At 41.0% G+C, this 57,671-nt stretch carries 48 protein-coding genes and 1 pseudogene (2 of these 49 only partly in view); 28 read left to right on the forward strand and 21 right to left on the reverse strand.

All coding sequences use genetic code 11. The annotated features are described in order from the left end of the window. On the forward strand, window positions 1-156 hold the 3' portion of the coding sequence (recA, locus tag AC3KVK_RS03940) for a recombinase RecA (RefSeq protein WP_490310902.1). The gene continues 897 nt to the left of window position 1, outside the view; the window shows 156 of its 1,053 coding nt (coding positions 898-1,053); the start codon falls outside the window, past its left edge; the stop codon is at window positions 154-156. A gap of 281 nt (window positions 157-437) precedes the next feature. After that, window positions 438-803, forward strand: a pseudogene (locus AC3KVK_RS03945) (IS4 family transposase); the annotation flags it as partial. A 51-nt stretch (window positions 804-854) separates the two neighbouring features. Here AC3KVK_RS03945 and AC3KVK_RS03950 read toward each other — a convergent pair. From AC3KVK_RS03950 to lptD, 7 genes are all read right to left on the reverse strand, one after another. Then, a complete protein-coding gene (locus AC3KVK_RS03950; RefSeq protein WP_490310903.1) occupies window positions 855-2,870 on the reverse strand; it encodes a HAMP domain-containing methyl-accepting chemotaxis protein in 2,016 nt (671 codons plus the stop codon). 126 nt (window positions 2,871-2,996) lie between these two features. Continuing rightward, the gene (locus AC3KVK_RS03955) at window positions 2,997-3,806 is read right to left on the reverse strand and encodes a symmetrical bis(5'-nucleosyl)-tetraphosphatase (protein ID WP_490310904.1); all 810 of its coding nucleotides are present in this window, start codon (window positions 3,804-3,806) and stop codon (window positions 2,997-2,999) included. Beyond that, window positions 3,806-4,195, reverse strand: coding sequence for a Co2+/Mg2+ efflux facilitator ApaG/CorD (gene apaG, locus AC3KVK_RS03960; protein WP_490310905.1), 390 nt, complete (start codon window positions 4,193-4,195; stop codon window positions 3,806-3,808). Before apaG ends, AC3KVK_RS03955 begins: the two co-directional genes overlap by 1 nt. After that, window positions 4,179-4,985 carry a 16S rRNA (adenine(1518)-N(6)/adenine(1519)-N(6))-dimethyltransferase RsmA gene (gene rsmA / locus AC3KVK_RS03965; RefSeq protein WP_490310906.1) on the reverse strand — a complete coding sequence of 269 codons (807 nt, stop codon included), beginning with the start codon at window positions 4,983-4,985 and terminating at the stop codon, window positions 4,179-4,181. The genes apaG and rsmA overlap by 17 nt, the downstream gene beginning before the upstream one ends. Continuing rightward, window positions 4,985-5,974, reverse strand: coding sequence for a 4-hydroxythreonine-4-phosphate dehydrogenase PdxA (pdxA, locus tag AC3KVK_RS03970; protein WP_490310907.1), 990 nt, complete (start codon window positions 5,972-5,974; stop codon window positions 4,985-4,987). The genes rsmA and pdxA overlap by 1 nt, the downstream gene beginning before the upstream one ends. A 2-nt stretch (window positions 5,975-5,976) precedes the next feature. After that, entirely contained in the window at window positions 5,977-7,269 is a 1,293-nt protein-coding gene (gene surA, locus AC3KVK_RS03975; protein WP_490310908.1) for a peptidylprolyl isomerase SurA, read from the reverse strand. A 17-nt stretch (window positions 7,270-7,286) separates the two neighbouring features. Next, window positions 7,287-9,590: an LPS assembly protein LptD gene (lptD, locus tag AC3KVK_RS03980; RefSeq protein ID WP_490310909.1), complete on the reverse strand. Its 2,304-nt coding sequence runs from the start codon at window positions 9,588-9,590 to the stop codon at window positions 7,287-7,289. Window positions 9,591-9,706: 116 nt separating this feature from the next. Here lptD and AC3KVK_RS03985 point away from each other — a divergent pair, with 116 nt between their 5' ends. Genes AC3KVK_RS03985 through djlA form a run of 3 tightly spaced genes read left to right on the forward strand, consistent with a single transcriptional unit; the run spans window position 9,707 to window position 12,233 of the window. Further along, window positions 9,707-10,696, forward strand: coding sequence for an aminoglycoside phosphotransferase family protein (locus AC3KVK_RS03985; RefSeq protein ID WP_490310910.1), 990 nt, complete (start codon window positions 9,707-9,709; stop codon window positions 10,694-10,696). Then, window positions 10,693-11,367, forward strand: a complete 675-nt coding sequence (gene murU, locus AC3KVK_RS03990) for an N-acetylmuramate alpha-1-phosphate uridylyltransferase MurU (RefSeq protein WP_490310911.1) — start codon at window positions 10,693-10,695, stop codon at window positions 11,365-11,367. Before AC3KVK_RS03985 ends, murU begins: the two co-directional genes overlap by 4 nt. Before the next feature lie 35 nt (window positions 11,368-11,402). Beyond that, a complete protein-coding gene (djlA, locus tag AC3KVK_RS03995; protein WP_490310912.1) occupies window positions 11,403-12,233 on the forward strand; it encodes a co-chaperone DjlA in 831 nt (276 codons plus the stop codon). A 20-nt stretch (window positions 12,234-12,253) separates the two neighbouring features. Here djlA and AC3KVK_RS04000 read toward each other — a convergent pair whose 3' ends face one another. From AC3KVK_RS04000 to rapA, 3 genes are all read right to left on the reverse strand, one after another. Beyond that, on the reverse strand, window positions 12,254-13,078 hold the full coding sequence (locus AC3KVK_RS04000) for a DUF3530 family protein (RefSeq protein ID WP_490310913.1): 825 nt from the start codon (window positions 13,076-13,078) through the stop codon (window positions 12,254-12,256). Between the two features lie 84 nt (window positions 13,079-13,162). Continuing rightward, on the reverse strand, window positions 13,163-13,816 hold the full coding sequence (gene rluA, locus AC3KVK_RS04005) for a bifunctional tRNA pseudouridine(32) synthase/23S rRNA pseudouridine(746) synthase RluA (RefSeq protein ID WP_490310914.1): 654 nt from the start codon (window positions 13,814-13,816) through the stop codon (window positions 13,163-13,165). 42 nt (window positions 13,817-13,858) lie between these two features. Further along, window positions 13,859-16,753 (reverse strand): RNA polymerase-associated protein RapA, encoded by a 2,895-nt coding sequence (rapA, locus tag AC3KVK_RS04010; protein WP_490310915.1) that lies wholly within the window; start codon window positions 16,751-16,753, stop codon window positions 13,859-13,861. Between the two features lie 242 nt (window positions 16,754-16,995). On the opposite strand from rapA, the gene AC3KVK_RS04015 reads away from it, so the two are divergent. Both AC3KVK_RS04015 and AC3KVK_RS04020 read left to right on the forward strand, forming a co-directional pair. Then, complete coding sequence (locus AC3KVK_RS04015; protein WP_490310916.1) at window positions 16,996-18,393, forward strand: PhoH family protein; 1,398 nt, start codon at window positions 16,996-16,998, stop codon at window positions 18,391-18,393. Between the two features lie 168 nt (window positions 18,394-18,561). After that, the gene (locus AC3KVK_RS04020) at window positions 18,562-19,458 is read left to right on the forward strand and encodes a diguanylate cyclase (RefSeq protein WP_490310917.1); all 897 of its coding nucleotides are present in this window, start codon (window positions 18,562-18,564) and stop codon (window positions 19,456-19,458) included. 36 nt (window positions 19,459-19,494) lie between these two features. On the opposite strand, the gene AC3KVK_RS04025 is transcribed toward AC3KVK_RS04020, so the two are convergent. The 4 genes from AC3KVK_RS04025 to AC3KVK_RS04040 form a co-directional block, all read right to left on the reverse strand. Beyond that, window positions 19,495-20,424 carry a hypothetical protein gene (locus AC3KVK_RS04025; protein ID WP_490310918.1) on the reverse strand — a complete coding sequence of 310 codons (930 nt, stop codon included), beginning with the start codon at window positions 20,422-20,424 and terminating at the stop codon, window positions 19,495-19,497. Between the two features lie 14 nt (window positions 20,425-20,438). After that, entirely contained in the window at window positions 20,439-22,019 is a 1,581-nt protein-coding gene (locus tag AC3KVK_RS04030) for an HD domain-containing phosphohydrolase (protein ID WP_490310919.1), read from the reverse strand. Window positions 22,020-22,085: 66 nt separating this feature from the next. After that, the gene (locus AC3KVK_RS04035) at window positions 22,086-22,907 is read right to left on the reverse strand and encodes an MBL fold metallo-hydrolase (RefSeq protein ID WP_490310920.1); all 822 of its coding nucleotides are present in this window, start codon (window positions 22,905-22,907) and stop codon (window positions 22,086-22,088) included. 101 nt (window positions 22,908-23,008) lie between these two features. Continuing rightward, window positions 23,009-24,793 carry a DUF885 domain-containing protein gene (locus tag AC3KVK_RS04040; RefSeq protein ID WP_490310970.1) on the reverse strand — a complete coding sequence of 595 codons (1,785 nt, stop codon included), beginning with the start codon at window positions 24,791-24,793 and terminating at the stop codon, window positions 23,009-23,011. A 120-nt stretch (window positions 24,794-24,913) separates the two neighbouring features. On the opposite strand from AC3KVK_RS04040, the gene AC3KVK_RS04045 reads away from it, so the two are divergent. Next, the gene (locus AC3KVK_RS04045) at window positions 24,914-25,792 is read left to right on the forward strand and encodes a kinase (protein ID WP_490310921.1); all 879 of its coding nucleotides are present in this window, start codon (window positions 24,914-24,916) and stop codon (window positions 25,790-25,792) included. Here the strand turns inward: AC3KVK_RS04045 and AC3KVK_RS04050 are convergent. Continuing rightward, a complete protein-coding gene (locus tag AC3KVK_RS04050) occupies window positions 25,789-26,736 on the reverse strand; it encodes a D-2-hydroxyacid dehydrogenase (RefSeq protein WP_490310922.1) in 948 nt (315 codons plus the stop codon). The two genes, AC3KVK_RS04045 and AC3KVK_RS04050, sit on opposite strands and share 4 nt — an antisense overlap. A gap of 102 nt (window positions 26,737-26,838) precedes the next feature. Here AC3KVK_RS04050 and zntR point away from each other — a divergent pair, with 102 nt between their 5' ends. The 4 genes from zntR to AC3KVK_RS04070 all read left to right on the forward strand — a co-directional run bounded on the left by zntR (window position 26,839) and on the right by AC3KVK_RS04070 (window position 30,724). Beyond that, window positions 26,839-27,252 carry a Zn(2+)-responsive transcriptional regulator gene (zntR, locus tag AC3KVK_RS04055; RefSeq protein ID WP_490310923.1) on the forward strand — a complete coding sequence of 138 codons (414 nt, stop codon included), beginning with the start codon at window positions 26,839-26,841 and terminating at the stop codon, window positions 27,250-27,252. Next, window positions 27,236-28,495, forward strand: a complete 1,260-nt coding sequence (locus tag AC3KVK_RS04060) for an SO_0444 family Cu/Zn efflux transporter (RefSeq protein WP_490310924.1) — start codon at window positions 27,236-27,238, stop codon at window positions 28,493-28,495. The genes zntR and AC3KVK_RS04060 overlap by 17 nt, the downstream gene beginning before the upstream one ends. A 138-nt stretch (window positions 28,496-28,633) precedes the next feature. Then, window positions 28,634-29,536: a polysaccharide deacetylase family protein gene (locus tag AC3KVK_RS04065; protein WP_490310925.1), complete on the forward strand. Its 903-nt coding sequence runs from the start codon at window positions 28,634-28,636 to the stop codon at window positions 29,534-29,536. Between the two features lie 51 nt (window positions 29,537-29,587). After that, the gene (locus tag AC3KVK_RS04070; RefSeq protein WP_490310926.1) at window positions 29,588-30,724 is read left to right on the forward strand and encodes a PQQ-dependent sugar dehydrogenase; all 1,137 of its coding nucleotides are present in this window, start codon (window positions 29,588-29,590) and stop codon (window positions 30,722-30,724) included. A gap of 71 nt (window positions 30,725-30,795) precedes the next feature. On the opposite strand, the gene AC3KVK_RS04075 is transcribed toward AC3KVK_RS04070, so the two are convergent. Then, window positions 30,796-31,056, reverse strand: coding sequence for a DUF2999 family protein (locus tag AC3KVK_RS04075; RefSeq protein WP_490310927.1), 261 nt, complete (start codon window positions 31,054-31,056; stop codon window positions 30,796-30,798). A 264-nt stretch (window positions 31,057-31,320) separates the two neighbouring features. On the opposite strand from AC3KVK_RS04075, the gene AC3KVK_RS04080 reads away from it, so the two are divergent. The 8 genes from AC3KVK_RS04080 to AC3KVK_RS04115 all read left to right on the forward strand — a co-directional run bounded on the left by AC3KVK_RS04080 (window position 31,321) and on the right by AC3KVK_RS04115 (window position 41,445). Beyond that, a complete protein-coding gene (locus tag AC3KVK_RS04080; RefSeq protein WP_490310928.1) occupies window positions 31,321-32,736 on the forward strand; it encodes an imelysin family protein in 1,416 nt (471 codons plus the stop codon). A gap of 110 nt (window positions 32,737-32,846) precedes the next feature. Continuing rightward, window positions 32,847-34,505, forward strand: a complete 1,659-nt coding sequence (locus AC3KVK_RS04085) for a di-heme oxidoreductase family protein (RefSeq protein WP_490310929.1) — start codon at window positions 32,847-32,849, stop codon at window positions 34,503-34,505. Window positions 34,506-34,510: 5 nt separating this feature from the next. Beyond that, window positions 34,511-35,914, forward strand: coding sequence for a di-heme oxidoreductase family protein (locus AC3KVK_RS04090; RefSeq protein WP_490310930.1), 1,404 nt, complete (start codon window positions 34,511-34,513; stop codon window positions 35,912-35,914). Between the two features lie 21 nt (window positions 35,915-35,935). Next, window positions 35,936-37,072, forward strand: a complete 1,137-nt coding sequence (locus AC3KVK_RS04095; RefSeq protein WP_490310931.1) for an imelysin family protein — start codon at window positions 35,936-35,938, stop codon at window positions 37,070-37,072. Window position 37,073: 1 nt separating this feature from the next. Beyond that, window positions 37,074-38,174: a DUF1513 domain-containing protein gene (locus AC3KVK_RS04100; protein WP_490310932.1), complete on the forward strand. Its 1,101-nt coding sequence runs from the start codon at window positions 37,074-37,076 to the stop codon at window positions 38,172-38,174. Between the two features lie 191 nt (window positions 38,175-38,365). Next, entirely contained in the window at window positions 38,366-39,481 is a 1,116-nt protein-coding gene (locus tag AC3KVK_RS04105; RefSeq protein ID WP_490310933.1) for a 1-acyl-sn-glycerol-3-phosphate acyltransferase, read from the forward strand. 119 nt (window positions 39,482-39,600) lie between these two features. Beyond that, window positions 39,601-39,843, forward strand: a complete 243-nt coding sequence (locus AC3KVK_RS04110; RefSeq protein WP_490310934.1) for a DUF1289 domain-containing protein — start codon at window positions 39,601-39,603, stop codon at window positions 39,841-39,843. A gap of 18 nt (window positions 39,844-39,861) precedes the next feature. Beyond that, on the forward strand, window positions 39,862-41,445 hold the full coding sequence (locus tag AC3KVK_RS04115; RefSeq protein WP_490310935.1) for a PAS domain-containing protein: 1,584 nt from the start codon (window positions 39,862-39,864) through the stop codon (window positions 41,443-41,445). Here the strand turns inward: AC3KVK_RS04115 and AC3KVK_RS04120 are convergent. Further along, window positions 41,442-42,209: a hypothetical protein gene (locus AC3KVK_RS04120; protein ID WP_490310936.1), complete on the reverse strand. Its 768-nt coding sequence runs from the start codon at window positions 42,207-42,209 to the stop codon at window positions 41,442-41,444. The two genes, AC3KVK_RS04115 and AC3KVK_RS04120, sit on opposite strands and share 4 nt — an antisense overlap. Before the next feature lie 72 nt (window positions 42,210-42,281). On the opposite strand from AC3KVK_RS04120, the gene AC3KVK_RS04125 reads away from it, so the two are divergent. From AC3KVK_RS04125 to AC3KVK_RS04135, 3 genes are all read left to right on the forward strand, one after another. After that, window positions 42,282-42,479, forward strand: coding sequence for a DUF3283 family protein (locus tag AC3KVK_RS04125; RefSeq protein ID WP_086744446.1), 198 nt, complete (start codon window positions 42,282-42,284; stop codon window positions 42,477-42,479). Continuing rightward, window positions 42,479-42,901: a GNAT family N-acetyltransferase gene (locus AC3KVK_RS04130; RefSeq protein WP_490310937.1), complete on the forward strand. Its 423-nt coding sequence runs from the start codon at window positions 42,479-42,481 to the stop codon at window positions 42,899-42,901. Before AC3KVK_RS04125 ends, AC3KVK_RS04130 begins: the two co-directional genes overlap by 1 nt. A gap of 94 nt (window positions 42,902-42,995) precedes the next feature. Continuing rightward, window positions 42,996-47,495, forward strand: a complete 4,500-nt coding sequence (locus AC3KVK_RS04135) for an EAL domain-containing protein (RefSeq protein ID WP_490310938.1) — start codon at window positions 42,996-42,998, stop codon at window positions 47,493-47,495. A 25-nt stretch (window positions 47,496-47,520) separates the two neighbouring features. On the opposite strand, the gene AC3KVK_RS04140 is transcribed toward AC3KVK_RS04135, so the two are convergent. Then, window positions 47,521-48,471: an ion transporter gene (locus tag AC3KVK_RS04140; protein WP_490310939.1), complete on the reverse strand. Its 951-nt coding sequence runs from the start codon at window positions 48,469-48,471 to the stop codon at window positions 47,521-47,523. Between the two features lie 85 nt (window positions 48,472-48,556). Next, a complete protein-coding gene (locus AC3KVK_RS04145) occupies window positions 48,557-51,226 on the reverse strand; it encodes a bifunctional acetate--CoA ligase family protein/GNAT family N-acetyltransferase (protein ID WP_490310940.1) in 2,670 nt (889 codons plus the stop codon). A gap of 156 nt (window positions 51,227-51,382) precedes the next feature. On the opposite strand from AC3KVK_RS04145, the gene AC3KVK_RS04150 reads away from it, so the two are divergent. Genes AC3KVK_RS04150 through AC3KVK_RS04160 form a run of 3 tightly spaced genes read left to right on the forward strand, consistent with a single transcriptional unit; the run spans window position 51,383 to window position 53,312 of the window. Next, entirely contained in the window at window positions 51,383-51,718 is a 336-nt protein-coding gene (locus AC3KVK_RS04150; RefSeq protein WP_490310941.1) for a hypothetical protein, read from the forward strand. A 26-nt stretch (window positions 51,719-51,744) separates the two neighbouring features. Then, a complete protein-coding gene (locus AC3KVK_RS04155; protein WP_490310942.1) occupies window positions 51,745-52,464 on the forward strand; it encodes an SIMPL domain-containing protein in 720 nt (239 codons plus the stop codon). Window positions 52,465-52,478: 14 nt separating this feature from the next. Beyond that, entirely contained in the window at window positions 52,479-53,312 is an 834-nt protein-coding gene (locus AC3KVK_RS04160) for an RNA polymerase subunit sigma-24 (protein WP_490310943.1), read from the forward strand. A 36-nt stretch (window positions 53,313-53,348) separates the two neighbouring features. Here the strand turns inward: AC3KVK_RS04160 and AC3KVK_RS04165 are convergent, their stop codons facing one another. Both AC3KVK_RS04165 and AC3KVK_RS04170 read right to left on the reverse strand, forming a co-directional pair. Then, window positions 53,349-54,038, reverse strand: coding sequence for a helix-turn-helix transcriptional regulator (locus AC3KVK_RS04165; RefSeq protein WP_490310944.1), 690 nt, complete (start codon window positions 54,036-54,038; stop codon window positions 53,349-53,351). Between the two features lie 75 nt (window positions 54,039-54,113). Further along, complete coding sequence (locus tag AC3KVK_RS04170) at window positions 54,114-55,796, reverse strand: hypothetical protein (protein ID WP_490310945.1); 1,683 nt, start codon at window positions 55,794-55,796, stop codon at window positions 54,114-54,116. Between the two features lie 343 nt (window positions 55,797-56,139). Here AC3KVK_RS04170 and AC3KVK_RS04175 point away from each other — a divergent pair, with 343 nt between their 5' ends. Further along, complete coding sequence (locus AC3KVK_RS04175) at window positions 56,140-57,405, forward strand: hypothetical protein (protein ID WP_490310946.1); 1,266 nt, start codon at window positions 56,140-56,142, stop codon at window positions 57,403-57,405. Window positions 57,406-57,485: 80 nt separating this feature from the next. Further along, window positions 57,486-57,671, forward strand: the 5' end (the start) of a protein-coding gene (locus AC3KVK_RS04180) for a hypothetical protein (RefSeq protein WP_490310947.1). It continues 678 nt past the right edge of the window; only the first 186 of its 864 coding nucleotides appear in the window; the start codon lies at window positions 57,486-57,488; its stop codon lies beyond the right edge, outside the window.

Genomic DNA, 57,671 nt, shown 5'->3' on the forward strand with positions numbered 1-57,671 from the left:
GGTAAATCAAACTCTATTAAGTTCTTAAAAGAAAACCCAGCTATAGCTGATGAGATAGAATTGAAACTAAGAGATATGCTACTTCTCAAAGCTACGATTAAACCTGAAGAAGGTGAAGCTGAAGGGTTAGCTGCAGATGCAAATATTGAGTTGTAATAACAGATATAGCCAATAAAAACGCAGCCTAGGCCTGTCTCTTATACACAAATCCCTGCTAAGTAATTAGCGGGGATTTTTTTGAACTAAATTAAACTTGCCAGATCAGATCTCCAAACATTAGTTGGAGATAGTAAATGCTTGAGAGTGCAATTGTATGAGCAGAAAAACAATTTGGAAAAATGAATCTAGGCGACCTACGTAGAACGAATTGTTTGGTAAAGTTAGCAGCTACGATAGCTAACGAGCCTCGTAAACCTTTAGTGAACATTACTCTAGTTACAGATATCGAAAGCTTAAGACTACAAAGTAAAGACAATGTGGAAAGGCTGGTGACTATAAATGGCTTCATTGCGACAAGAATACTTCAGCTTAAGTTCGTCACTGAACAAGAGCATGCTAGTTGTGAACAAATGCTGTCGCCGACAGCGTGGAGGTTATTATGGTTAAAGCGAATGAAAAAGAACCTGCCAGAGAAAGTGCCTAATATGTCACGGACTTATCAAGAACTGGCTAAATTAGGAGGCTGGAAAGATACTAAATGCACAGGCCGTGCTTCATTTAAGGTGATATGGCAAGGATGGTTTCAATTGCAAACCATCCTTGAAGGTTATAAGTTAGCTAAGTCTCTTGAGTCTGACTTGTGATCAAGAGACAGGTAATCGATGCTGGCTTTTTAAACAAGGTCTAAATAATTCTTATACCTTAAATTCATCTACTGAACGTCGTAATTCTTCAGCTAAGCTTGCGACCTCTTGGCTCGAGCTTGATGTTTGACTCGCACCCTCTGCGGTTTGCTCGGCAATAGCTACGATAGACTCTAAGCGCTCACTAATTTCTTGTGAGACGTGGTGTTGCTCTTGTGCTGCCGTAGAAATTTGTTCACTGACGTTATGTGCTTGTGACACTGATTTGGTTATGAGTTGAAGAGCTTGGCTTGCTTGCTCAGATTGCTCAACACAAAACTCAGCTTGCTCTTTACCTTTGGCCATGACAGAGACTGCTTCATGCGCACCTGATTGAAGAGATTCGATCATGGATTGAATTTCTTGGGTTGATTCTTGTGTTTTACTCGCCAAAGAGCGCACCTCATCCGCAACTACGGCAAACCCACGACCTTGCTCTCCAGCTCGAGCAGCTTCAATGGCTGCATTTAGAGCCAACAGGTTTGTTTGTTCTGCAATACCACGAATAACATCAAGGATACCGCCAATCGATGCGCTATCTTTGTGGAGCTTATTGATAACAATTGAAGCCCCTTCAACTTCTTGAGCGAGTTTTTCGATAGTATCTTTATTCTTAGCTGAAATTGACTTAACACGCTCAGCTTCACTGTCTGCGTGTTTAATTTCATTCAGTGCTTCTTCAGCGCTGTGGGTTACAGCTTGAGAAGTGCTACTCATTTCAGTTGTTGCAGTAGCTGCTTGTTCAACTTGAGCACGCTGATTTTCGATCGCTTGGCTTGATTCTGTCGTAATCGAAGATGTTTGTTCAGCCGCAGCGGCTAACTGAGTTGAACGAGAGATTATTCCTTGAATTAATTGACGTAAATTATCAATTACGCGATTGCAACTACGTGCAAGTTCGCCGAATTCATCGGTTCCTGTGTCGTCAAGTTTTTGAGTCATATCTCCAGAGGCGACGACTTCTAAAATGGAATTAACTTCTGCGAGCGGACGAACAATACGCTGTACGGTTAAGTAAGCGACAATGACAGCGATTAACGCACCGACAATCATACCAACCAATGTCCATAAGTTGGCTGAATCAACATCTTTATTCACATCATTTTGCAAATCAAAAGCAACTTTACTTGCCACTGTCACTAATTCATTAAGCTGCTGTAAAGCTGTGGTTGTGTGTTGCTCAGAAGCATTAAGCTCAGTAATGGCATTCGCTTGCGCTGTAAGATGGCGTTGCTTATTTGCGGCAAGAGAATCAGAACCAGTAATGATTTGCTTCGCCTTATTAAAATAATTGTTGAGATCATTGATTAAGTCGGGTTCATCTGCGATCACGGCTGCTTTAACAAGTTGGAAGCCTTCTTCAAGTTTTTCGATGCTAAATTTTTGCTCATTGTGTAGCGTATCGAGAATCTGCTCATTTTTAACATTGATTAAATCAGTACTGGTACTAACTAAGGAAAGAAAGCGGGTTTCCATACTACTGGCTGCTTCAAAAGCAGCTGGGTTTGTTTCTTTTAAATCTACGCTATCAAGAATATCGAGTACTGCAGTACTTGCATCTTCAGCAGAGGTTTCAAGCTCTGAAAGTTGATCGTTTAGCTTAGTGCGCAGATTGAGTACCGCTAATTTTTCTTGTTGAAGGTTGTTTACATTCTTTAAAAAAGATTGGAAAGACGTTTTAATTTGACTAGTAGCTTGGTTTAACTGTGCATTAGTATCGACGACTTGACTGAGTTTGTTACTGGCCACTTCGTAGGTTTTTTGTGCTTTTTTGAATGTCGCTTTAAAACCATTTAGCTCATTTTCACTATCACTATAATAAATCTGTAAGGCACGTTTACTCATTAGTGTAAACTCAACTTGTAAGGTTGAACTTTCTTCAAGCGCAGGTAAAGATAACTGATTTACTTGCTGTGCAGAAGCACTAATATTTGAAATCTTCCCTAATGAATTCCCTCCTATTAAAAGGAGTAAAAAAGTAATTAAAACGAATCCGCCCCAGATCCGCTGACTGACTGTCAGGTTCATAAGTTTTCCTGTATTTACTACATTGGCTGTGAGGTTATTTAACTTATCGGCACCCAACAAGATAAGTTAAATCATTAGTTTCAATCTAACAGAAAATTTGAATATATGCAGTATAACTGCACAAATTTAAATCGCAGAGATTGAGACTCGTTGCATGTCGTTTAGTCGTAAAATTGTTAGTTCTCCACCCCAAACACACCCAGTATCAATAGCTTGAAATTGCTTATTTTGAGTTTTACCACTCAATGAGGCCCAATGACCAAAAATAACGGTTAAATCACTATTGAGTTTAGGGTTGTTTATTTTGAACCAAGGAATCAGTTCAGGCGTGTTTTGTGGAGAATCTTTGCTCAAAAAGTCAAAGTTATGATTCTGATCTAAAAAACGCATGCGAGTAAAAGTATTAACGGTATATTTAAATTTATCTAGTTCGCTTAAATCATTTTTCCAATTAATACTTTGATTGTCATACATTCTTCCTAGGTAAAATAGCGCCTCTTTACTTTGATATTTAGATTGAGCATCTGCGCTTGCATCCAGTGCTTGCTGCAGAGTCCACTCTGGTGATATCCCAGCATGACAGATGACAGAATTGTATTGTTTTAAATAAATAGCGAGTGGTTGGCGCTGTAAAAATACGATTAGCTCAGCTAGATCTGGGGCTTCAAACAAATCATTTAAATAATCTTTAGGGTTGGGCTGCTTATTCAAAAGGTAGGTGGTAATTAAATGAAGGTCATGATTACCCAATACCGTATGCATGCAATCTTGGTTATCTCGAATGAAACGTAAACAAGCTAAGGAATCAGGCCCTCTTGCTACAATATCACCAACTAAATAAAGCCTGTCTTTTTTAGGGGCAAACTCAATCTTAGTTAAGATTGCTTTAAACTCGTTAAAGCAACCTTGCAAATCGCCGATGACATAATCAGCCATCAGTGGACTAAATTAGGTGTGCTTAATCGAAATACAGAGATAGGCGCTTCAAATTCAGTACCGAACTCGTTTTTAAATGTATAGTGACCTTGCATTGTACCTAAAGGTGTGTCCAAGACTGCGCCGCTCGTGTAGCTATAACTCTCACCTGGTGCAATTGTCGGTTGTTCACCGACAACGCCTTCGCCTTCGACTTCTGTTTCTTTACCATCAGCATCCGTTATTAGCCAATAGCGATTAAGTAATTTAGCACTACATAAGCTATGGTTTTTGATGGTGATAGTGTAAGCAAATACAAACTTACTTTTATCAGGTTCAGATTGTCCTTCGATAAAGAAGGTTTCAACGCTCACTTTGATAGGTGAGCCTAAATTACTGCTTGTTGTCATATAACCAATTTGCGATATCTATATATTGTTCAAGAGAAAGGTTTTCGGCTCTGAGTTTTATATCTAAGCCAATTGATGCCATTTCATCAGCGGTTAATAAATTTGATAAGCTATTTCTAATCGTTTTTCTGCGTTGATTAAATGCTTCTAAACAAACGGTATTTAGCAATTTGGTGCTTTTCGCTCTTAATTGCTCAGGTTTCTTTGGAATTAAGCGAATTACTGCAGAATCTACTTTTGGAGCGGGTTTAAAGCATTCTGGTGGCACTTCAATCACTGGTATTGCATGACAATAGTATTGTGTCATAACACTCAAGCGACCAAAAGCCTTGCAATTTGGGCTTGCGACCATGCGTTTGACCACTTCTTTTTGCAGCATAAAATGCATGTGTTCGATATGGTTCGAAAATTCGAACAAATGAAAGAGTAAAGGTGTCGAAATATTGTAAGGTAAGTTACCAAAGACTTTGAGTTTCTTATCCTCTGGTACTAAGCTCGAAAAATCGAATTTCATTGCATCACCTTGGTGAACCGTTAATTTAGGTCCTAAAAAAGGGTGGTGAATGAGGCGTTCAGCGAGATCTTTATCAAGTTCAACGACTGTTAGATGGCCAGCTAGCTCCGTGACAGGCTCTGTAATTGCGCCAAGACCCGGACCGATTTCAACTAAGCAATCTTCAGTTTTAGGATCGATAGCGGTGACAATTTTGTCGATTATCATGGCATCGTCTAAAAAGTTTTGGCCAAAACGTTTTCTGGCTCTGTGGCCTAAATGTACTTTATCTGTCATTAACTCTGTGCTTTTTTTGTCGCTAAATGGATGGCTTCTTTGAGGGCTAACTCAAAGCTACCTACCTCAGCGGTACCTGAGCCTGCTAAGTCAAGCGCGGTGCCATGGTCAACTGAAGTTCGAATAAACGGTAAACCCAATGTGATATTCACTGAATTACCAAAACCTTTATATTTTAACACAGGTAAGCCCTGATCGTGATACATCGCGAGCACAGCATCAGCATTATTTAAATATTTATCTTGAAAAAGCGTGTCGGCAGGCAGCGGGCCGATTAAATTCATTCCTTCGCTGTTGAGTTGTTCCATCGTCGGAATAATGGTTGTGAGTTCTTCTGTACCTAAGTGACCGTTTTCACCTGCATGCGGGTTGAGGCCACAGACCAAAATACGCGGGTTCGCAATTGCAAACTTTTCTCTGAGGTCATGATCGAGTATTTCTGTCACTTTTCGCAATCTGTCGGGAGTAATTGCTTTTGACACATAGGCCAACGGAATATGTGTCGTGACTAAAGCAACGCGCAGCCCCTCAGTTGCAAGCATCATCACCACATCGGGTGTATTTGATTGCTGTGCAAAATATTCTGTATGGCCGCTAAAAGAAATACCCGCCTGATTAATGATGCCTTTATGAACTGGGCCAGTCACGATAGCGTCAAATTTACCTTTAATATTGTTTTCGCATGCAAGTCTCAGGGTTTCAAGGACATAAGCGCCGTTGGATTCATCAAGAATGCCGGGCGATGCATTGACTGCCATATCAACTTGTTGGATATAGAGTTCGCCAGCAGCTTGAATTATTGTAGGTTTTTTTTCATCGAACTCGATAAGTTTCAGTGGCAAATTAAGTAATTTAGCGCGCTCAGCCAGTAAATGCGCATCTGCAATAGCGATTAACTGCGCATCCCATTGACGCTGAGCCAGCTTAATTAGTAGATCCGGGCCAATCCCAGCAGGTTCGCCTGGCGTAATTGCAATTCTAAGCGCCATAATTATTCGTCAACCAAGATTTCAATGTGAGCTTGTTCGCGGATTTCTTGTTGCCACGCAAAACTCTCTTCTTTAAATTTTCGGTTAAATAACATTTGTTGAGCGCGATTTCGTTTTGCAAGCTCCGTTTTATCTGCGATTCGTTTATCTAATAACTCAACGATATGCCAACCGAAATTGGTTCGAAATGGTTGGCTGAGTTCGCCTTTTTCTAGGTTTAATAACGTGTCTCTAAATGCTGGGGTATAAGTGGTTGGATCTGTCCAGTCATATTCGCCACCTTTTAGGGCTGAACCCGGATCTTCAGAGTGCTCTTTAGCTAAAGCTGCGAAGTCTGCAGTTCCTGCTCTTAACTCTTTTGCAAATCCTTCAAGCATGCCTTTCGCTTTTTCTTCACTGACAATAATAGATGGTTTGATCAAAATATGACGCGAGCGAACTTCCGTTGTTTCAACGACTTGGCGACCACGGATTTCTTGAATTTTAATGATGTGGAAACCAGCGCCAGATCGAAGTGGGCCAATTATTTCGCCTGCTTTTTTACCTTTAACGGCTTCTGCAAATAATGTTGGCATTTCATTGATACCCATCCAGCCAAGTTGTCCACCTTCAAGCGCTTTTTGACCACCAGAGGAGGCGATAGCAATGCGTTTGAATTCACTGCCTTCATTGAGCATTTTTATCACTCTTTCTGCGCGAATTTTTGCATCTTCGATATCTTTTGTTGAGCCTTCGACAGGCAAATCAATTAAAATATGGCCGATATCGTACTCTTCGTTCGTTTGTCCTTGTTGGTCTAAAATAGTTAAGAGGTTTTCTATTTCTTGCAGGCTGATGTAGATTCGACGTTCAACATTCGAGCGTAACACTTGTTGAGTGGTCATTTCTGTACGCATTTCTTCACGATATGCTTGGTAGTTATCCCCAGATGACTCAATGGTCTTTCGTAAATCAGCAAGAGAGCCACCTTGCTCGCTCGCCATTTGCATCAGCGTTTGATCGAGTTGTGCATCAGAGATTTGAAGACCCATCCGACCCGCCATTTGCATTAATAGCTCTTGGTTGATTAATCTTTCCATCGCTTGTAATCGTAATGCGTCATCAGACGGAAGAGATTGCGCGTCATCTTTAGCTCGGCTCTTAACGCGATTAATGATGGTATCGATTTCACTTTGTAAGACCACACCATCATTGACGATTGCCGCTACTTTATCGATTTGAACTTCTTTTGCGAGACTGAAATTGCTCATGCTCAAGCTAAACATGGCGGTTAAGAGTAATGTTTTTAACTTCATTGTTATTGTTTCTTGCGTTAGTTATTTAGGAAGTACGGGCGACGGTAATTAAAAATGCCTTGCTGCAATAGCTTGTTGGCATCATAACTATCTTTACTACCGAGTCCTTTAAATACAAAATTAAACCGAATTCCAGAATCAAATACGGCAGTTTGTTCGTTTAGTCCAGAAATAGACTGATTTAAGTCTGTTTCAATTTGTCTATGACCGGTAATTTGAAATGCCCAACAACATGATTCATATTGTAGCCCGGTTAGCAGCTCCACACTGCGATTTGTTTCTAAGTCACGATGGTAGCTAGCTATAAAATGCCAATTTTGACTAATTGGCACACTGGTAAACATACCCATTTGCTCAATCTTATTGCCTGAAACATCATTTGCAAAGCGATGATTGACCTGTACTAGCTGTTGGTCGTCACCTTTATAATCTAAAGTAACATGAGATTGTATAAACTGTTTACCTTCTGTGTCATATTGTACGCCACTGGATAAGTACCAACGGCGGTGCCAATGGAGCATCGCTTCACCCGCGAAAAGTGCATTATATGAGCCCTCAGAGGCAATTAATGCCGCCGTTTGTTCTGATGGTTTAGCTTCGTTTGAAAGGTAAAATATCTGACCAACACTTAGGTTAAATAGTTCCTCATTTTTATTACTGAATATACGGGTTGTTGCGCCTAGGGTAAACTGATTTGCTCGGGCAATGCGATCGACTCCCGAATAACGTTTATCTCGGAAAAGGCCAAAGAAGTCATCTTGTAATCGAGTGGTATCGTAAAAACCGATATTATCTTGATTTTTATCTGGCACATAGAGGTACTGCAATTGTGGAGTTAAAGTTTGTAAGCCATCTTCTACCAGCCAGTTGGTATCACGCTCAAAGTTAATTTGCCCATATAAGCGCAATTTAGGTAGCGTTCGCGTTACCGATTCATCAAACTGATATCCATTAGCATCCAAATCCCCTTTTTGTTGGTAATTGGTTTGCATCAAACTAAATTCAGACAAAAATGACCATGCATAGTCTTGATACAAATATTGGGCTTTTGGCTCGATGTGTAACCGCGTTGCTTCATAAATTTTTGCAATGTTTTTGTTCGTGTTATCCGCCGTTTTTAAATCATTATTTTTAAAATGACTAAGCTCGCCATCGACAGTGAAGTTAAGAGCCTGCCATTGATAAGGTTGTGTTTGGCTAAAACTAATTTGTGGATAAGCAGAGTAAGAACTCAAGTGATCGCCCAGTACTTCAAAGTTTTGCACTTTGATGTCGGTCTGCCAACGTTCACCAATATGGGTAAGTAAACCGGTGCGATAAAGCTGTGTATCAGTTTTATTGGCGTAGTTTGTATTGAGATCTGTTAAATAATTATCATCGCTGATATTGGTTACATCTATTAAGCCACGCCAATCGTTATTTAGCTGGGAGCTTTGTTGCCAATGAAATAAATACCGATCATCTAACTCTGGCTCTGAGTCATCTTTATTTAAGTATTCAAGTGCGATTAAACCTTGATGTTGTTCAGTCAAGTAACGAAATTCAGTCTGTAATTGAAGACCGATATTCGACATGTATCTCGGGGTAATGGTGGCGTCGTAATTAGGCGCTATATTCCAATAGTAGGGAGTCTTTGTTTCTAAGCCGTAACGGTCAGAGCTACCAATATCGGGTGCTAAAAACCCGGACTTTCGTTTGTCGTTGATAGGGTATGTAAAGTAAGGAATATATAAAAGTGGCGTGTTATACACTTTTAATACCGCCCCATATGTTTCGCCCCAACCTTCCTCTTGTGATAAACGAATTTGCGAAGCATGAATAGACCAAGTTTCGTTATCGACAGGACAGGTAGTAAAACTACCATTAAATAAATTCAGTTCACCTTCATTAATGGCTAACTTTTCAGCAAAGCCTCGACCTTGTTGTTGAGTTAAACGGTATGAGGCGCCATTTAGGTTAATGCTGTTATCGCCTAAGTTCGCATTCAAGCCTGAACTGGTAATGACGGATTGATTATCTTCAAAGGTAATGGGACCACGAGCATCCAATAACCCTTGGATTTTATCAATCAAAGCGGATTGAGCTTTTAGTGTCATTAATGGTGAGTTAATGATGACATCGCCGCTAAATTGCGCACTTTGTGTACCAAGCACTTCGACATTATCAGCTTCAATGTCCATTGTTTTTGCTGCAATACCTGGAAGAGGCTGCCATGCTCTGGTTTGAGGTGAAGCGTCACAGATTAACGCTGTCGCTTCGGTGTCGGCATTTGTTGCTTGGCTCAGGCCAGAAAACAACAGTAAGCCCCAGAGTTTGTTCATTTATTAACCTTAATGCTCAGGTGGTTAGCAGGAATGGCACATAATAAAACAATTTTAAATATTTCTCTAATGAATGAAATTGTTATGATAGTAAAAAAATGTAATTTAGTGATCTTATGAATCAACGTTTCAATGCTTTACTCCAGTTTGTTCATGCCAATTGCATGGATAGCCATTTTAAACTTGACCCAATTACCGGGGATGCGAGCTTTCGACGTTATTTTCGTTTAAATAATCAGAATCAACACTTTATTGTGATGGACTCCGATCCTTCTCGAGTGAATAACCAGCCTTTTTTTGAATATAACCCAGTTTTTACAGCGCAAGGGTTACGTTTACCACAAATATTATCAAGTGATTTAGCACATGGTTTTTTTCTACTAGAAGATTTAGGGCAAACACATTTAGCTGATTTAGTTGATGATCCACAGGTTACTGAGTATTACCAACAGTTAATTGATTTAATTCCTTTAATAGCACAGACCCCAAAAGCAGACTCAATGAAATGCTATGACACTGATTTTGTTATGGTAGAGTTGACTATTTTTAAAGAATGGTTAGTCGAAGCATACTTAGGATTGACACTTTCTAAAACTGAGCATGAAATGTGGCAATCGGTCGTGGAATTATTAACCGATAATTTATTAATTCAGCCGCAAGTCACAGTGCATCGTGATTATCACAGTCGTAATTTGATGTATCATCAACGGCAGTGGGTGGTCATTGATTATCAAGACGCGGTCACCGGACCTGCGACATATGATTTGGTGTCATTATTACGAGATTGTTATCACCAATTAACAGACGAGCAGTTTGAAATGCTGTTCGAATATGGTTATCAAAAATTATCTTCATCCGGTCTATTGAATAACGCGTCTAAAGTTACATTTAGGCGTTGGTTTGACTTAGTTGGGTTACAAAGACATCTTAAAGCCGTTGGAATTTTTACCCGCTTAGCACAACGAGATCAAAAGCCGGGTTACTTATCTGCGATTTTACCGACCATGATGTATATCGCTGATGTGTCATCCCGATATAGTGAGTTGTCCGAACTGCATCAATGGATGATTGAACAGATCATTCCTAAACTCCAAGAGCAATTATGAAAGCGATGATTTTAGCTGCAGGCCGCGGCAAGCGCATGATGCCGCTTACTGCAGAGCAACCTAAGCCGATGTTAAAGGTGAATGACCGACCGTTACTTGATTATCACCTATCACGCCTAAAAGCGGCAGGTGTCACTGAGATCATTATTAATTTAGCGTGGTGTGGTGACGTTATTCACAAATTTTGCCAACAAGGTCAAAAATGGGGCATAAATATTCAATACTCACCGGAGCCACCCGAAGGGCTTGAAACTGCAGGGGGGATTATTCAGGCACTGCCATTACTGGGCGATGAACCTTTTATCGTGATTAATGGCGATATATTCACCGATTACGATGTACACAGTTTAACTCAGTTGCAAATTGACACCGGCCAAGCCCATTTAGTGCTCATTGAAAACCCTGATCATAATCCAAATGGTGATTTTTCTTTAAACCATGGAAGGGTAAAAAGTGAAGGGGAAATATGTTATACCTTTGCTGGTATTGCTATTTATCACCCTGATTTTTTTGCCGGTCTGCCCGTTGAGTTTCGCCCTCTTGCACCATTGCTACGAGCAAAAATGAAAGACAACCAAGTTTCTGGTGAGCTTTATTTGGGACAATGGGTTGATGTCGGCACACCTGAGCGGTTAGCACACTTAGATTTGAGTCTGCGCGGCCTGATTTAAATAGAATTATTCGATGTTGGAACAGGATTGAACATATGTGGGGAAAGGTTTTAGGAACGTTGTTTGGTTTTTTATTTGGTCGCTGGTTTGGGGCTATTTTAGGGTTTTATCTTGGGCACATGTTTGACCGCTCAATCAAACAAAACTTTGATAAGGCTGGGGGGTTTCAGTCTTTATTTTCGGGCGAAGAGGTCAGTGAGCGGCAGGCTTTATTTTTTTATACTTGCTTTTCAGTCATGGGGCATATAGCAAAATCCAATGGCCGGATCAGTGAAACTCATATTAAAGCTGCTGGGTTGTTCATGGATGAAATGCAGCTATCTGGAGAAAGTCGTCAAGAAGCACAGGACGCATTTCGTGCGGGTAAAAGTAATGAGTTTACATTTAAAGAAACGCTCCAAGAGTTTAAGCGTCGTTTTTCAGGGCGTTATGATTTATTGCAACTTTTTATTGAAATTCAAATACAAATGGCATTTTGTGATGGTCATTTGTCGGAGTCAGAGCGAGAGTTGTTGCAACATGCCGCTAAATTACTCGGCTTTTCGCAAACCCATTTTAAGTTCATTCTCAAGCGTTATCAGGCGGAGTTTAAATTTAGCCAACAGCGCCAACAGTCGAGCGAAAAACACCATCATTCAAACTCTCAAACCAGCGTTATGGGCCGCAAGCAGGCATTGGAAGTATTAGGAATGAGTGACTCGGCAAGTGCTGCTGATATTAAGAAAGCGTATCGAAAATTAATGAGTCAACACCATCCCGATAAACTTGTTTCACAAGGACTGCCTGAGCATTTGATGGAAGTTGCAAAGCGAAAAAGCCAAGATATTCAAGCGGCGTATGAATATCTCAAAAAGCATCCAGCGTAAAAAATGAAAAAGCAGCTGACTTAAATGCCAATCTTTGTTAAAAATCCATAAATTTCTTTCAGTAAACGGGCTTGCTGTCTTGGGTTTTGTTGGCTACTAAATAGCTCACGTTGCCGATAATTAATTTTATGTTCTTTGGTGGCCATTTTTTTTCGTTGCTGTAATGTCGTTTTGACTAAATTGCTATCTTCACTAGTGAAAATATCTAAAACAGGCGGGCTCACTTTGGCAAAGCCTTGATTAAGTGTGTAGTTGAGCTGGGGATCGGGAAGATAACTACTTAAAAAAACAAAGGCATCAACTTCCTCTTCTGCCTGTTCAGAAAAGTACTCCACTAATAAGCTACTGGTGGCGCCTTGCGCAATAACGATTATAAAGCCAGGGTGATTGAGGGCGGATTGGTACAACGCTTTAAATCGACTCAGAAGTTGCAGTTTATAAGCTGCTAAATCGTCTTTGTTTAAAATAGTTAACGCAGGTGCGTGAAATAAGTTTGGATCAGCCTTGATATCGTTGTTATAAAAAGTGATTGGATCTGGAATATTCATCGCATAGCTAACCCAGCCGTATTCATTGAGTTCTGTACGTAAATAATCAAGCCCATAATGATTATTTGCAGGCATATGCCAATCAGGTAATAAAATAGCCACCCCTTTAGCCATCGCAGAAGTACGATCACGAAATAGTGCGGCGAATTCGTTCTCGCCAGCCAGAATCATTTTTATTTCATCACCTCGGTAATAGTGAAACATATCTTGCTGATAGACGCGCTCAAGCGATTCAGGAGCCGAAATTTCTGTGGCGCCGACTGTGACACTGAATAAAAATACAAGTAAGTATTTCAAATACACCTCTGCTTAGAGTCTGGTTAAACTTATTAACGGCCAAAGGTAAAAAAAGTTAACAAATTTCAGTCATTAATCTTAGTGTCAAAATGGGCAAGGCGCAGTAAATTCAAGCCACTGTTCAGTTATTGGATGGCTAAGTGCCAAATATTCAGCATGAAGTTGAAGGCGTGGAGCCATTGCTAATGCTTCTGGGTGAGCATAAAGGCGATCGCCTAAGATAACATGACCTTGAGAAAGCATATGGACGCGAAGTTGATGAGAACGACCGGTGATGGGGGTCAGGGCAACTCGCGTTGCATTTTCTTCAATATTCAATACTTGCCAATGTGTCAATGAAGGCTTACCTCGTTCAAAATCGACCATTTGTTTGGGGCGATTTGGCCAATCACAAATAAGTGGTAAATCGATACTGCCATTGTTTTCAGTGAGTTGTCCAAACACGCGCGCAATGTAGCGTTTTTTAGTTTGTCTGTCTTGAAACTGTCGGCTGATGTGGCTGTGCGCAGCTTTATGCAAAGCCATGCAAATAAGCCCCGAAGTAGCCATATCAAGGCGATGCACGATTTTGGCGGTGGGGAAAACCCGTTGGACTCTTTTTTCAAGGCTATCGGCATGAAGCGGATCTTTACCTGGCACCGTTAGCAGTTCGCTAGGTTTGTTTAAAATGAGTAAATCATTATCTTGATAAATAATCTCAAGATAGGGGAACATCGGGGGGGAGTAATTAAGTAACACGGCCAGCCTCATTATGTGAAGCTGGCCATTTTAGTCAAATGCCTAGTGGGAGACAACAATTAAACGGATGGCATCCAGTTTTAGTTGAGTCTTCTCGATGTGTTGATCTAAATCGGCTTGTTGTTTTGCCAAAAATTGGATTTCTTCATCGCGAATATTGGGGTTGCATTTTTTCAAAGAGGTTAATCGCTCAGTTTCATCGGCCATAGCAGCGGACATTGATTGTTGTGCACTAGCTTTGAGAGTGAACATTTCTTGCTCAGCGATGGTGGCTGCCGTTTGAATTAAGCCATGAATTTGAGGTTGTAATGCATTGGCTAATTTGCTCGCAGTTTGGCGACCAACGGCTGAAAGTTGTTGATTAAAACCATCGAACCCGACATTGGCCGCTAAGTTGTTACCCGCTTTATCGAGTAATATCCGGATCGGTGTTGGCGGTAAAAAGCGGCCAATTTGTAATGATTTCGGTGCGGTTGCTTCTGCAATATAAATTAACTCTACAAAAAAGCTGCCGGCAGGTAACTTTTTGTTTTTGAGTAGCGCGACAGAACTCGAGCCAAAGTTATCATCGGCAATCAGCTCCATAGCACCTTGAACCATAGGGTGATCCCAAGAAATAAAGTGAATGTCTTCTTGGGCTAAGGCCGTATCGCGATCAAAAGTCACGGTGATTCCTTCGTCTTTTAAACAAGGGAAAGAAGGGACGAGCATGTGTTCAGTCGGTTTTAAAATGATGCTATTTTCACCTTTGTCATCTTGGTTCACTCCAAAGACATCAAAGATTTTGATCATAAACATCGCCAACTGGGTTTCGTCATCTTTGGCGGCAATGGCTTTAACGAGTTCTTCAGCTCGTCCTTGTCCACTTGAATGTAACTCAAGTAAACGGTCGCGGCCTTGTTCCATTTTATTTCTGAGTACTCGGTTTTGTTTTGAGGCTTGTTCAAGAAGTGGGTCGAGCTCTTCCTCATCGCAATTGTGATTACTGATCAATTCTAGTAACTCTTCACTGAATTCTTGATACAGTAATTGGCCAGTACTTGAGGTTTGCTCAAAAGCATCGATGCCTTCATGATACCATCTGAACAATACCTCTTGCGCTGTATTTTCGAAATATGGCACGTGGATTTGGACATCTTGTGTTTGGCCTATTCGGTCTAGACGCCCTATTCGTTGTTCAAGTAAGTCGGGGTTAAGCGGTAAATCGAACAACACCAAGGTGTGAGCAAATTGGAAGTTTCGCCCTTCAGAACCAATTTCTGAACACAATAATACTTGTGCGGCATTATCTTCGTCAGCAAAAAAGGCTGCGGCACGATCGCGTTCAATGATAGACATGCCCTCGTGAAAAACCGCGGCTTTGATTGCCTCACGCTCTCGAAGCTCTTGCTCTAAACTTAATGCTGTTTGCGCATGAGCACAAATCACTAGTACTTTTTCACGTTTGAGCTCTAATAACTTATCGACTAGCCAATCTACGCGAGGGTCAAATTTAGTCCAGCTGGCAGAGCCGCCTTCAAACTCTTGAAATATTTGTTCTGGAAATAAAGCGCGCAGGGCAGCTTGTTCTTGGTTTTGAATGCCACTGAGGTTGCCCATAACAGACATCGCCGTACTGTATTGTTTTGGCATGGACACAGGGTGAGCTTCGAGAATCCGAGTGGGGAATCCGCTGATGGCACTACGACTATTTCTAAATAATATACGACCCGTTCCATGGCGGTCGAGCAATAACGATAATATGTCGTTTCGTGCTTCTTGTTGTCCTTTCGCGACATCACTCAATAACTGAGAAATGTTTGTTTCGCTTAATAATTGTGTCAGCGTCGTCTGTGTAGTGTCATTTAAATCTTCGTTCGATAAAAGTTGATTTGCCGCATCGGCGACTTCTTGATAGTGGCTTTCTTCTTCAATAAATGCGTCGTAATCATAAAAACGGTCGGGATCAAGTAGCTTTAAGCGAGCAAAGTGGCTTTCGTGACCGAGTTGTTCTGGTGTGGCAGTCAGTAAAATGAGGCCTTTGATATCTTGACTGAGCTCTTCGATACGCAAGTATTCAGTACTGGGTTTATTTTTATCAAATCGCAAGTGGTGCGCTTCATCGACAACTAATAAATCCCAATCAGCTAATGTTGCTTTTTCGAACCAGCGTTTTTTCTTGGTTAAGAATTCTAAGCTGACTAAAACAAGTTGTTCAGTTTCAAAAGGGTTGTCAGAATCGGCGTAGGCTTCAGTGCATCGTTCTTCATCAAAAATTGAAAACTTCAAATTAAAGCGACGCAGCATTTCAACTAGCCACTGGTGCTGAAGATTCTCTGGTACAACAATTAAGATGCGGCTTGCACGTCCTGCAATTAACTGTTGGTGAATGATCATCCCCGCTTCAATGGTTTTACCTAATCCCACTTCATCTGATAATAAAACACGCGGTGCGAAGCGTTTACCAACTTCTTCTGCAATATATAATTGATGAGGAATCAAGCTAGCTCTAGGGCCAATTAACCCCCTAAGTGGTGATTGCTCACTTTGATATTGATGCTGCCACGTTTGATAACGAAGAGTATAACGGTCGAAACGGTCGATTTGACCTGCAAACAATCGGTCTTGTGGGTGATTAAATTTTATAAAGTGATCAAGGAAAGTCTCTTTTAACTGAGCGGGTTCATCGTTATCAGCACGGTGACCAGAATAACTTAAAATACCATTTTTCTCGCTGATACTCTCAACAACTAACTCCCACTCATCGATAGAGCGGATTTTATCCCCAGGATTAAACACAACACGGGTAACAGGTGCTTCTAACATTGAATAAACGCGGTTATCACCGGTGGCTGGAAATAAAATAGTTACATGGCGGCCTTCAACAGACACAACCGTCCCCAACCCTAAATCTGATTCTGTATCACTAATCCAACGTTGCCCTAAGGAAAAATTCATTGACTCACTCGACCCCTATGAAAAAAAGGCGGCTATGTTACCGCTTATAAGCAGGTGTTTCACCTGTTATTTTTTGAGCATGAAAAGAACTGAGTGTAAGGAAGTTCTATGCTGCGGCAATTGTTAACTGAAATTACTAAACTAAGCATGTTTATTACTATTTTGTAATAAAAACGCCTCTTTTTAGAAATAGACTAAACTTGAAGTAAAGCAGAAAAATCATAAAACAGAAGGAATGATTTATGGGAAAAATGCGCGCTGAAGAAAAAAAAATGTATGTACTTGATACCAACGTACTCCTGCATGAGCCACTGGCTTTTCTATCCTTTGAAGAGCATGACGTTATCATCCCCATGACTGTTCTTGAAGAGCTTGACCACATTAAAGACCGAAAGAAAGATGTCAGTCGCGATGCCCGTGTTGCGATCCGATCCTTGGAAGGTGTGTTACATAACGCGACGCCAGAAGAAATGATCGAAGGGGTTGCCTTGCCGAGTACAAAAGTCGATGAACGAGCTGCAAACGGTAAATTACTCATAGTCAATGATCATTTATTTGCAGAACAAATATCGGGATTACCCGGCAATGAAAATGATCACCGTATTATTAATAGCGCTGTGCATCTGCAGAACCAATATCCAGATATCAAAGTTGTTTTAGTCACGAAAGACATCAATATGCGGCTCAAAGCCAAAGGAGCCGGTCTTAAATTTGTGGAGGATTACCGCACTGATCAACTTATTGACGATATCAGTTTATTGAGCTCTGGACACAAAAAGTTATCCGGAGATTTTTGGCAGACAGTCGGTCAGTGCAAAAGCGATCAAGAGGGACGTGACTTGCACCACACGGTGCCTAAAGATTTGCTCGGCGACGTATTTATTAATGAGTATTTATTAGATGATGGTGGGCATTTTGCTGCCCGGGTTGAAAGCTTTACAGACGATGAAGTGACGATTTTGGATTTAGGGTATGAACGAATGATGTCCAGAATGGCATGGGGAGTTCGACCAAAAAATATTTATCAAGCGATGGCAATGAATGCATTACTTGATACACACATGGATTTAGTGATTCTTACTGGGCCTGCCGGCTGCGGGAAAACCCTGCTAGCACTTGCATGTGCATTGGAACTAGTTATAGAGCAAGGTATTTACGATAAAGTGATCGTGACGCGTAACACTCCTGAAATTGCAGAATCAATTGGTTACTTGCCAGGAACGGAAGAAGAGAAAATGGCACCTTGGCTAGCTGCGATTACGGACTCGCTTGAGGTGCTGCATAAAAGTGATCAAAACCCAATTTCTAGCCGGAATTATATAATGGAAAAAGCGAATATTCAGTTTAAGTCTGTTAATTTCATGCGCGGTCGCAGTATTCAAAATGCCATTGTGATTTTAGATGAAAGTCAAAATTTGACCGCCGCGCAGCTAAAAACGATTATTACTCGATGCGGTGAAGGGACAAAGCTTATTTGTTCAGGCAATCTTGCACAAATTGACAGTAATTACCTCACGCCTGTTACGTCAGGTTTAACGTATTTGGTCGAGCGTTTTAAAAACTTTGAAGGAAGTGCGACAGTCAACTTGAATGGAGTTGTCCGAAGTCGGCTGGCTGCATTTGCAGAAGAAAATTTATAATTTTCAGGCAATAGTGCTGGCTATTGTGTCTATTCGTGGTAAAAATTACCTAATTAGGTTTAAATTTAGTAATTTTTACCACTATAGTTACAGTCTGAGTGCACAAATATTGCAATATAATTTGTTAGGTTTGATTGAAAGAAGGTCATACCCTGTATGGGAGTAGAAATGGAACGAGCGTTAATTTTAGTTGTCGATGATGACCCGCTTAATTTGGTGGTGTTAACGCAAACCCTGCAGCCTCAATATCGCGTGATGACCGCTAATAATGGAGAGCAAGCGTTATCATTAATATCTCAACATTCAGTTGACCTTGTTTTACTTGATATAAAAATGCCTGGAATGGATGGTTATGAAGTTCTGAGACAGTTGAAAAACCAAAGCGAGACTCAGTCAATACCGGTAATTTTTATTTCAGCCAACGATAGCCATGCCGACGAAGCCAAAGGGTTAGAAATGGGGGCAATGGATTACATTACTAAACCTTTTAGCCCTCCCATCGTTCAAGTTCGAGTCAAAAATCAGCTGACCATCAAACAAAAAAATGACTTGCTAGAAAAGTTAGTCTCTATTGATGGCTTGACCGAAATTAATAACCGCCGATTTTTTGATGAAAACATTACTAAAGAATGGCGTCGCTCTGCGCGCAGTACGGAAGAAATGGCAATGTTGATTATTGATATCGATCACTTCAAATTGTTTAATGATAACTATGGGCATCGGGCTGGGGATGAATGTTTAAAAGTAGTCGCCACGACCATTAAATCACTTTGCCAGCGAGGCAGTGATTTTGTCGCTCGTTATGGTGGCGAAGAATTTACCGCTGTTTTTTCTCCTTGCACATTAGAGGATGCGGTTAAACAAGCTGAACGATTACAAAAAGCCGTATATGACTTAATGATACCTCACCAATTTTCACCGACCAGCGATTACGTTACGATTAGCGTGGGTGTTGCTAGCAGCCATTCTGTGGGGGTCTGTGATGAAGATACGCTTATCGAAGTCGCGGATAAAAATCTATATTTAGCCAAAGAAGCAGGGAGAAACCAAGTTAAAGCAAGCTAATTTTTCTTCGGTTGATTTTCTACGCTGTGCCTTTATCTAAAAAGTTTCATGGTAGTAACTTTTCCCATCCACAAACGATCTCGAACTTTGAGATACTTCTGCCAATGGTAATAAAGCGGGTCCTACGGGTTCAGCGAGTAAATAATGCAGCCCATCTATATCAACATAGTTATCAGTACTTACGATTGGGAGCTGAAAACCTAACAAAGCGTGCTCAGGTAAATACAGTAATACAATACTTAAACGAGGGTAAATATTTTTTAAAATGGTGGCAGCCAAGATCATTTTACTATCGCAATCACCATTATTTTGAGTCAGCAGTCGTAATGGAGGGTTAAATCCTGCGCCGTTTGATGTTTTGCGATCTTCTAGAGGTGAGTATGGAATGGATTGCACCCAATTAAGTACAAAGTTAATAACATCTCGTGGTTTTCTTAAGGTCATTTGTGCTTCGATTGCAGCAGCAATCGGTGCAACATGATTAAGTCCCTCTTGGGCGAACCGGAGGTGATCTACTTTGATACTCGGGCCATGCCAAGGGCTCTGAAAGAGAACGTAATGATGTTTACTTAAAAATGCTTGCTGAGCTGTTCGCTCGACTTCTGCAAGTTCACTGAGAACTTGTGTTCTTGTTTCCTCATCTTTACTTTTTACGCTGTAAGCGAGTTTTTTATGGCGCCGTTTAAATTTCACGCGTACATTTCTGGGGTTGTACTGACCAACTTGTGATAATAATTGTTGGTATACAAAGTTAAGAGCTTCATCTTGATCGTAACGTTTAAAGCGTCGATAAGTGTTGTTAATCAATTCTTTTTCGAGCTTAAAAGCTAAGGTTTGACGCTGATTATCCATATCTTGCCATACGTAGCGGTATTCAATTACTTCACCTAAATCATGTTGGGTTCTTTCAAAGCCAAAAAGGTGACAAGAGAACATAATGAGGATGAGTAGTTTAATAAATTTCACAGGGGGCTGATTCTTCAATAAGGAGCGGTGTAATTAGGAATGTCATTTTCATCAATATATTCATTAGCAATGTTAGGTACGAATTTCTTTGCGTAATCTAAGTATACTTTTTCTTTGATAAAAATGTTGAATAGATCAGCGTCAATATGTTGATCTTTCGCCATAAAGCCCATGATTTTCAAACACTCGGTGAGTGTTTTTCCTGGTTTATAAGGTCTATCAGAGGCGGTTAGAGCTTCGAAAATATCAGCAATTGCCATCATTCGAGCGGGCGCAGACATTTGCTCTTTGGTTAAACCTTTAGGGTAGCCTGTGCCATCCATCTTTTCGTGATGGCCACATGCATATTCAGGCACATTCTTTAAGTGTTTTGGAAAAGGCAACGAGTCAAGCATCATCACAGTGACATCAATGTGATGATTAATGATGGTTCGCTCTTCAGGGGTCAGTGTACCGCGCTGAATTTTTAAGCAAGCTAATTCATCCTCAGTGAATACAGATTGCTCAGCTCCATTAAGGGTAATGATGTATCTGTTAGCTAAACGCTCAATTCGCTCAATGCTTTCATCGGGTAAAAATTCACTGCCTAAATTGGTATGCTTAAGAAAGTCACGATCAGATGCAAGTTGTTGAAGTTCAGAGGCTAAGTCAATATTTAATTCAGGATGTTTTAATGCTTTTAATTCAAGTTGCTGCGCGTAAATTTCAAGTTTTGCATCTAAGTACTCTATGCGGTCAAAAATAGTTTGTAATTTAGTCGCTTTATCCATGACATATTCAGGAGTGGCAATTTTGCCACAATCGTGAAGCCATCCAGCGACATTAAGGGCGCTTTTTTCTTGCTCACAGAGATTAAACTCGGCCAAAGGTCCTGCGCTCGCACGATTTACGGCCTCAGCAATCATCATGGTTAATTCAGGAACTCGGCGGCAATGACCCCCTGTGTAAGGGGATTTTTCATCAATAGCACGGGCAATGACTTTCGCTAAAGATTCAAATAAGACTTCCATTTCGGTGACCAATTGTTTGTTGGTTAATGCGACTGCCGCCAATGATGTCATTGATAATACTAAGTCGATTTCCTGTTGGTTAAAGGGAACGACTTGACCTTGGTGTTGTGCATTGATGAGTTGTAAAACACCATTAAGGTCGCCATCGTGGTTCTGCATAGGGACAGTGAGTACTGACTTGGTGCGGTAGCCTGTCCTCTGATCCATTGCTCGTGCCCCACTCATATCGTGATTACAAGCTTGGTAGGCATCTTCAATAATAATGGGTTCTTGTGTTGCAGCCGCTAATGCGACTAAGGCGTTCTTATTAATTTCCCCATCGAGGTAAATCGGGATGTTTTTAAACGGAATATCCGTTTTAGAAGTGCCACCCATATAGAGGTTTAATGAATCATTGAGTAAAGTTTCAAACTTCAATTCTTGCCCATCAACGATGGAATAAATAGTACCGCCATCAGCGTGAGTGAGTGCTTTGGCACTCAATAAAATATCTTCTAACAACTTAGTGGTGTTTTTTTCAGTAGACAGACGGTAGCTCAGTGCCAGTAATTCATCTAATGCGTCTTCATGATTCAATATTGGCATTTTATACGCCTCAGTTATTTGGCAAAGCGTAGAATTGGTTTAAAAAATAGTGCGGCCATGATGGATTCATAAGTGGATTTCCTGTCCTTCTCTAGAAATATCAAATCGCATAGTTTGAGTATGGTCATAATTGGCTAAAACTTCCTCGAGTTCGCTGTCTTTTCTTTCTGGAGCGTGACTATAAAGAACTAACCGTTTGACTTTAGCTTGCTGCCCTAAAGCAATAGCCTGATCGATTGATGAATGGCCCCACCCGAGCTTAGAAGGCATTTCAGAGTCTGTGTACTGGGCATCATGGATGAGTAAATCAACATCTTGTAAAAATGAACGCCATTCTACTAAGGGGGTTTTGAGGTTATCGGTTGAAAAAAGCTCGTTATCGGTGACATAAGCAAGGGTTTTGTTTTGGGCGCGAATTTTGTAAGCAAAACCACCATTTGGGTGATTGATGGGTTTACACACGATTTGAAAGCCAGCAATGTTTAGTTCCTTAACTTCTTCGCTTAATGGGTGCACTGTAATGTCGGCCATTAACTTGTTAGACGGGACAGGGAAAAAGCTTTGTGACATTTGCTCTAAAATTGCGTGGTGCTGTGTTGGTTCGGTTGGAGCACTGTAAATATGGATCTGTCGTCCAACTTGGTAAGCTGGAATAAAAAATGGAAAGCCCTGAATATGATCCCAATGATTGTGACTTAAAAGAATATGAATTTTATCGTCATTGCTGGCTAAGTGTTCACCCAACAACTTAATGCCCGTTCCCGAATCAAGGATTAATTTTTGATTGCCAGACTCTAGTAATACACATGCTGTATTACCGCCAAAAAAAACGGTATCAGGACCAGGGGTAGGGATGGAGCCTCGGGTGCCATAAAAGGTGACTTTCATATTCGTTCACTTTTAGTTTCTGTTCAGAAATTTTAGGCTAAGACATTGAAGAAAAAGAAAACAAGAAGGCTCGGCCTCCTTGTTTTATAGTGAAAAACCGCTTATTTGTCCATTAATTGGCTGATATATTTAACCGGAGAACTACCAAAACTTAAGAAGGTTTCGTGGAATGATTTTAAGTTAAAATCATCGCCTAATTGTTGCTTCTGGCGTTCTCGTAAATCATAGATTTCTCGGTAGCCACTAAAGTAGCTTGTTAGTTGCACTTGGCTCAAAGTTGCACGGCGCCATTTGCCTTCGGCTTCTGTTCGCTCTTGAAATGCGCCGTTCATCAGTAAATCGAGGCCTTCATCTTTACTCATGTCTAACACTTGAATACTGTAATCTAAAATCGTGTTACAAATTACGCGCAAGTTCCATTTGTAATACATCAACCACATTTCGGGTTCAAAATTACCGTAGCCTTCTTCAAGCATCATACGCTCAGTGTAGACCGCCCAGCCTTCAATCATGGCACCGTTACCCAAAATGCTCTTAATTAAAGAAGGTGATTTATTGGCATAAACCAATTGCGAGTAATGGCCTGGAATCGCCTCATGGATGTTGAGTATTTGTAAAATCCAATGGTTATACTCTTTTAAATAAGACTCTGCTTGTTCAGCGCTCATACCATCAAGTGGCGTGACGTTGTAATAAGTGTTTTCTTTACTATCGTAAGGCCCAGGCGCACTAATAGATGCGCCAGCAAAGCCGCGCATGTAGTCAGGAGTTTCACGGACAACGAGTGGTTTATCGGCATCTAAGGTGATCAGGTCTTTTTCTCGAACAAATTGTTCTAGTTCTGGAATTTGGCGTTTGATCTCAGGCACAAATTGATCGGCTGAGACGTGTTTGACGGCCAAATGGTTGATTAGTTGAGCAATAGCTTGATTGTTATCGCTAGGCATTGTTTGTTGAGGAAAGTATTTAGGCCATAACTGAGTGGTTATTTTGACCATTTCGGCTGTAACGCGAGTTTTGTCGGCAACGGCTTTTTGGTACATTTGCTTCGCGCTATAACCAGATTGAATATCGAACGCAAACTTTTCTTCATATAAGGCTTCACCGATTCTAAAAGAGCGCGCTGAGTTGTTTGCAACCAGTTCTTTTTCAAGGGACGTTAAAAAGTCGATATAACCTTGCACTGCTTGTTTGGCAGCATAAAAGCGCTCAGTAAAGAGGGCTTTATCTGAATCGCTCAACGCGGATTTTTGGGCTCGCGCCAGTAAATCATCTGAAAAAACAGAAAACGCCCCTTTATTTTGAGAGATCCCCAGTTGCGTGTATTCAAGCGTTGGCGTATCGATGTTAGCTTGGGCTGCTAGATAATAGGCCGGCACATTTTCCATTCTGATTAAGACTTTTTTAAGCTTACTAGGCTCATCTTCTAAACGACTATTAATGATTTTGGCAAATCCCCCAGCGACATTATAAGACGATGGGTTCCATTGCCAGCTTTTGAATTTGGTGTGTTGCCAAATGTTTTTTTCGAGTAAGTTTTTAATCAAGTAGTAATCGGTTTTTTGATTTTGGTTGAGCTGTTCCAGATCAAATTCCGTGAGTAAGGCTAGCTCTGCTTGTGTATTGGCAAGATCTTTAATGCGACTTTCTTCGTTTGGGATGGTTAAAATGTGATCATACTGCCCATAACCAGCCCAAAGAGACCATTCTGGGTTGTTTTGCCATAAACGTTCAATAAATTGTTCGCTGTAAGTGGCAAAAGCCTGTTGAGGGATATGTTTAGATGCCGAAGGAGTGACTTGGTTGGTTGGTGCATTTTGATTGGATTGGCAGCCCGTCAGACCTATAGTGACCGCGAGTGCAACACCAAGGGCGGTTTGTTTCATCAGCAAATTTTTCATAATTATTGGACTCTATTATTCAATTGTTATTTTAAACGACACTCTGTTATAAGATATTTTCAATGATTTAAAAAGGGGCTTGCTTCGTACAAGCAGCAAATTAAGATGAATCACCAACGTCACTCCATTGCCCCATGGCAAGAGAAGTTTATTAGCCAATATCAATTACCTCATAGTTATATTTATCAGGTTGCACCTATAGTGGAGAAGGTGCATTGGTTATATATGTCTACTTGTAGTGACAGTCCTTGGCTGTTAGCTATTAATGGCCCTCAGGGCTCAGGAAAGTCGACCTTGAGTGCTTATTTGAGCGAGTACTTTCAGCACTCTTATTACAAAAGAACGCTGGTGGTTTCGTTGGATGATTACTATCTTTCACCGCTTCAGCGAGCTGAAAAATCACATTTGGTTCATCCTTTATTTCAAACAAGAGGGGTGCCAGGTACGCATGATGTAACGCAGGCTATCTGTGACATGCATACTTTAATTGCGGGGGGAGAATGTTTGATCCCGCGATTTGATAAAAGCCATGATCGCCCGAGTCCAACATCGCAGTGGCAACACGTAACTGACAAGCAACACATTGTGATTGTTGAAGGCTGGTGTATGGGGGTCCTCGCGCAAACGGCTGAACAGTTACAGCAGCCTATTAATCAGTTTGAACAGGAGCAAGATGCTGATGGGCGGTTTCGACACGCTGTGAATGATGAGTTACAGGCACTTTATCAGGATTTTTTTGCCCTGTTTCCTCATTATATTTATTTAAATGTCTCTGACTTAAAAGATGTATATCGGTGGCGTTGTCAGCAAGAGCATCAACTCATTGCACAAACTGGTCGAGGGATGTCAAATCAAGCTATCTATGAATTTATTCAATATTTTGAACGGTTGACGCGATGGGCTCAGCGTTGTTTGCCAAAGAAGGCGAATATACTTGTGCAAGTGGATTCAAATCATCACTTGCACTTAGTGCCAGTTGTTTAAACAACTCGATTGCGGATCTGATTGTCGTAAAATGCGCGGATATTCAGTGCTATTTGGCTGAGCAAGCGACTCACAGATTGCCTGCTTGCCCATGCAATATGAGGGGTCAGCAGTAAATTGTCGTGTGTGTAAGCTATTAAAGGATTCTCTGCCTGTGCGGGTTCTTTACTTAAAACGTCCACAGCAGCTGCAGTGATAATTTTTTGTTCTAATGCATCACAGAGTGCCTGTTCATTGACAACCCCTCCACGTGCGGTATTGAGTAAGACGGCGCTGGGTTTCATACGTGCCAGCTCAGCTGCATCTATCAGGTTGTGAGTGCTCTCGGTGAGCGGGCAGTGTATAGATACAATATCCGCTTGAGATAGGGCCTGTTCGAACGGAACGCGCCCTGCTCGTGAAGGTTGACCTTTTCGTTCTGCAATAAGTACTGTCATCGAAAAAGCCGTTGCGACTTTTGCCACGGCTTGCCCTAGTTCGCCATAACCAATAATTGCAATCGTTTTATCGGCGACTTCATCAATGTTGTGATCCAGTCTGCAAAAATGTGTACTTTGTTGCCACAGACCATTTTGACAATCCGATAGGTAGCGATGCGTATTGCCTAATAAATTAAATAGCAGACTAAACGTATGCTGCACCACACTGGCAGTCGAATACCCTGCGACATTGCAGACTGCAATCCCCTGTGCTTTTGCTGCTGCAAGATCCACATTATTTGTACCTGTGGCTGCAATACAGATAAGTTTTAACAAGGGTAATTGATTGAGTGTGTTTTGGTCTAGCACCACTTTATTAGTAATGATGACCTCAGCGCTTTGGCTGCGCTCAATGATTTGTGAGGGGTGAGTGTGTTTAAAATAGGTTAGGTGATCTGTCAAGGCTTCAATAGGGGTGAGATCACCACTTGTGAGTGTTCCGTGGTCAAGAATAACAATATTCATATTTAATTTTTTTTGATAGCAACGATTGACCTTGGAGTTTACTCTAAGCTTTATACTGTACTCAATCAATTAATCGCCTCAGACTAGGCGCGAGGAGGATGCATGCAAATAGGTCAATTGGCTAAAAAATTAGCTGTGTCGACAGATACTTTACGCTATTACGAAAAAAATCAATTGCTTCAAGCTAGTGCGCGTACACCATCAGGCTATCGTATTTATGATGAAAGCAGTGTAAAACAGTTAGAGTTTGTCTTGCGCGCAAAAAGTGTTGGTTTTACTTTGAGTGAAATTAAAGAATTACTGACAATCAATGTTGAAAAGGCAAGCCACAGTTGCCGAGAAGTGAAAGACATAACAGCAAGTAAGATGGATGATGTTGCTAATAAAATTGCTGAGTTACAGCGTTTTCATCAGTCTTTGAGTTTATTGCATGCATCGTGTTGTGGTGGTTCTGAATCTGCTCAGTATTGCTCTATTTTATCTGCATTGGAGAATGTTGATGACATTATTAACTAATTTTTGGCAGTTATTTATGATTTCTGCCCCATGGCTATTACTGGGGTTATTTATTGCTGCTCTGATCAATGTTTATTTACCAAAAGACTTTTTAAATAAGCACTTAGGCAAAGAAGGATTTTGGACGACAGTTAAAGCAGCGCTAATTGGGGCGCCCATGCCGCTATGTTCGTGTGGCGTGATCCCAGCTGCTGTCGGGCTTCGCCGAGCTGGCGCATCAAAAAGTGCAACCACGGCCTTTTTAGTGTCGACCCCTGAAACTGGGGTCGATTCCATTTCAGTGTCCTATGTGCTGTTAGGCCCATTTATGGCTATTATTCGTCCTATCGCTGCGATTGCAAGTGCCATTACCGCTGGTGTGCTGGTGGGGCAAGAAAATAAGGCGCCACAATTATCGCAAGAGCAAACTGATAAGCAATGTTCTGAGAATACGGGACCGAAACACACTCAAGGGGACACCGCCACCCGTTGCTGTGCTTCTGAGGCTGAGCCAGTAGTCAAAAAAATCGTCGCGGCCCGTTGCTGCGATTCAGCCCACGAATCAAAACCTATGTTGCTAACGAGTCAATCAAAATGCAGCAATAATGACGTAGCTAAAGATGAAAACTGTTGTGAAACAGCGCCAGTCAAACAAGAAAGTTGTTGCAATGAGGAGCATCCTGCAACTGCGTCACAATGGTTTAAACTCAAGCAAGCTTTTCATTTTAGTGCCACTAAGCTATTACAAGATACGGCGGTTTGGCTAATGATCGGGCTCTTTTTTGCATCGTTGGTGCAGACATTTGTTCCCGCAGGGTTTTTAGCACAGTGGGGAAGTGGCCTGATAGCGATGGCCGTCATGGTTTTGGTCAGCATACCTATGTATATTTGTGCGACGGCTTCAACCCCAATTGCTGCGGGCTTATTGTTATCTGGAGTTTCTCCTGGTGCGGTACTGGTGTTTATGTTGGCAGGCCCTGCGACCAATATTGCAACTTTGGGTGTGGTTGCCAAAGAGCTTGGTAAACGGGCCGTGTTAGCTTATTTAACCGGCGTTGTGGGAGTGGCCTTGATATTTGGTTATCTGACTGATTATTTAGTCGCGGAGTTCGGCTTTGAGGTTGCACCTAGTATGGCAATGGGTCATGAGGTATTGCCTTATTGGCTTGAGTTGAGCGCAGCTGTATTATTAGCAGCGCTGTTAATTCGCCTGCTCGTATTATATTTTTCATCTCACATGAGAGCTCAGACTGTTCAACCTTAACTTATTGAAATAAAAGCTGACTCAGTGTCTTTCTTGTCTAAGTTGACACTTATTCAGCTTTTCTTCAGATAAATCTCATATCAAATAAAGCTAAAAAATGGTGTAGTTTTAGCATCAACCTACTCTGGAATTATAGCGATGAAATGCAGTGTATATTCAGCTTTATTTATGACCTTTTTATCAACAACGCTGGCTGTCAGTGCGCAGCCACAATTTGGCGTTAATCATGCCGATACCGTTCGTGCCAGCAAAGATGCTTATCAGGGGTTTATTTACCCGAACCAAGCAAGAAATGCAGTGAGTTTTAGCTTTGATGATGCGCGTGTGAGCCAAGTGGATGTGGGCCTTCCTATTTTGAACAAATACGGTGTTAAAGCGACATTTTATGTCGTGCCAAATGCTGTTGAAGAACGTTTAGCTGGATGGCAGCAAGCCGCTAAAGAGGGACATGAAATTGCAAACCATACCGCAAATCATGTCTGTAGCGGTAATTTTGAATGGCTTAGGCAAAAAGGGTTAGGATTAGAGCAAATAGACCTCTCATGGCTTGCTGAAGATATGGATATTACCAGCCGTTATATTGAAGAAAAATTGGGGGTGAAAGCTACGGGTTTTGCATACCCTTGTGGTCATACTTTTGTTGGGCAAGGTGAAAAAACGCAAAGTTATGTGCCGCTTGTCGCTGAGAAATTCAGTGTTGGCCGTACCTGGAATGATGAAACAGGCAATAATCCCAACTATGTGGATATGGCTCAAGTTGCGGCTATCCGCATGGATGGTATGAGCTTTGAGCAATTGGTTGAAATGATAGAGTTCATGCGAGTCAATAATGCTTGGATTGTTTTAGCTGGTCACGAAGTGGGAAAAAGCGGTTGGTATACAGTTGATGAGCAGGTGTTAGCACAATTGATTGGCTATTTTAATGACCCTAAAAATGGATTTTGGCTTGATACGATAGGCAATGTGGCCACTCATATTACCCAACAGCGCACACAGACCTCAGAAAAAGGTGATTCATCTCAACTGCCTAGTGGTGGTTAATCAGTGTGCTAAAGTCGGGGTTTCTATTACTGATTTCACTTAGGAATGACTATGAAAAACCCCACATCCTATAAAAAAACGGTTGTTTTGTTTATAACTTATTTTCTAAGCTCTGGCGCTTTTGCAGTCGATTATACGACATTGCCTCAAAAAGATTTGCGTTATGAAGCACAGTCTATCATCGACAACGTGTCTATCCCTTGGGCCATGGTACAGTTACCAAGCGGGCAGTTGTTAGTCAGCGATCGTAACGGTCAATTGCTTTTACAAAACAATGATCAGCAAGCCATCGTGCTTAAAGGGTTACCTAAGATTGATGTCAATGGTCAAGGTGGGTTACTCGATTTAGCGCTTCACCCTGATTTTGAAAACACCGGATGGCTGTATTTCACCTTCTCTAGTTCAGAAGGTGAGGGAGAAGGAAGTCACACAGCGTTAATGCGGGCAAAAATAGATAGCCAAAAAGCCCAATTAACAGAGCTTCAGCTGTTATATAAAGGTGAAGGTAATACTAAAAAAGGTCAACATTACGGTAGCCGGATCGAGTTTGATCACCAAGGTTTTGTGTATTTTTCGATTGGTGATCGCGGTGCTCGTGATGATAATCCACAAGATTTGACCCGAGATGGGGGGAAAATTTATCGATTGCATCAAGATGGTCAAATCCCTTCTGATAACCCTTTTATCAAACAAGCTGGAGCGAAAAAAGCCACGTGGTCGTATGGTCATCGTAACCCGCAAGGGATGTGGTTTGATCCACAAAATAAGCAGTTGTGGGCGCATGAACATGGTCCAAAAGGGGGCGACGAGCTGAACTTAATTCAGCCAGGCGCAAATTATGGGTGGCCGGTAGTGAGCTACGGGGTCAATTATAGTGGTACTGAATTTACCAAGTTGACTGAGAAAAAAGGGATGGTAAGCCCCATTCTTCAATGGACTCCCTCAATTGCTCCTTCTGATATGGCCTATGTAACAAGTGATAAATACCCGCAATTGAAAGGTAAAGTATTGTTAGCATCGATGAAATATTCGTTTTTAAGTGCACTTGAAATAGCCCAAGGTAAAGTCGTGAGTCAAGACAAAGTATTTCAAGGAATAGGCCGGGTGAGAAGTATTTTACAAGGCCATGATAGCTATCTATATGTCGGGATTGATGGCCAAGGCGTAAAACGTTTAGTGATGAAATAACAGCCTCTATTGTTTACAAAAAGTTTATATAAAGGGTTAAATACACCGTATTTAACCCTTTTTTAATGCCATTAATGTTTTTGGCTGTTTAACTTTTCTTTTGCCTCTTCAACTTTTGAAAAATCAAATCCAAGCTCTTCAACGGCTTCTTTGATTAAGTTTGGTTGAGTCATGACGAGTCCCATAAGTTGCTGTAATTTCTCAGGCGCAATACCGAGCTGCTGTACTAATGTCATCGCCATAAAGGGGTTTTCAGTAAAAGATTGGAACAACTCTTGAGTTTGTTTATCACTGACATTGTGCTCTTTCAAAATAGCAATAATTGGGTTCATTGTAGGCCTTGGATTTAAGTATAAGTAATCAATAGTAACGTTATATGGGCAGTCATGGTGGGTTTAAAGACTAATGAGGCATTTTATATGGTTGGCATACCTGTTAATGACAGTGTGTTGTCTTTTTGGTGTTATGGGTAGTTTAAGTTACTTTTAAAAATAATTTAAATGATAGTTATTATCATTATTGATCTAATTGTTGTTACCGTGTAGGATTTGCCGCAAATAATATTAATTATCATTTGAAAAATGTATGGGAACGCAATGAATATAATGAAAAATATCGCACTTTCTTTAGTTGCTGCGGCTGTTTTGGCCGGTTGTGGTGGAGATGATGGCAAGGATGGTGTCGCTGGCGCGCAAGGTGCAGCAGGTCAAGATGGTGTAAACGGTACAAGCGTATTTGTGACCACACAAGATGTGATTAAAACAAATGCACAGCATGCTTACGCTGTTTATGCAGATTCATTAATTGCGGCTAAAGCGTTAAAAGCGCAGTTAGCAGTATTTGTTGCAAACCCTACGGATGCAAACTTTACGTTAGCGAAGCAATCATGGCTAGCAGCACGTGAACCTTATGGTCAATCTGAAGTCTTTCGTTTTCGTGAAGGCCCTATTGATAATTTAACTAAAGATGCTGCCGGTAATTGGGTGTTAGAGCCAGAAGCAGGACCTGAAGGTGCAATTAATGCTTGGCCACTTGCTGAAGCGTTAATTGATTACACCCAAGATATGGATGGTTTACAAAACCCTGAAAATCCAAGCACATTACCAAGTGGTGGTAATATTATTGCTGATTTAGAAAGCTTCCCTGTAATCAATAAAGCCTTGATCCAAGCACAATTTGAGCGTGGCGATGATGAGGCTAACGTTACCTCTGGTTATCATGCCATTGAGTTTTTACTTTGGGGTCAGGATTTAAATGCAGACGGTACATATACCGCTAATCGTGATTACTCAGCTGGATATCGCAAAGCCAGTGATTTCTATACGGTTGAGAATCAAATGGGTCAATGTACTTCAGGCGAAGCCGGTGCAGCGAACGAAATTTGTGTTCGTCGTGCTGAATACTTACTTGCGGCTGCAGATTTGCTGATTGACGATCTTAAATCAGTGGTGGATGCATGGACACCAGGCAGTGGTTTTCATTATGTGGCCTTTACTCAAGCTGACACACAAAAGCAGTCATTGGCTAAAATCCTAGAAGGAATGGGGCGCTTAAGTTACGGAGAACTTGCCGGTGAGCGAATGAGCATTGCACTTCGTACCGATTCACAAGAAGATGAGCATTCGTGTTTTTCAGATAATACCCATCGTGATATTTTCTTAAACGCTAAAGGGATCCAGAATGCCTTTAGTGGTCAATACACACGTTTTGATGGTGAGGTTTTACAAGGTGCCAGCATTTATGACTTGCTAGTTGTAGCCGGCCACCCTGAACTGGCAAACAAATTACGTGGAGCACTAGAAGAAACCATGGCAAAAGCGGCAGTGATTGATACCACTGCAAAATTAGGTTACTCATTTGATGTGCAAATACAGCAACCTGAGCTTAAAGGCGCGGTAACAAACACAATAGAAGCCTTAAAAACGCAAACTCAAGTTATTAAAGAAGTCATTGAGGCACTCGAAGTGACTACGGGTGATTTAGAAGGCGATACTGACGAGTTCGGCGGATAAACAACACTCAATAAAATAGCCCATCCAATTGGATGGGCTTTTTGCGTTTATTGTTTGGGGTGAATACACACCCAATGAAGAGGTAATTTTTCATCTTGCGTGGGGCGAAAATGAAAAAGCAGATATGTGTTGTTAGTTTGTTGATGTGGTTAGTAGGGTGTGGAGGTTCTGGCGATAAAGAGCAAACGGTGGTGACTCCGCCAGTCACTCCGCCAACGGTGGTGATGCCAGGTCAACCCGATGATGGCTTAGCCGCACTGAATCCTACTACCCCGGATAGTCTTGAGCATCTCTCAGGTGGGGATGTTACGACGTTAGTTAGTAATCAAGATGCCTTTAGTCAGTCGGCGCCAGCTATTCGCAGTGATTTTGAACTCGATGGGGTATTTAAGTCGGGTGACCATTTATTTCGGGGTGTTCATGTTGGGCAAGGGCCTTTATTCAATAATCCAACTTGCCAAGGATGCCACATTAAAGATGGGCGAGGTGAAGTGCCCAGTGATCCTTCGCAAGCAATGACCAGCATGTTTTTAAGGATCAGCGATGCACAAGGTGTTGCAGATCCAATTTATGGTGATCAAATCCAAACATTTGGCATGAAATCTGGGCAGTCACAAGGTTTATTACCTAAGCATCGCGGTGCGCTTGATGAAGGCGTTGCATACGGTGAAGCGTACGCTTGGGTTGAATACCAAACGATAGATGGCCAGTTTGATGATGGGCAAACTTATCAGCTACGCCAGCCTATTTATAAAGTGAAAGATTTAGCCTATGGCGATTTTAATGCCAATGTGCGGCTATCCCCTCGGGTTACCCCGAGTATTTTCGGTGCCGGGCTATTAGAAGCGATACCTGAGCAGTCTATAACTAGTTATGCCGATCCTGATGATATTGATAAAGATGGGATTTCTGGGCGAGCAGTTTTTGTTACCGAACCGATTTCATTGCAGTTAAAGTTAGCTCGTTTCGGATATAAAGCTGCCACCGCCTCGGTATTGCAGCAAATCTCAGGTGCCTATCGCGGTGATATGGGAATTACTAATGTAGTCGCCACAGAGGAGTCATGTACGGTAGAGCAAACCGCTTGTCTCGCGCAAGCGGCTCTTGAGCAAGATAAAGAGCAAAATGGGCTAGATTTAAGTGCGTTAGCATTGGCACAAGTTGAGTTTTATAATCGTTTATTGGCTGTGCCATCGCGCCGTGGCTTTGATAGCAGCAGCCACACTTGGCAATCCGATGTCTTAGCGGGTCGCACTTTGTTTTTTAACGCCCAATGTGCAAGTTGTCATATTCCTCGGCATAAAACTGCACAAGCGCAAGGCAGCTTATTAGGTGATGCTGGCTTACTTGATTTAGCCGAAACTCGAACCCCGATCGCAGCATTAAGCAATCAAGTTATCTATCCCTATACAGATTTATTGTTGCACGACATGGGGGGCACGTGTGCAGTGATTCAGCGAGAAACAGCGCAAGGTGAAACGTGTACTGAGGGCGCACAATGTTACTGGGTTCAGCGCTGTGAAGGATTAGCAGATGACCGTCCTGAAGGAAGTGCATCAGGCACTGAATGGAAAACCCCGCCTTTGTGGGGGTTGGGCTTAGTCAAAACCGTTAATCCGAGAGCTACATTCCTCCATGATGGCCGAGCTCGTTCAATTACTGAGGCGATATTATGGCATGGCGGAGAAGCGCAAAAGGCGAAAGAAAACTTTAAAGCCATGTCGCTCACTGAGCGTGAGCAGTTACTTACATTTTTAAATTCGCTTTAGGTCTTATGATAAAAAAATATAGCTTACTTGGTTTTATTGCATTGCTGGGAGCTTGCTCAGAGCCATCAAAGGTGCCGAAATTTACCCATGCAGAGCTTCGCCCTGGTGGAGAGGCCACCTTAAAAAGGGTTAACACCCGAACGTTTATTCACCCGTCAGGGAATTTATCGATAGACGATGAATTGGAGTTTTGGGATGGGTTGTCTTTTTTTCGTGATCCTTGGGTGGCTTCCCCTGCAATTACAGCTGACAGAGATGGGTTAGGCCCTCTTTATAATGCTCGTTCATGTAAGGCCTGCCACAGCCGAGGTGGGCGAGGTCGGTTAGTGGGTGAAGGAGTGTCTAGTCCGATGGCACTTTTATTTCGTTTAGGGCAAGAAAAACAAACACTCTCAGATCCGATCTATGGCTCTCAGCTGCAAACATTTTCAGTTTTGACCCCTGCACATTCAGCAACGTTATTACCCGAAGGGCAAGTAAAGCTGAGTTATGAGCTAATTGATGGACAATTTGCCGATGGGACCCGCTATCAATTACGTAAACCTGTGTATCGGCTGGTTAATTTAAGTCAGGGGGAGTTAGATTCGGCGACACAGATCTCGCCCCGTTATGCACCGGCAATTTATGGCATGGGATTACTGGATGCGATTGCGACAAAGGATTTACTCAGTCTAGAAGATGAATTGGATACAAATAACGACGGGATCAGTGGACGATACAACCGCGTACCGGATGTGATTACGGGGGAGCTATCGATAGGGCGCTTTGGTTTTAAAGCGTTACACCCTTCTCTTAATCAACAAATTGCCAGTGCCTTTGTGAACGATATTGGCATCACGAACCCTTATTTTCGACAAGAAACCTGTCAATCAAGTCAGTCTGCATGTTTGTCTGAAGCGAAACGCGCTAAAGGAGAGGAGCAACCTGAAATTCCGATGAAGTTATTAAAAACCACGGAATTTATGAGTGCGCATTTAGCCGTGCAGCCAACACGTAAATTAAAGAGCTCACAAGCGCAGTCAGGTCGACGGATTTTTTATCAACTCGGTTGTGATTTATGCCATCAACCCAGTTTTAAAACCAGAGAGGATTACCCGCAGCCTGAGTTGGCAGGGCAAGTCATTTGGCCTTATTCCGATTTGGCATTGCATGATATGGGAGAAGGACTCGCTGATGGTAAGCAAGAGCATTTAGCGACAGGAAGAGAGTGGCGTACAGCGCCGCTTTGGGGAATAGGTTTGCAAAAACGCATTCAAGGATATCAGGCTTTCTTACATGATGGCCGAGCGCGCACTCTCTCTGAAGCTATTTTGTGGCATGGCGGAGAAGCGCAGGCTGCGCAGGCGCAGTTTTTGGCTTTACCAGAGGTAGATCGTCAAGCCTTACTTTTTTTCTTAGCACAAATTTAATTAGTTTTTACAGGAACGAATATGAACAAATATCTATTAGTGATGCTGGGCGCATCATTTTTGACGGCCTGTGGTGGTGGAAGTAATCCGAGTGAACCAGCCGTTGTTGAGCCGCCACCCGTCGTGGTTAAAACCAATGAGCAAGCGATGGCCGCGGTTCTGCTCGACTTGGCCGATAAAGTAATCATACCTGACTACCTACAACTGCAGCAGCGCAGTGAAGAGTTCGAAATAGCCGCGACGAATTTTTGTTCGTTATCTTCGACTACACAAAATGATTTGACGGGGTTACAACAAAGCTGGTTAGCTTTAAATGCAAGCTGGCAAGCGACAAGACCGACTAAATTAGGGCCTGTTTTTAAGCAATTTCGCTATTCACGTTTGCAAACTTGGCCAGATAACAATGCTGCTGTTTCACGCGGAGTCGCAACCCTATTAGCTTCAGAGCCACTCACAGCTCAGGTGGTTGCCAATACTCAAGACGGTGCACAGGGCCTTCCCGCGTTAGAGTTTTTACTTTTTCCTGAACTGCCAGAGCAAGACTTGTTAGATGCTTCAGATAAAGAGCAGCGTTGTTTAGCGGTGATGGCAATTGCTGCCAATGTGAGAGTCATTACCAGTGAGCTTGTCAGTGGGTGGCAAACTCAAGGTGAGGATTTTAGAGCGCAATACATATCGGGCAGTGGTGAATTTGTGTCGATGAAAGATGCCCTTGAAGAGCAGTTAACAAACTGGTTTGAACTGGTTGAAATTATTACTGATAACAAAATTGGCCAGCCGTTAGGACTATTAGCACCGGGCACATTAAATAATGCAGAGCAATACCGCAGTCAAAGTTCATTGCAAAACATAGAGCAAAACTTAAAAGCATTGCAGCGTATTTATTTAGGTGCTGAAGGATATGGTTTTGATGATTATTTAGGAGAAATTTATCAAGCCCAAGCATTAGATGAAGCTATAAAAACTTCGTTTTCAAACGTGTTTCTCGCGCTTGATGAAGTCAATGGTGCGCTTGAAGTTGCAATAAAAGAAGATGAAGGGCGAGATCAGCTCACGGCATTAAGTAACAAAATTAAAGCGCTACGCACCATTATGGCTAGCGACTTTGTCCAAACAACCGGGCTTAACCCAAGTTTTAATTCGAATGACGGTGATTAAAATGGCGTTAATTTCTCGGCGGCGGTTTTGTCAATCTTTAGTCGGGTTCGCTGGGTTTGCGATGTTGCCAGGCTGCTCCACTCGCCAGAGTGAAGAGCAGTTTGTCAGTGCATATTCGAATCCGAATGGTCAACATTTTGTCGCGCGGTTCAATCGACAAGCTAAGATCCTAGCACAAGTTGAAATACCTATACGAGGCCATGATATTGCCGTGTCACCTGTTGAACCAGGTCGCGTATTTGTGTTTGCACGTCGACCTGGAGAATACTTGTTTGATGTGGATTTACGTTCGGGGCGATTGAATCAAATAAAGCAAGCGAATTCTGGGCGGCATTTTTTTGGTCACGGAGTCTTCAGCGAGGATGGAACAAGACTGTTTACTACCGAAAACGATTTTAATTCTCAAATCGGTAAAGTGGTGGTTCGTGATGCACAGACTTTAACTGTAATTACCGAGTTTAATAGTGGCGGGGTGGGTCCTCATCAATTGGCGTGGCTGAGTGATGGTCGAACTTTAGTGGTGGCCAATGGTGGCATAGCGACCCATCCAGATACCCCAAGAGAAAAGCTTAATTTAGCGACCATGGCGCCAAATTTAACTTACTTGGACAGTCTAAGTGGTGAAATATTACAGCTGTTTACTCCTCCTCATCATCAATTGAGTATCCGTCACTTAGCTGTTCATCAGGATGATAAAGTGGTGATTGCTATGCAGTTTCAAGGTGCGGCGAGTGACATTCATCCACTCGTGTTCACTCAGCAGGGTCGCGAACAGTTACAAGCGTGCCACGCGCCGATGGCGATCTGGCAAAAAATGAATCAATACACAGCCAGTGTCTGTATTGATAAGGCGACAAATGTTGCTGTCGTGAGCTGCCCAAGAGGTGGGTTTGTCAGTTTTTGGGATTTGAAACACGATCGTTTGATTGATGAGTTTACAATCCGAGATTGTGCGGGTGTCTCAAGCACAAAAAGTGGTTTTGTATTGAGTAATGGCAAAGGCGAAGTTCAGTTGGCCAATCCATTGTCGATTGAAAAAGTTGCCAAGTTTCAAGCGCCTGGTCATAAGTGGGACAATCATATGGCGAATTGGACAAGTTAATTGAGCGCGTGCATCGTGGTGTTACTTTTTAGGTGGCGTGATACCCGAAAATTGTTCAATAGAATCAGTAAATATATAAAAACTTTAACTTTCTTAGATTCATGTTAACTGGTAGGATTTGTTAATCTTCGCCTAGTTTAACCAAGCAGGTTAGAATAGCGCTCAAATTTTTAATTGGTGTAATGAGAGTAATGACACAGGCAGTAGATCCATTTGCAGACATCCGTCCATACAATGATGATGAGGTCGGCGCATCAATTCAACGTTTAGTGAATGATGATGCTTTTATTGCGTTGATCGCAAAGCATAATCTACCCAGTTGGCTCGACCCTTTTCATGGTTTACTCACGCCACTTTTAAAATGCTACTTAGCTAAAAAATGGTCTAAATTTACCTCTGTTGCTCAGATCCAACAGGTCGTAGCCCATTATTTGGGACGAGTGATCAATGAAACCACCTCAAAGGTCACATTTTCTGGGCTTGAGCATTTAGATAAAAAACAAGCGTATTTATTTATTTCGAACCATCGTGATATCGCACTTGACCCGGCTTTAATTAACTGGGGTTTGCACACTCATAAAATGAATACAGTACGCATAGCTATTGGTGATAATTTACTGCAAATTCCTTATATTACAGAGTTGATGAAGTTAAATAAAAGCTTTGTCGTAAAGCGTTCGGCTAAAGCGCCTAAAGAAATGCTACGAGCGTTGTCACAACTTTCAGCATATATTTATGACTCTTTAACCAGCAATAATTCTATTTGGATTGCGCAAAAAGAAGGGCGAACCAAAGACGGTGATGATCAGACTGATCCTGCGTTACTTAAAATGTTACAGCTGAATGGCCGCAAATTAAAGTTGGATTTCGCAGATTATGTGCGTGAGCTTAGAATTGTTCCTGTGTCTATTTCGTATCAATTTGAGCCTTGTGCCATTGCCAAGGCAAAAGAGCGCTATCATAAAAGCACGTTTGGTGAATACAAAAAAGCCGAAGGCGAAGATATAGAAAGCATTATGGAAGGATTTCGCTCAAATAAAGGGCATGTACATGTTGCATTTGGTCAGCCGATAATCGATCGCTGTGATACTCCAGAGCAACTTGCACAAACAATAGATGAGCAGATTTTATCGTCATATTATTTGCATCCGGGCAATTATTTAGCGGCTAATTGTCAGTTAGAGGACATTCCAGCTAACCAAAGAGAGCTATTTGAGCAACGAATGGCTCAAGTGCCTGATGAGCTAAAAGAGCTGGTAATGGCTATGTACGCAAAGCCCGTTATAAAGCAATTAGCCTCACGTTAGATACTAAAAAAGCCGCCAAAGCGGCTTTTTTAGTATCTTCAATGTATTGATTATTCATCCTGACAGTTGTAAAAAGTTCTACTAAGATTATTTAAGCCTGAATACTGTCAGGGGGATTAATGCAACAAATTGAAATTTTTGAAATTCCATCCCCTTGTATCGGAGTATGTCAAACCAATAGCCGCGGTTATTGTTTAGGATGCTTTAGAAGTCGTGACGAACGTTTTCTTTGGCAAAAGATGTCAGATGCAGATAAAAAGCAAGTCATTGTCTTATGCCAACAACGAAAGCGAAGGGCTGCCAACGCTGCGATGACAAAAAAACCGACTGCCGAAGGTAAACAAGATGATTTTGATTTTTAAACATAACGTATTTTAAGTATGACTTTGACTTTAAAACCAGGCACATATTTTAAATTAACTATCGCACTGATTATGGTAGTTGGTTCATTCGCTTTGGTTGCTAATTGGTACATTGAAGAGCGTGCAAGTGCGTTATTATTTCAAAATTTAGAAGAAGTGCATCGCAGTCAAAAAGCTTCTTACGAGTACCTCGAAACGAAAAAAGAAATGGCACAGCTTGCTGTGGCTTATGCGAATAAAGATCACAATCAAGTGATTAAATACCGAGACATTATTCGCCTCAAAATTCGTTCATTGCGCAAAGAGCTCAATTTATGGCGATACGCAGTGGAAGCCGATTTGAGTATTGCAACTGATGAAGTGCGTGAAGCCGAGCAAGAAGAGTTACAAGAACTCATTGAGCTATCTGATTTAGTCGTTGTTTTTCAAAAAGATACCAATCAATTGTTGGCTAAAACTTCTACATCAGAGTTAACGTTTGCGCAGTTTAATGTGTATTTAATGCAGTGGGCAGAAGAAAATAAATCACTTGATGTGGCATTTTCAGAGTTAGTGCGTGAAACTAAAGCTGAAAACTATCTTGAACTAGATGAGTTTGAAGAACAATTAAAATTCACCACACAAGCCGACTTTATTTTATTGATTTGTACCGTATTAATTGCGTTATTGTTTGCGTATTTAGAGCGACGTGCATCGTATGCACCACTTATAAAAATAAAAAGCTTTCTGCTTAATTTACGTAATCAACAACAGTCAGAGTTAGACTTAAGTGCGTATGGAGCTTTTTATCAACGACTAGAACAAAGATTAAAAGTCGCAATTGGTCATATCGAAAATGATAAAATGCAACGGCAAGATGAGATAAATCGGCTGAAACATTCACTGGATGATTTGCACCAACAGCATGAAATCAATGGCTTTGCGCTTGATAATATTGCTGAGGCTGTCGTTAAAACTAACTTAAGCGGCGAGATCATATTTTATAATCGAGCGTTTGAAACACTTCTCAAAGGGACGAAAGTCGCTTTAATCCGTAATATTCAATCGATAGTTATATTACGCTTACCCAGTGGTGAATTACTCCAGTTTGAGCGGTTAATCAAAGAAATCGCGGCGCTGACTGAACCAATGCTGCAAAAAAATTTGGTGTTAGATACGCTCTCAGGGCAGCTTGAAGTGGATGTTTCTGTGCAACTTTTAGATTCTGGGGTGTTATTAACTATTTCAGATGCATCGATAGTGCGACTTCAGCAGGCGCAAGATAATTTACTTCATAGTTTATATGAAAGTTTCGAGCAACCTATTTGGTTACTCGACCAAAATTGGAATGTACTGGATTTAAACAGTTATGCATGCCGGCAATTTGATAAAGAAAAACAGCAACTTGTTGGATGTAGGATGCCAATGATTGACTTAGTGCTCACTAAACAATTAGATTATCAAAATATCACTCAGGCACTTGAAAAACAGGGAAGATGGAAAGGACAATTACTTGACTATTGTAAAAATTATCAAACAGTCCAAGTTGATGTTGAAATTAAAAAGCTCGCTTTCCCTTCTTCATTGGGGGTGTTTTTTATCGTGGTCAAGCCTAAAAATTAGTTGTCATACCTATTCACAGTCTGCGAATGAACTAAGTGTTTCTTTTTGAAAGCGCTGAGCGTGCCGTTTGTTTCATATTGCTTGAGTAAAGTTGAAATAAGCTGGTGTAACTCTGCATGGCTATTGTGGATATAGTGATAACTGGATGTATGCTTGACTGATTGCACTGTGTAGTGATTATCAGGAAGGGGCCCAACTTCAGCGTGGAGTTGAAAATCTAGGACTAGAATCGCTTCTGTCAGCGCCTGATTAAGAAGAGTGAGTTGGCTCTTAATACTTTTAACTTCTAATATCTCACCTGTGTAATTTTGTTTATTTAAATAGTTATTCGCTGCGGGGTAGGTAGGTACGATACTTATCTTCTTAAAGTCGGTTACGTGACAAGGAGCACACTGGGGATTTTTGTGTATCAATAATAATTGAAAATCAAACAACGCAGTTGGAACACGTAAGAGGTTGCTGTATGTTTTTTCAATATCAATGACCCGTGCAAGTTGACCATCTAATTCGCCTGTATTGGCAGCCATTAAGGCGCGTTCTCGAGGAAAGTCGATAAGCGTAAGTTGGTATCCTGTTTCTTGGTAAGCCTGAGAGATTAAATCAATTACGTATCGTGATTGCGGGGTATCCGCAGGCCGATTGAACTTTAAAGGCTCTACGCTGAACGCGCTTTGCGTAAAAATGAAGGCTAAAATGAACAAAAGCCGATTAGAAATCATAGAAACCAATTTATTGTGGGCTGAGTCATGTTTGTGTTTTTTCATATTTAAAGGTTATGGTAAGCTTATCAGCTGAGCTAATTATTTATACTCTTAAAGTGGGAAGTCTTTAGTATCATGAGTTACAACTTATGCCTTTTGTCGCGAAATGATAAATATCAAATTCAGCTAGAATATGAAGCATCTTATTGGGCTTATCAAGTGAAAAAGGGTAAAAAAACCCGCGATGTAGTCTACAGCACCATTTTATCTCGCTCTGTTTCAGAGCAAGACTTCTTAAAGCGGCAATTTGAGCAATATTTAAGTATGATGTAATGAGGCTTGATGAATGTGAGGTTGTTAAACTTGAGGCGGTGAAAACTCCGTTGGTGAATAAGTTTTACGATCATTGCCGTGCTAAAGGTCGTGCTAAAAAGCACGACGAGGTATGGGTCGTTTATTATCAAGGCCACATCATCGCTGCATGTCGAATTCAACCCATTGAAGGAGAGTGTTTTTTATCGACCGTGATGGTCGAGCAATCCTATCGTTCACAAGGGGTTGCCCGCTTCTTCCTAGGCATTGTTTTGTCAAATATGACACAGCCTCTGTTCACTTTTGTTTATGAATACTTGCAGCTATTTTATACAAGCTTAGGGTTTATTGACGCCCAAAGACTGCCTTTATCGTTATCAAGTCGTTTCATTCAATATCAAAAACAGCAAGGCAATCTACTGGCTATGCAATTTGTGCCGTAAGTGGAAAATTAAACAAATTTAGTTACAAATTCCAGTATTTATGTTCATAATTAATCAATTCCATTCACAGAATTTGCTTTTTTAAGGCTTACATTTGTTACTAATTACGCGTATTTTTTTAGTACTTATTTTTTCTAACTTTTTGTCTTCTACTGTGTTTGCAGCACCCGTCCAACGCCTTTCACCTGATGAAGGGCTGACTCAAAGTTATGTGAGTAAGTTATTAGTTGATAAACAAGGATATCTTTGGATTGCAACCCAAGGTGGGCTGAATAAATACGATGGTCTAACCACCCAAGCCGTCGAAGGTCCTGAAGGGATCTTGAAGGACATGGCGATTGAGCTTTTGTATCAAGATTTATCGGGGACGATTTGGATTTTCTCTTTGGCTCAAGGTTTATTAAACTTCTCTCCTGATACATCTCAATATCGTCAGTATTTATTTCAACCCCAGTCTTTAGAGCAAAGTTACAGTCAGGCCATTTATGCGATGCTAGATGCCGGTGATCAGACACATCTGTGGTTAGGTCGAGGTACCAATGTTGCGTTGTTGAATCGTCACACCGGTGAGATAAATACGGTGCTGGAGATCCCCAATATGGATTTCAAAGCATCTGCTGTTCGCAAATTATTGCAGTTTAATCACTTTTTATTTATTGCAACGACCGAAGGGTTATATGTTTATGATACTAAGTCCGGTCAATCTCGTTTGGTTGAGCATACGCTTACGCCTCCCACTTCTCTAAATCAAAATAACGCCAAAGAATTAGTATTGTTCGATAATGAAACTTTGTTATTAGGAACTGTACAGGGACTTTATCAAATAGATATCTCAAATCTAGCGAAAATGATGGAGAGCCCCGATGTTGCCTTTAAAAATACAGAGCTTATTTCAGATTTAAATATCTGGACTATCAATAAGAAATCAGATTACTTACATCTAGCAACCAATCAGGGGTTGTATCAATTTTATTTAAAAGAAAATCATTTAGTTAAAAATAATATCGTGAGTGAACAATTTTCGTTATCCGATCCGAGCTTTGTAAACATGATCGAAGATCAGCATGGCTCCATGTGGTTAGCAACAAAAAATGATGGGGCTTTTTTCATTCCAGATAATCGCAGTATGTTTTTTAATTATCACAACGAAAATTTAAGAGGCCCAGGCTTGTCTCATCACAATGTTTGGAGTATCGCTGAGCAAGGTGAATACGTGTGGTTAGGCACGAATAATGGCTTAACAAAACTTAATTTAAGCACCTATGAATCAGAGGTCTACTTACAAAATTATTTTGCTGATGAATTTAATAGTGAGTTTAATATTTCCCAATTGTATTTAGCTGGTGACTCCATTTATTTATCGTCGGTAGAAGGGATGATGAGTTTTAATACCCACACCAATCAACTTAAAGCGCTAGAAACTGTAACTGATCAATATCAAGACTATTTAAAAGATTATAGCTATGGGGGGATCCTGTTAAATGAAGAACAGTTATATCTTATCCATATTGAGCTTGGGCCTTATATTTATAATATTCAGACACACACAGTTACCCCCTTAGCTGGAGACTTTTCTGGATTGGAAATGGAGTTAGCACAACGATTTTTAGCACCATTGCCCGATAAACCAGATCAGGTTTTACTTTTTCAAGGCGGAAAGTTATTTAGGGTAGAGAGTGAGCGGCAGACTTTAGAAGTGATTTATCAACTTGATAGAATGGCTCACAATAATTCTATTTGGTTGAGTAGTCATTTTGTGGACAAAAACAATGTTTTATGGCTGTCGTTTACTAATTTAGGTTTAATTGGCTTAGATGCTGATACATTTCAAATTGTGCACCCATTTAAAGAAAATCAAGACGATATTGGTAGTTTGTTGTATGGCATGATCAGCGATGATGAAGGGATGGTTTGGCTGTCAAGCCACCAAGGAATACTGCGCTTTGATCCTGATAATGGGCATTTTCAGCGTTTTACCGTTGATGAAGGACTTGATACCAATGAGTTTAATGATAGCGCGAGTTTAAAGCTGGCTGATGGCCGAATCGCATATGGCTCAGTCAAAGGGTTAACCGTTTTTTCGCCACAGCAGAACCGCCCCCGTAGCGATATATTGGAACAAGTAAACATTACCTCTGTTAAGTTGATGTCACCGCGCATGAACTTATCGTCAATGACAAAAATTTTCAGTATTGAATTAGATCACGATGTAATCGGTTTAGAAATTGCCTACTCGGCGATGACGTTTAAATTACAAGAACGTGTGGAATATCAGTATCAACTTGGTGAGCAAAAACTGGTTTCAACCAAAAATAATAATGTTGTTTTCCCAAAGTTTAACCCAGGTGTCTATGACTTTAAAATTCGCGCTCGCGACCCATTAACAGGGAATTATACTCCTTATACTTCATTAAAAATTACAGTGAATTATCCTCCTTTTCGCTCGCCTATTTTTATGACTCTGTATGGATTACTCTGCTTGGTCGTATTATTTATTTGGTTCTACCGGCGTAATAAAATTCAGTTACAGCTTGTGCAAGCGCATAAAGAAAGCCAAGAAAGTGAAGCGAGGCTCAAACTTGCGCTCGAAGGCAGTCAGTCAGGTGTTTGGGATTGGAATATTCATTCATCTATGATTTATCAACCGCGTTTAATCAATGAGCTCGGTTATGAAGCTGAGCAATTATCATTAGAAGAATACTTAAATAAAATTCATCCAGATGATAGAGCTAAATTCAGAATCGAATGGCTGGAGTTTTTATCAACCAATAAAGGTTTTTTTGAGTGTGTATATCGGGTTAAAGATCATCAGGGTCATTGGCGTTGGTATAAAGATTTTGGCAAGGTAATGGCGTGGCAAAATGAGATGCCTAGTCAAGTCGCGGGGACATACACAAATATGACCCGTGAATTGGCTTTTGAAGAAAGTGCGCGGTTATTTAGTGCTGCCTTTGAGCACACGAGAGATTGGGTGTTGATTTTAGACAAACGGTATCGCGTTCGAGCGGTCAATAAAGTGCTCAGTGATGCCTTTGCGTTTACCCTTGAGACCCAAACAAGCCGAGCATTGACCTTGGGATTAAACAAAGAAACTCGGTTAAATTACTTACGTATTATGGCCAAATTAAACTTGGGTGAGCACTTCCAGTCAGATGAGGTGGTTAAAACTGCTGATGGGGTACTTCACCCAGTTATTATTAAAGTCAGTACTATGGGAAATAAAGATGGCTGTATTGATAACTATATTGTTGTTATTACAGATATTACCGAACAAAAAGAGGCGGAAAAAGAGCTCAGAGTACTGGCGAATTATGACCCTTTAACTAAATTACCTAATCGGTCGTTATTAGTTGATCGTATCGCCCATGCCACTGAGCTTGGAAAGCGGCACCACAGCCGAGTTGCGTTGTTGTTTATTGATTTAGACCACTTTAAGCAAGTCAATGACACGTTAGGTCATGATTATGGTGATAAATTATTGATTACCGTAGCAGAAAGGTTGAAGAATGTATTAAGAGAGCAAGATACAGTTGCGCGTCTCGGCGGCGATGAGTTTGTTATATTAATTGAAGATATTGACGAAATTGATGAGTTAATCCCTGTTTGCCGAAAAATTTGTCATGAAGTAGGCTTACCCGTTCAGTTGGGTAATCATTTAATGAATGTCACCCCAAGCGTCGGTGTTGCGATTTACCCTGATGATAGTAAAGATCCGATGGGATTGTTGAAATCCGCAGATATCGCCATGTACCACGCAAAAAAACAAGGGGGGAGCACTTACCAATTTTTCCATCAAGAAATGAATCAAAAAATTCAACGTAAATTGCAGTTAGAAATAGAACTTAAAGAAGCGGTGCAGCGCGAAGAATTTGTGAATTTTTATCAACCGATTATCTGTGCTACCGAGCATAAACTCAAAGGCTTTGAAGTGTTACTTCGCTGGCAGCAGCTCAATGGCATGGTGTCGCCAGGAGAGTTTATTCCGGTAGCTGAAAGTATGGGCATTATTACCACACTTACTTTAGCTACATTAGAGCGTGCGTTGAAGGATTTATCTTATTGGCTGACTTTGCAACCGGAATGTTATGTTTCGATTAATCTGTCAGCTCGTGATTTTGATTTTGAAGGGATTGCGGAGCAGTTAACATCTCGAATTGTACAAGCGGGGATTGAAGCGCAGCATGTGGTATTTGAAATAACCGAAAGTGCGCTGATGCAAGATACTGAAAAGGCACTTGAAGTCATGCTTAAATTAAAAGAGTTAGGCTGCCGAATTTATATGGATGACTTTGGTACTGGTTATTCATCGTTAGCCTACTTGAAACGTTTTCCAATTGATGTGCTTAAAATAGACCAAAGTTTTGTTCACGATATCGGTCAAGATGCCAGTGATGAAGCCATTATTCATTCAACACTGGCTTTAGCGCATAGTTTGGGTAAAGCCTGTGTGGCAGAAGGGGTTGAAACGCAAGCTCAAGCAGAGTTTTTACAAATGTTTGGCTGTGATTACCTACAAGGTTATTTGTTTTCTAAACCTCAGCCGCTCGAACACATCGACGCATTATTAGGTACCGATTGGCGAACGTATTTTTAAGTCGACTGTGTGATTGGCTCTTCAATCAATGGTTGAGCTTTTCTCCGCAATGTGGGCAATAGTTTAATTGGCTTTTGGCGTTGAGTTCATTGCGGATAGCCGCTTTACTTTCTAGTTTGCTTAAACCTAAGTTTAATCGTAGCTCTTCTAATTTTATGAGCTCGGCCTTGGTCAATTGTCCATCTTCTAATGCGCTATGGACATGGTCAGAAAATAAGGCCCGGCGCTTTCTTATTTGCTCTGAAAAACTTGAGGCCAGTAAGCCGGTTGGAATTGCGACCATTCCCATACTTAATACAGTGATCACGCCTCCAAAAAACTTGCCTGCTGGTGTAATTGGCACGACATCCCCATAACCGACGGTGGTCAGCGTCGCCATCGCCCACCACATAGCGGCAGGAATCGATCCAAACTTGTCAGGCTGGATATCGTGTTCGAGTAAATAAATACCGCACGAAGCCAGAATCAAAATCACGGCCATAATAAAAAATGCTGCAAGGAGTGAATTACTTTCTTCTTTAAATGATTGTAAAAGTAATTGCATTGCCCGGGAGTAACGAGTGAGTTTGAAGATCCGCAGTAAACGCAGAGCACGTAAAAACCGTAAATCAAGACTCACAAAAAACATGAGGTAAAATGGCAAAATAGCGATTAAGTCAATTAATGCTAATGGGCTTAAGATATATTTGATGCGAATTTTGAATGGACTGTCTGTTGAGTGTTCAAATTGTTCTAAATCAACACTAACCCAAACCCGGGTGAAGTATTCCACAGTAAAAATTGCGACAGAGACGATTTCAATCCAAATAAATAGCTGCTTGTGGGCTTGGGCGATAGAAACGACAGACTCAAGCACTATCGCAATAATATTGATGCTGATCAGGATCACTAATACAGCATCGAGCCAACGACCTTTATTGATATTTTTGCCTGAACCTTCAAGGATTTCGGCGAGAACTAATCGAATCGAGCGCAAAATTTAATCCCCATTATTCAAATCATTGGTCAGTTTAAAAATTATAAGCCATCGATACAATCGACAGGTTAATTTATTTGCCATATTAGGTCGCCAGATTCAGTGCCATGATAACCGTACCTTCTTCAAAATCTCGTTTAATAGTAAAACCAAGTTTCCTCGCTAATGCAATCATTCCGGTGTTTTCAGGTAAAGTGATTCCACTGATCAGTGAGACTTGTTGATTTTTGCAGTGATCGATCGCGCTTTGAAGTAGCACTTTGCCAAGGCCTAAGCCCTTTAAGTCTGACCGGATCACAATGGCAAATTCGGCTTCATGATTGTCAGGCTCCATCAACACACGAGACACGCCGAGTGTCTGCCAACCTTGTGGAGTTTCTTGAGAGACAATAAACGCCATTTCGCGGTCATAATCAATCTGAGTCATTTTTGCAAGTTGCTCATGACTAAAGTCCGGTAGTTCTCCAAAGAAGCGTTTGTAGCGGTCTTCTTTGGTGAGTGATAAATCAAACTCCCTATGAGCGGCTTCATCTTCAGGTTTGATTGGACGAAGAAGGGCTGTAGACCCATCTTTTAAGGTGATTATTTGTTCTAATTCTTTTGGGTAAGGGCGAATACAGAGGCGTTTAGTCCCTTTAATTTGATATTTTTTCAGGGTCATCATCGCATCAAGGACTAAGAATTGACCATCAATCGCCAGTACCGGATTGAGCTCAAGAGAGGCAATGTCGGGCTGATCAACAATAAGTTGCGACACGCGGGTCAGCAAAGCACATAACGTATATTTATCAATTTTATCAGGTAGATGCTTGTCTTTAATAAAGCCTTTATCATGAGCGGCTGCGATTAAATATTTAGCTAAGTTCATGTTCAGAGGAGGAAGTGCGACAGCAGCTTGTGCAAAGCTTAAGCCTGTACCAGATTCGCCGAGTAATATAACAGGGCCAAAGCACGGGTCACTTTTTATTGCTATTCGCAGCTCTTGAGCCCCAGCCCTCGGCGCCATTTTTTGTAATGAGAAGCCTTCAATAATGGCATCGGGATAGGTTTGCTTAATTCGCAATAACATTGCAAAAGCTGTTTGTTCAACTTCATCTCCATCATTCAAATTGAGAACGACTCCCCCGACATCGGATTTAGACTCAATACTGGGACTAATCAGTTTTAACGCGATGGGAAATCCTAAATGATGGGCTTGCTCTTTCGCTTCGCTCGGAGTTAGCGCCACTTCAGTTTGAATAATATCGATGCCGTAATGTTGTAATATAGGCCGGGTTTGATATGTAGAGAGATAGCTTTGCTCGTCGAGCAAATGCTGTTTTATCATTCTTTTAGCGGCACGGTTATCAACACTGTACGACTGTGGTAATGATTCAGGCGTTTGCGTTAAATGTTTTTGGTTACGGCGATACTGTACTAAATGCATAAACGCGCCAACCGCTCCTTCAGGCGTACGGTAGGTAGGGATCCCCCCTAAATTACAAACCTTTCGTGCTGCGTAGGCTGCGTCTTCTCCCATAAAGTTAGTTAAAACATAGGGCCGCTGCATTTTGGGCAGGGTATTGACGGTTTCAACAATGATTTTTGCATACTCTTCGCTAGGCGCTAACGCTGAAGGGCTATGTAGTATTAATAGGTTATCAACCTCGGGGGCTTTTAGAAGTATCTCCAACGTTTTTTTATAGCGATTTGGGTCTGAGTCACCAAAAATATCCACCGGATTTGAAATCATGTCATCTTGTGGCATCACTTTATTGAGTTGGCTGATTGTATCGTTGCTTAAAGTGGCGAGGCGTCCAGAGCTTTGAATGAGGGTGTCAACAGACATCACACCCGGGCCACCGCCATTAGTTAATACGGTTAAATGCTCTTTTTTGAGCAGTTTCGGGTGAAGCGCAAGCGTTTGTGTGGCAGCGAAAAGTTCGCGTAAGTCATTAACTCGCAGCATTCCCGCACGTTGAAACATTGCATCATACACTGCGTCGGCACTCGTATACCCGCCTGTATGAAGTTGTGCAGCAGCGGCACCTAAATGGGTTTTTCCCGTCTTAATTGCGATGACAGGTTTATTCACAGCCGCCGCACGTGCCGCCGAGATAAAACTGCGTGCATTAGCGATATTATCGATGTACAACAAGATGGCTTGTGTTTTTGGGTCGCGTCCTAAAAAGTCAATTAACTCATGAAAGTCAATATCGCAACAATCTCCCATCGAGACAAAGTAGGAAAAGCCAATGCCTTTATTTTGCGCCCAGTCCAAAATAGTGGAACACACGGCAGCTGATTGAGAAATAAAGGCGAGTTTTCCTGGGCTTGCAATGGTGTGAGAAAAACTCGCATTGAGGCCAATACTGGGTATTAATAGACCAAGGCAATTGGGGCCCAGTAAGTTAACGCCGTGCTCTTTGGCGGCCTGATGTAATGCTTTCTTTTGCGCTTCTTTAAAGCCTGAGGCGATTAATATCGCGTTTTTACATCCTTTTTCGCCCAAATCTGCGATTAATTTAAGTGAAATATGTTTATTGGTGCACAGAATCGCTAAGTCAGGTATTTGAGGTAATGAAGCTATATCAGGATACGCGAGCACACCATGGACTGCTTTATATTTGGGAGTGACAGGCATAATAGGCCCATTAAATCCGCCTTGAAGTAAGTTTCTCATTACCACAAATCCTGCTCGGTTAGCTTGATTTGATGCGCCTATCACCGCGACAGAGTGAGGATTAAAAAACTGGCTGATCCGCTTTACACTCATATTCTTCCCTCAAATATGCTGTTTTGTGGCCTAATGTGACCGATTTAACCTTAAACTAACGTGTTTAGAATTAGATTCCAATTAGCGGTTAGTTTATAGTGTGGTTATATTGTAACAAGCTAAATGCTTATCTTTAATTTCCTGACAGGCGTAATCATGACCTTATTGCTTATTTGTGCAGCCCTAGGTGCCAATGCCATTGATTTAAAACAGATGATCCCATTACACCAACAAGATTTAGTGACTGTACATGCGTTAGGATCGCCTGAATCGGGCACTGAGCACTTGATGTTTATCAAAAAATCGATTCCTTTAATGATCAATTACCAAAAAACGGAGCGTATTTATGTGCTCAGTGGTGATGGCACTGTGACGTTAGATGGACTCACTTTAGCCGTGAAGCAAGGTGATTACATACCTGTTCCGCTCTTAGAGCATGGTGTGCAGCTAGGTTTTGACCAAGACGTTAAAGTATTATCTGTATTGGGTTGATTATTAGTGTGACGAAGGAAGCTGCAATGGATAAAAACTCGCTTAAGCAAAATGTCATAATAGGTGTACTTCTGGCCATAGGTTTAACCTCTTTAGGCTGGCAAATAAAAACAGGCTTACTCGAATATAAAGCCATGGAACGCACTGTTTTGGTTAAAGGTTTAGCAGAACAAGAAGTTCTTGCAGATACTGTGATTTGGCCAATTCAATTTAGCGATACGGGTAATAATCTCGCGGAGTTAATTGAACAGGTTCAATCGAAAAATGAAGCCATCAATGCATTTTTAGTCTTACATGGCTTTGATGAGAAGGAAGTGTCGTTAGGGGCGTTGGCAGTGATTGACAAACTGGCTGATCAATACGGAAATAATCAAGGGGTTAAATATCGTTACTTAGTCCGCTCGACAATTACTGTGCACAGTCAAGAGCCTGAAAAAGTAAATAATGCGTTGAGTAAAATGAGTGAGTTAGCCAAGCAAAATATTGCGATTGCGGGTCAAAACTATGACAGCCGAGTGCAATATTCATTTACAGGATTAAACGAACTCAAACCGCAGATGATCCAAACGGCAACAGAACAAGCGCGAGAAGTGGCCGAAAAGTTCGCTAACGACTCTCAATCTAAATTAGGAAAAATCAAGTCAGCACGGCAAGGGCAATTTAGTATCTCAGACCGTGACTCAAATACGCCACATATTAAACATGTTCGCGTGGTTTCGACCATTGAATACTATTTATCAGATTAATGGATTAATCCGCTATGCTTCATATTACAAATGGCGATAACGCGAATTTATACCTCAAACGCATCGGCATTCAAGGGCAATTTCAGGCTTGGCAAGATGCCTTACATGAAGGGCTGATTAGCTCACACACGGATTTGCATTCAATTAGTGAAATTCGTAGCCATTTTTTAGCTGATTACTTTTGTCTCGACTTAAAAGTAGTACAGGAAAAATTCGCTCAGCGAGACCAAACTTTGAGCGAACTATCCGAGCACGACTCACTGACTTTATGGCTCACGCCTGAGTTATTTGATGCATTAATTGGCTTGCAGTTCTTGGCTTGGTATCGTGCGACAGGCCGCCCGGTTAATCAGCTTTTTATTGTGATGCTCCCTGAATACTTACCGCCCCAAGAGTTAAATGCCGAGCAAGTTTCTCAGCATTATCAAAGTCGCTTTAATCCCAGTGCCGAGTTTCTTCAATTAGCTGAGCAAGTGTGGTTAGGACTAGTGACATCATTAAGTATGCTAGAGCAAACGCTCACGCTTGATTTTAAATTTTGGCCTAATCTTAAACCTGCGATGAGACGTTACTTAGAAGAAAAACGCTTGAATCATGGATATAACCGCACCCAATGGCAAATCATTGAAGCTTTATCTAGTGGGCCGCTTTCTTTGGCACAATTATTCGGAGCGAATCAAAATCAAGAGGAAGTGGTATTTATGGGCGATCTTAGTTTTTGGTGCTTGCTTGAACAAATGCGCGATATTATCGATATTGACACTGAAGAATGTATTTTACATCAAAATATTGAGTTTTATCATCTGCATAAATGTAGCCTTAATAAAAATGGGACGCGACTTTTATAAACATGAACACGTATAGCCATTCAATTTTTTATGGTGTTATAAAATACCCATCGCATAAACCTTTGCAATTGCTTGTTGTCTATTTGAGCTGTTGGTTTTTCGGATACAATTGGCAATGTGATAATTCACTGTACGATCAGTGATGGTTAATATTTGGCTTATTTCCCAAGACGTTTTACCCTCAGTGGCCCATTTTAAACACTCAATTTCTCTTTTTGTAAAATGGACCTGTTTATTTGAATCTCTTTTTATTCTTTTAAATGCATCATACATATACTGCACTCTTACTATCGATTTAAAGTATTCTTCCTTTAATAGTTTGTTGTCTTTTGCTCTTAATATTAAGCAACCGAAGTCCGAGGAGGTACCTTTGAATGGAATGATGAGTGTATCGTAAAATATTGCAAATCCTTTTTGTTTTTTTGGATCTTGCACTTTAAAAAAATTCAATATTTCACTGAGCTTTAAAGGCTTTACTTCGGATAAACAATAGCTCCTGATTAATTTCTCCCCTTGCATTAAGCGCGTCAATGCTTCACCTAAATCTCCATAAATCTCTACAGGGTGGTGTTTATTTAATTCAGGTGAATAAACACAAAATGCATAGCTTTTAGCATTTATTGACTGAGCTATATTATTCAATTCATTATTTAAATCATTAAATGATTTAACTCTTTCTAGCTGCTTTGTTGGCTCAGCTAAATTTTGATGAGTTACTTCTGGCATCAATTGAGTCACCTTGACAAGGAATATAAAAAGCGCAGCTTCGTATATTCCTTGCTTGTTTATTGAACGAAAAATCTAGATATCTAAGGGAATAATAGTTAGTTGGTTGTTAAATTGGTTTGTTAGCAGCAAAATAGATTTACCTGAAGCTAAGAATTTAAGTGACTCGAACTCTTGCCATGTTTGATTTTCGAGTATTTTTTTAGTGTTATTGAGTGTGCCATCTGTTACCCAGACACTGCCTTCACCCTCAATATAAAATAGTAACAAACCAGTATTAATACTGATTGATGAAAATGTCGCTGCCGCTTGATTGAGCGTGATAAGCGGATCTGAAGTTAAATTAAGGTGAGTGATTAATTCATTCAAGCTTAGCGTGTTATTTCCATAATAAAGAGTGTTGAGCTTTGCCTGATTGCCAGTTAGTTGGTTGGCAGTCACTAATAAATTACCTTGTGCAGAGAGTAAATCGGCGGTTGTATTTTTGAAAGGTTGCCAAGTCATTGATTGGTTAGCAATCTCAAAAGATAAAATATTATCTCCTTCAATCATAAGTAATTTATTCTTCTCGTCACTGGCTTGAAGTAATGCAAATTGGTTCGGTTTATTAAGAGTTTGAATCACTTGATTGACATGATTTCCCATTATTTCTACAGCGGTTAAAACCCAATGGTTATCAGCATTATTTGCTAACCAGACGGTACCATTTTCAATTGAAATGGCTCCATAATCGGATCCAGAGGTCACGTGTTGATTGGCATCTGTGCTTGGCTTATTCGATTGCGATACAGAACGGTCAAGAACGATATGATCGTCTGCTTGTGTGAGCCAAGAAAGTACACCAGAAGATACGAATAAAGGAGAAACAATATCTCGAGTAATGGGCCTGATCAGTGACCAAGTTTGCTCTGTATCTGAAAATATATACAGCCCAGTGCTGGCTAAGCTGTATAGTTTAGACTGCACTTTAACCAAGCTAGAGAATGACTGAGAAAATGAGTCTATCTTATCAATCGCGCCATTTTTAAGCGTTAATGAATAAATAGTATCACCGAGTAGAAAAAACTGTTTGCCATAATAAGAATGAAGCTGGATATAATCAGACAAAGTAGTCTGAGTAATATCAAGTGGGATCTTTTTTGTTTCAGTGATGATATGAGTATCAATGATGGACTCAGATTGTTCAGTTGCAATTAAAAATTCTTCACACTGTAAAACCCAGTGGCCATTGCTTTGATTATTTTGTATCAAATCACATAATAAAGGGCCCGTGGATGAAATAATACTGGGCGTTTCTGTGGCGCTTACTTGTGTTTGAATACCCTCATCTTCAAGCGTGTATATTTGATCTTTTAGCTTCACATTGACAGAGTATGGAAGTTTTTTTTCTAATGAAATAGTGACGAATTCTGTACTGGCTTTGGTTTCACATTCGATCATTAAATTATGTTGAATATCGGTGATTTTATTGACTTGGTATGTACAGGTGTGAGAGTCAGGAAATACAAATTCTGTAGGGTCTGAATAGCTTGAGTTTTTGGATAACAGCTGTTGATTTGAATCGATACTGTAATTTTTACCCAGCCAATTGAAAGAGATATTACCTTCAGTTAACCCTAATAATTCGATGTTCAATTCAAATTGAGAGCTAATTGGCGGGGGAGTCTTATCTTCTGAATCAGAGCTTGAACCTGAACACGCAATGTTTAAACAACAGAGCAAACCAACTGCACTAAACGTCCATATCTTTTTTAACACGATAACTTCCTAATAAACTGTAAATAAATTGCCTTTAAACTAATAGTAACAAGAATTATTCAGTAATGACAGTACCAATTTTGGGTACTGTCATATTTATCAGGTTCCGTTGTTTAAAAAAATTACTTACCAGAGAATCTTATCGACCTTACATGTCGGTTTAATGAATATTGAGCCTTGTGTAGGTTTACTGCGCCTTTGTACATTGAATTTGTGTAATTATTTAGCCGGTGTTGTAGGTAAGCGCCTGCAGGTATTAATACAAATCTAGTTGTATCAAGTAATTGTCAAGGGAACGTAATTTAAACAATATACTTAAAAATTAAGAGATTAGATAAATATCATGACTTCAATTATTAAAAAATCGCAACTTGCACTGGCTGTGACAGCTTCTATTTTTTCAACTTTAGCTATCGCTGCTCCGTTGGATCAAACAGAGAAAGATATTCAAGGTTTATTCTCTGTTGATACTCAATTGGCTTACACACTGTATGCAGATTCGGTTGATCAAAACTTAGTGTGGTATGTGCCAAAAGTGGGTCAAATTGCGTTGTCAGGTGCGAGTACAGCCGCTCCTAAACCAAGGTTTTCGGTTTATGCTCGCGCTCCATGGACGGGGATTTTTGCTGGGCAGGATTTAGTACACTTTGGTGGCGCATTTAATACCTCAGGTGACAGAGGTGCGCTCTTAAAGCTTGAAAGCGAAGCGCATGCACAGGGATTTAGAATCTCGCCAGCGCAAGCTGCAAAAGTAACAACAAAGTTCTTACTCACTGATTTAATTGTTGGTAATGATGGTCGAATTGATACTCATTGTGAAACTGAAGAGTGGACAGGTCCTAACGGGACAATCTTAATTCCTGTGTGTAAAGCGCTTAATAGTCAAGGCGAGTGGGTCAATACGGACTTCCTTTCTAAATTTAGAGCGGCAACACCTAGAGGAAATAGCACAGTTTCTACTTATATTCCTTTCCAAGCAACGAGTATGCCTAATTGGGACTTCACGGTTCAAGAATGGATGGAAACAGGTTCGAATTGGGATGCAAATATTCAGGCTGTGGCAGAGTGGGAATTAACGACGGTTAAGAAAGTGCGTGTTGCAAGAATCAACATTGATTGGTCACGAACTTTTGAACAAGCAAGTACATTTTTTGCTATTCACAACAATGCCTGCTTAGAAGTGGAGGTTGGCACTTTCTTCAAGCGTTTACTTGATAATCAAAATGGTGAGTCGGGCATAACTGTTGAGTATTTACAGGCTGATGGTTCATATACTAAAGAGCCGACCTCTGAAGAACAATTCCTCCAAACTGTTGAAGCTGTTCGTAAAGAAATGCGCGATGAGTTGTTTAATGAAATGCGTGATTATGGCCAATCTCAAATTGGTGATGTAAACAGAGAAGCTACAGCGATGTACACGTTACGTGCGAACTATGAAAAATTAGTGTTTAAACGTAATGAGACACGTTATGTATCTTGGAATCCTGGTTCGAGTGTGACCAATGCGTCAACCAATATGAATATTCAGTGTGTTACGGGTGGTTTTGGCACCCAAGTAACGTGGGATATGCAAGACGCTGCATGCCGCAATATTGCTGGTCAGCAATAATTTTTAGCGACCTCTTAATGTGAAGCCTTTTTTAAGGTTTCACATTGACTCGATTAATTTGGACTCATATTGGAAAAAAAATGAAAAATATTAGTGTTTTAAGCTCATTGTTAGTGAGTGCTTTGACATGCGCAAGCGCAAGCGCAGTGACGCTTGATGAAATTGACTTTACTCAGGCTATCGAAACGCAAGATTTACTCTATGCGCCTATAAAAGGAACCACGTCGAATCGTGGCGCTTTTTGGTATAAAGATATTCAACAAAAA

It is taken from the genome of Pseudoalteromonas sp. J2K-J979 (assembly GCF_058169715.2).

Excerpts from the sequence above, each read along its gene's own strand:
- AC3KVK_RS04050 (WP_490310922.1), bottom strand. The coding sequence starts at position 26,736 with ATGAATATTGTTATTCTTGACCACGGAACACTCACAAGTGGTGATCTC.
- AC3KVK_RS04080 (WP_490310928.1), top strand. The coding sequence starts at position 31,321 with ATGAATATAATGAAAAATATCGCACTTTCTTTAGTTGCTGCGGCTGTT.
- AC3KVK_RS04090 (WP_490310930.1), top strand. The coding sequence starts at position 34,511 with ATGATAAAAAAATATAGCTTACTTGGTTTTATTGCATTGCTGGGAGCT.
- AC3KVK_RS04130 (WP_490310937.1), top strand. The coding sequence starts at position 42,479 with ATGAGGCTTGATGAATGTGAGGTTGTTAAACTTGAGGCGGTGAAAACT.
- djlA (WP_490310912.1), top strand. The coding sequence starts at position 11,403 with ATGTGGGGAAAGGTTTTAGGAACGTTGTTTGGTTTTTTATTTGGTCGC.
- AC3KVK_RS03950 (WP_490310903.1), bottom strand. The coding sequence starts at position 2,870 with ATGAACCTGACAGTCAGTCAGCGGATCTGGGGCGGATTCGTTTTAATT.
- AC3KVK_RS04150 (WP_490310941.1), top strand. The coding sequence starts at position 51,383 with ATGACCTTATTGCTTATTTGTGCAGCCCTAGGTGCCAATGCCATTGAT.
- AC3KVK_RS04020 (WP_490310917.1), top strand. The coding sequence starts at position 18,562 with ATGGAACGAGCGTTAATTTTAGTTGTCGATGATGACCCGCTTAATTTG.
- AC3KVK_RS04060 (WP_490310924.1), top strand. The coding sequence starts at position 27,236 with ATGACATTATTAACTAATTTTTGGCAGTTATTTATGATTTCTGCCCCA.
- AC3KVK_RS04015 (WP_490310916.1), top strand. The coding sequence starts at position 16,996 with ATGGGAAAAATGCGCGCTGAAGAAAAAAAAATGTATGTACTTGATACC.
- AC3KVK_RS04175 (WP_490310946.1), top strand. The coding sequence starts at position 56,140 with ATGACTTCAATTATTAAAAAATCGCAACTTGCACTGGCTGTGACAGCT.
- AC3KVK_RS04070 (WP_490310926.1), top strand. The coding sequence starts at position 29,588 with ATGAAAAACCCCACATCCTATAAAAAAACGGTTGTTTTGTTTATAACT.
- rapA (WP_490310915.1), bottom strand. The coding sequence starts at position 16,753 with ATGAATTTTTCCTTAGGGCAACGTTGGATTAGTGATACAGAATCAGAT.
- AC3KVK_RS04030 (WP_490310919.1), bottom strand. The coding sequence starts at position 22,019 with ATGCCAATATTGAATCATGAAGACGCATTAGATGAATTACTGGCACTG.
- AC3KVK_RS04155 (WP_490310942.1), top strand. The coding sequence starts at position 51,745 with ATGGATAAAAACTCGCTTAAGCAAAATGTCATAATAGGTGTACTTCTG.
- AC3KVK_RS04095 (WP_490310931.1), top strand. The coding sequence starts at position 35,936 with ATGAACAAATATCTATTAGTGATGCTGGGCGCATCATTTTTGACGGCC.
- AC3KVK_RS04035 (WP_490310920.1), bottom strand. The coding sequence starts at position 22,907 with ATGAAAGTCACCTTTTATGGCACCCGAGGCTCCATCCCTACCCCTGGT.
- AC3KVK_RS04115 (WP_490310935.1), top strand. The coding sequence starts at position 39,862 with ATGACTTTGACTTTAAAACCAGGCACATATTTTAAATTAACTATCGCA.
- murU (WP_490310911.1), top strand. The coding sequence starts at position 10,693 with ATGAAAGCGATGATTTTAGCTGCAGGCCGCGGCAAGCGCATGATGCCG.
- zntR (WP_490310923.1), top strand. The coding sequence starts at position 26,839 with ATGCAAATAGGTCAATTGGCTAAAAAATTAGCTGTGTCGACAGATACT.
- AC3KVK_RS04110 (WP_490310934.1), top strand. The coding sequence starts at position 39,601 with ATGCAACAAATTGAAATTTTTGAAATTCCATCCCCTTGTATCGGAGTA.
- rsmA (WP_490310906.1), bottom strand. The coding sequence starts at position 4,985 with ATGACAGATAAAGTACATTTAGGCCACAGAGCCAGAAAACGTTTTGGC.
- AC3KVK_RS04125 (WP_086744446.1), top strand. The coding sequence starts at position 42,282 with ATGAGTTACAACTTATGCCTTTTGTCGCGAAATGATAAATATCAAATT.
- AC3KVK_RS04165 (WP_490310944.1), bottom strand. The coding sequence starts at position 54,038 with ATGCCAGAAGTAACTCATCAAAATTTAGCTGAGCCAACAAAGCAGCTA.
- AC3KVK_RS04040 (WP_490310970.1), bottom strand. The coding sequence starts at position 24,793 with ATGAAACAAACCGCCCTTGGTGTTGCACTCGCGGTCACTATAGGTCTG.
- apaG (WP_490310905.1), bottom strand. The coding sequence starts at position 4,195 with ATGACAACAAGCAGTAATTTAGGCTCACCTATCAAAGTGAGCGTTGAA.
- AC3KVK_RS03955 (WP_490310904.1), bottom strand. The coding sequence starts at position 3,806 with ATGGCTGATTATGTCATCGGCGATTTGCAAGGTTGCTTTAACGAGTTT.
- AC3KVK_RS04105 (WP_490310933.1), top strand. The coding sequence starts at position 38,366 with ATGACACAGGCAGTAGATCCATTTGCAGACATCCGTCCATACAATGAT.
- AC3KVK_RS04120 (WP_490310936.1), bottom strand. The coding sequence starts at position 42,209 with ATGAAAAAACACAAACATGACTCAGCCCACAATAAATTGGTTTCTATG.
- AC3KVK_RS04145 (WP_490310940.1), bottom strand. The coding sequence starts at position 51,226 with ATGAGTGTAAAGCGGATCAGCCAGTTTTTTAATCCTCACTCTGTCGCG.
- AC3KVK_RS04045 (WP_490310921.1), top strand. The coding sequence starts at position 24,914 with ATGAATCACCAACGTCACTCCATTGCCCCATGGCAAGAGAAGTTTATT.
- surA (WP_490310908.1), bottom strand. The coding sequence starts at position 7,269 with ATGAAGTTAAAAACATTACTCTTAACCGCCATGTTTAGCTTGAGCATG.
- AC3KVK_RS04100 (WP_490310932.1), top strand. The coding sequence starts at position 37,074 with ATGGCGTTAATTTCTCGGCGGCGGTTTTGTCAATCTTTAGTCGGGTTC.
- AC3KVK_RS03985 (WP_490310910.1), top strand. The coding sequence starts at position 9,707 with ATGAATCAACGTTTCAATGCTTTACTCCAGTTTGTTCATGCCAATTGC.
- lptD (WP_490310909.1), bottom strand. The coding sequence starts at position 9,590 with ATGAACAAACTCTGGGGCTTACTGTTGTTTTCTGGCCTGAGCCAAGCA.
- AC3KVK_RS04160 (WP_490310943.1), top strand. The coding sequence starts at position 52,479 with ATGCTTCATATTACAAATGGCGATAACGCGAATTTATACCTCAAACGC.
- AC3KVK_RS04065 (WP_490310925.1), top strand. The coding sequence starts at position 28,634 with ATGAAATGCAGTGTATATTCAGCTTTATTTATGACCTTTTTATCAACA.
- AC3KVK_RS04075 (WP_490310927.1), bottom strand. The coding sequence starts at position 31,056 with ATGAACCCAATTATTGCTATTTTGAAAGAGCACAATGTCAGTGATAAA.
- AC3KVK_RS04085 (WP_490310929.1), top strand. The coding sequence starts at position 32,847 with ATGAAAAAGCAGATATGTGTTGTTAGTTTGTTGATGTGGTTAGTAGGG.
- pdxA (WP_490310907.1), bottom strand. The coding sequence starts at position 5,974 with ATGGCGCTTAGAATTGCAATTACGCCAGGCGAACCTGCTGGGATTGGC.